Source organism: uncultured Caulobacter sp., from assembly GCF_947036865.1.
Lineage (GTDB): Bacteria > Pseudomonadota > Alphaproteobacteria > Caulobacterales > Caulobacteraceae > Caulobacter.
In genome coordinates this window covers 113,109-167,566 of sequence record NZ_CAMQSF010000001.1, presented here as the reverse complement: position 1 = coordinate 167,566, position 54,458 = coordinate 113,109, and the positions used below count along the sequence as shown (strand labels likewise).

Here is a 54,458-nt window from a genome sequence, read left to right as displayed (position 1 = left end):
GCCAAGGGGCCCGTCGTGACTCCCAGAACCCCGGCGACAACGGTCAGCAGCAACAGAACGCCCGCGCCGAGGACCTGGCCCCGCGAAAGGCTCTCGCGCTGGGCCGGGCGCTTGAAGGCGATGCTTTCCATGAGCCCCCGCCGGATCCAGAACACGACCACGGCCAGCAGGGCGCCGATCACGAACGGGACGCGCCAGCCCCAGGCCTTCAGCGCGGCTTCGCCCAGGCCGCGTTGCAGCACGATCAGCACGCCCAACGCCAGGAGCTGGCCGGCGATCAGGGTCACGTAGTGGAAGCTGGACCAGAAGCCGCGCCGAGCCTTGCCGGCCATCTCGCTCATATAGGTGGCGCTGGCGCCGTATTCGCCGCCGACCGACAGCCCCTGCAGCACGCGAGCCAGCAGCAGGATCGCGGGCGCCCAGAGGCCGATGGTCTTGTAGTCGGGCGTCACGGCGATGATCAGAGCGCCGCCGCACATCAGGGCCACGGAGGCCGACAGCGCCGCGCGACGTCCGGCATGGTCGGCGTAGAGGCCCATCAGCCAGGCGCCGATCGGCCGGGCCACGAAGCCCAGGAAGAACACCGCCGCCGCCTGCAGCAGCTGGACGGTCTGGTCGCCCTTCGGGAAGAAGGCGGGGGCGAAATAGAGGGTGAAGGCGGCGTAGGCGAACCAGTCGTACCATTCGACCAGATTGCCGGCCGAGCCGCCGAGTATGGCCTTGGCGCGGCCCCACGGGGAAAGACCCGCGGGGCGCGCGGCCTCCGCTTCGGCGTTCGCCGTCATGGTTATCTCCCCTCCCATTCGAAAGGGGAGATTAGGCGAACGCCCGTCGCGGGCAAGGGCGGGCGTTAGATCCTGCCGAGCAGCACCAGAATGATGATGATCACCAGGATCAGGCCGAGGCCGCCGCTGGGATAGTAGCCCCACGAGCGGCTGTGGCCCCACGTCGGCAGGGCGCCGATCAGGGCCAGGATCAGGATGATGATGAGGATCGTGCCGAGCATGGTCCGAAGGTTCCCTCTCGCCCGCGTTCGCCACCACGGCGCCGCTGGGGTCACGCCTTCGGAATTCGCGGCCCCGCTTGTCGGTTCCGCCGGCGAAGGTTTGCTAGCTCGGGGTGTCCTCGGCCTTGCGCAGCTGGATGGCCCAGAGCGCGCCGATCACCGCGCCCTTGACGCGCGGCAGGGCCAGCAGGGTCAGGAGCGCCAGGGGGATCAGGGTCACCGGCGCGACGATCGCCGGCGAGGCTTGCCAGATCCAAGGGAAGAACAGCAGCGGCGCCACGACCAGGTGGCCGACCAGCAGGATCGTGAAATAGGCCGGGCCGTCGTCGGCCGGATAGGCGCCCAGCGCGTGACCGCAGGCCTCGCACTCGGGGTCGACCTTCAGATAGCGCATATAGAGCCGACCGTCGCCGCAGTTGGGGCAGCGGTGCAGCAGGCCGCGCTTGAGGCCTGTGAACATGGAGGGCGGGGGCTGACGTTCCGACATGGCGCTCATATGAACCTTCGGACGCGGCGGGAAAAGGGCGACTTGCCGTCGCACGGCGACCTTTTGTCCAGGTCGTGGAGCGGCGACTTTGAACAATTCTTGCAGGTAGAGGCGGCGTCGCGGTGGTCCGCCGAGGTGCAGATCGGCGGGCGGACGCGTCTTGGTTAATGAACTCTAGCGTCCGATATCTGACGATTTCCAGGAAGCGGCTTCACCGATCGGCGGTTGACTTGCTCTGGTCCGGCAAAAGCCGCGCGATGACGCGAAACACGAATAGTCCTCGTGAGAGCGCCCCGCCCTGTGGGTCGAGGCGGTCTCGAAAGTCGAACAGACCGCGCGTCCCTCGCTCGACGGCGCGGCGGCGTTCGAGCCGCGCGCGAGGAGGACGCCCGAGGCGTTCGTTTAGTGCTTGGCGTCGCGGGCGGCGCCGCTGACGGCCTTGCCGGCGGCCGAGACGTCGCGGCCGGCGCCTTCGATGGTGTTGCAGGCCGAGACCAGCAGGGCCGCCGCGGCGGCGGCGAGGACGACGATCTTGCGCATCAGAGAAGCTCCAGCTTGGAAAGCGCGGGACCTTAACCGTGCGCCGCGCCGAGCTTCAAGGCCCGGCGCGGCTTGGACGGTCAACGAACGCGGCGGACGGAGCTGTAGCGGTCGTTCTGCTTCTTGGGGAGGCTGGCCATGTCGTAGTCGTAGGTCCAGCACTTACCTTCGTAATAGGCGTGCTCGCAGAACTCCCACACGCCGCGCGAGATGCGCATCGAGGAGACGCGGTCGTTGAAGCCCAGCCGCGCCAGGTCTGGCGCGTCGCCGCGCAGCACGCGGGCCTCGCCGCGGAAGCCGTCGTGCTCGAACAGCACGACGCCGCCGCCGCCCGGTCCGCCCCAAGGTCCGCCCCACGGGCCGCCCCAGCGACCGCCGTCCCGACGATCGTCGCGGCGCTCGTGGCGATCGCCGTAGTAGTCGTCTCGGCCGTAGTAGCGGTCCTGGGCCATGGCGGTGGTGGTCAGGAGGGCCAGGGCCCCGCAGGTGATGGCCAAGAGGGTCTTGCGCATGACGGGTCTCCTTAGCGGACGCGGCGGATAGAGCTGATCTGATCGTTCCACTCGCGCGGTAGAACGGCTTGGTCGGCGTCGAGGCGGCTGCAGCGCCCCTGGTAGTTGGCGTGTTCGCAGATTTCCCAGCGGCTGGCGGCGCGGCCGACCTGGATCGACGAGGCGCGATCGTTGAACCGCACCGCCCCGAGGTCGGGGATGTCGCCGTTCACCTCGAAGGCGCGGCCTTGGTAGTAGGCGTCGTCGAACAGCACGATCCCGTCGCGACCGCCGCCGCCGGGACGACCGCCATAGGAACCGTTGTCGCCGTTCCAGCCGCCGCCGCCCGGGCGTCCGCCGCCATAGCCGCCGTCGCCGCCCCAGCCGCCGCCGGGCGGACGGTTGAAGCCCGCGCACTGCAGGCGGCCATCATCGTTCTCCAGGCCCTGGCCGCCGCAATCCCGCGCCCGGGCGCTGGTCCAGTCGAAGCCGCCGCGATTGTTCTGGCAGCGCGCCCAGACCTGGCCGTTGAAGGCGGTGATGTCGCGGCACGAACGCGTGTAGGAACCGCGCGGCGGATCGTCGTATTGGCCGTTCCAGCCGGGCGCCTGGGCCGAGGCGGCGCCGGCCGCGGCGAAGAACGACATGGCCAGCAGGCCGAGGGTCTTACGCATCTGTCTCCCCACCAAAAAGCTTGGTCGAGAGCCAGCTAGCCGCCGTTCAACTGAACGGCGGCTGAACGGCGCAGCTGCGGATGCTCACCGCTCGCTCGGGCGGTAGTCGGCCTTGACGTGCCCCTTGAGCTGGTCCTCGGTGAACCACACGGGCTTGGTCCTCATGGCCACGAACAGCGGCGTCTGGTCGGCATAGTGCGGCGAGGTCGCGTCCAGGGTGGCCGAGCCGAACTGGTGGATGCTCTCGGAGCGGAGCTGGCCCGCCTTGTCCCACGTCACGAACATGATGAAGGTGTCGCCCCCCTCGGCGGTGGTGGTGCCGTCCTTCTCCGGTTTGCCCCAGACCGACCGGTAGGTGTCGGCCGCGCCGTCGATCGGCAGGTTGACGCGACCCCGGCGGATTCTATTGACCTCGCCCCATTCCGGATCGAGGCGGCCGAAGTGGGTCTTCAGCGTCTTGATCGCCGCGCGCAGGCTGTCGATCGGCGCGGGGGCGGGATCGCCATTGCTCCGCGCGAACAGGATCGGCTGGGTCATCAGCGCGGCCAGGGCCGCGCCGCGATCATGGACGTCGGCCTTCTTGTCCCAGGCCCGCAGGATCGCCTGAGCCTTGGCGAGATCGGCGTCGCCCTTGGGGTCGATCGCCGTGACCTCGCGGACCATCTCCATGACGCCGGAGCGGTCGCTGAAGGCGATGTCGAACTTGTGCGCCCGGAAGCTGGCGTCGGTGATCGCGTGATCGGCGCCGAAGGTCTCCAGCGCGCGCCAGGCGCGGTTGGTCATGTTGTCTTGCAGGCCCATCGAGGCCGGGAAGTCGCCGGGCTTGAGGTTGTCGGCGTCCTCGCTGGCCCGGAAAGGCGTGTTGTTGGAGTTGAACACCAGGCCCGACTTGGGATTCCACAGCTGCGGGCTCTGCTCGACCGGGCGATAGCCTCGCCAGATCAGGTCCGAGCGATCGCCGGGCAGGACGCCCTTCCAGTTCGCCTCGACGGTGCGGTTCGGATACTGGCCGTTGTGGACAAAGCCGATGTTCCCGGCGGCGTCGGCATAGACGTAGTTCAGGCTGGGAATGGCGTGGGTGGCGATCGCCGCCCGCCACTCGGCCATGTCCTTGGCATGGTTCAGCCGCCAGTATTGCAGCGGCTGGCGCCACTCGCCCATGCCGGCGTAACGGATGGCGAAGACGCCCTGCTTGGTCTCCAGCACCGGCCCGTGGACCGACCGTAGCACGGCCTTGCGCACCGGCAGCACGATGGGACCGAAGAGCTTCACGCGCAGGGTGACATAGCGCTTGTCGAAGTCCTTCCACCGGCCGTCCAGGCGGTACTGGTTCTTGTTCGCCGGGTTGATCGTCAGCCGGTAGATGTCGACGAGGTCGGGCTTGGACACGGTGTTGGCCCAGCCCAGCGTGGCGTTATGGCCGTGCAGCATGAACGGCGAGCCGGGGAAGAAGCCGCCGGCCACGTGCCAGCCTTCGCCGCTCTCGACCACGGCCTCGTACCAGGCGACCGGCCCGGTATAGGGCTGGTGCGAATTGACCAGCAGGCGGGTGGCGCCGTCGGCGCTGCGCGAGGGCGCGGTCGCGAGACCGTTGGAGCCCTTCGCTGGCGGGGGCGGGGCGCCCGGGGCCGTCAGGTGCTTCAGCTCGCCGTCCAGGCCGTAGAAGAACGGCTGCTTGAACACGAAACCGGCCTCGATGTCCTGGCCGGTCAGCGGCAGCAGGCCTGGCTTGACCTTGTCCGGATGCTGGGCGGCGTAGAGGCTGACGCCGTCGGCATAGGCCTCCATCACCTTCCGCAATTCGGCGGGCAGCTCGGCATAGTGGGCGTTGGTCGTCGGCCAGACGTCGAGCAGGGCGGTGACATAGTCGGTCGGAGCGGCGTCCTTGCCCTTGGAGCGCGCCAGCACGCCGCGCGTGGCCAGCACCACGTCCTGCAGGGTTCCGAAGTCGTCTTCGCTCTGGGCGTAGCCCAGGCCGAAGGCGGCGTCGGCGTCGGTCTTGCCCAGCACGTGCGGCACGCCCCAGTCGTCGCGACGGACGCGGACGTCATAGCGCTTGGCCTTGTCCAGCAACGCCTGGCGCGAAGGCGCCGCGGGCAGGCTCATCCGATCGATCAAGATCAGCCCGATCGCGGCCAGCACCACCAGCGCCAGCAGCCCGCCGATCCCCCGCAGGACCCACTTCATTCACGCCTCCCACACGTCTTGTTCGTTGGCGCGATCATGGGCAGCCCGCCGGGGCGTGGGAAGAGCCGGTTTCGACGAAACCTTGCCGAAACTTCATCATAACGCCGTTCGCTCGGTGCGCCGGGGCTGGTAGGTAAGAGGGACAACAAGGAGGAGGCGCGCTGATGGCTCGCAAACATGGGGTTTCGGCTCTGGCCGCCGGTCTTCTGGCGGTCACGGCGCTGGGCGCGGGCGGGGCGGCGCTCGCGGAGGTTCCGCCCGCCATCCAGAAGGCCCTGGCTGACCCGTCGCGACCGGCGGCGGACACCGCGCGCGACGCGGCCCGGCATCCCGGCGAGATCCTGGCCCTGGCCGGCGTCAAGCCGGGCGACACCGTCGTCGACTACATCATGGGCGGCGGCTATTTCACCCGCATCCTGTCCGCCGCCGTCGGGCCCAAGGGCGTGGTCTACGCCTACCAGCCCGCCGAGTTCATCCAGTTCAAGGCCCAGTACGGCCAGGACCAGAAGGCGGTCGCCGCGGCGCTGCCGAACGTCAAGCCGCTCAACGGACCGCTTGTCGGCCTGGACCTGCCCGACAACCTCGATGTCGTGATGACGGTGCAGAACTATCACGATCAGCACCTGAAGCTCTTCCCGGCCGACCTGACCGCCAAGGCCAATGCCGAGATCTTCAAGTCGCTGAAGCCGGGCGGCGTCTTCCTGGTCGTCGATCACGCCGCCAACGCCGGCGCGGCGAACGCGCCCGACACGCAGCACCGCATCGACGTCGCCCAGGTCAAGCAAGAGGTCGAGGCCGCCGGCTTCAAGCTGGAAGCCGAGAGCCCGCTGCTGGCCAACAAGGACGACCCGCGCACGGCCAACGTCTTCGACCCGAGCATTCGGGGGAAGACGGATCAGTTCGTGCTGAAGTTCAGAAAGCCGAAGTAATCTAAAATCATCCCGGAAGCCTCGGAGAGGCTGTCCGGGACCCAGGGGCGGCGCGCACGGCGTTCACGCGCGCCTGGGTCCCGGACAAGCGCCGCGCGCTTTCCGGGATGACAAGAAGGGCGCGGCGAGCCTAACCGCCCCGCGCCTCCGTTCCCAGAAACACCACCTTGGCGCCCTTGGTCACCGCCGAGCCCAGCTCGGCGGCGTCCCAGTTGGTCAGGCGCACGCAGCCGTGCGAGGCGCGCTTGTTGACCAGCTTGGGATCCGGCGTGCCGTGGATGCCGTAGGTGTCCTTGGTCAGATCGATCCAGGTGGAGCCCACCGGGTTGTTGGGCCCGGGCTTGATGGTCAGCTTGGCCTTGGGCTTGCCGAAGGTCAGGCGCGACGGGTCGTAGGTGTAGCTGGGCCGGGGCGCGAGCGTGCGCACCGCCCATTCGCCGGTCGGCGCCGGTCGTTCGGTGCTGCCCACGGTGGCGGGATAGACCGCCAGCTGGACGCCCTCGGCGTCGAAGGCGCGAACCTGGCCGAGGCTCTTGTCGATCTCGATGCGCTGGACCTTGCGGTCCAGGGTGTCGGCGCCGGCGGCGACCACCATGATGGTCGTTCCCGCCGCGCCGAAATCCGCGCCCGGATTGAGCGCCTGCAGCAAGGCCTCGTCCATGTGGAAGCGCTCGGCCAGCATCTCCAGCGGGCTCGTGTAGTCCATCGCCGGCAGGGCGGCCATCGCCTCGTAATCGTCCTTGGGCAGCGGCGGCGAGAAGGGACCAGCCACGTCCTGCGGCGTGATCCGGTAGGCGACCAGCGCCGGCCCGGCGTCGCCGGCCGTCAGCGTCTCGACCAGGGCCTGGCTGACCTCGCCGTCGGCGGCCTGGCCGCGCGCGGTCTGATAGGCCTGGATCGCCAGCCTCAGGTTCGTTCCGTCGCGGCCGTCGATGACGCCGGGCGAGACGTGCGCGCGGTCCAGCAGGGCCTGCACGCGGATCAGCAGGTTGCGGCGGCTGTCGGGATCGGTGGCGGCCGGATCGAAGCGCGCGGTGTTGACGGCCTGGGCCAGCGGCGAGGCCGGCGTCGCGGCCGGTGGGGCGGGGACGGTCGGCGGCGGAGCGGGCGCGGTCTTCTGGACGGTCTTGCCCGGTTCGGACTTCGACGACGGACGACCGTCGCAGGCCGCCAGGGCCAGCACGGCGAGCAGGGCGAGACGGGAGACTTGACCGGTCATGCGGACTCCAGACGGAACGACTGGCAGTCTCAAGCCTTGAGCCATGGCGAAGTTCCCCCGCGAGAGAGGATCGGCTTGAGGGTCGTGCGAGGCGTGTTGTGGAGTCTCGGCCTGCCGCTGCTGGCGGTCGGCGGCCTGTGGCTATGGGTGAGCTGGCCGTCCTCGGCGCCGCCGACCGAGCGCGCCGCCGTCGCCGAGGTGACGCCCCAGCACGTGGCCTCGATCGATCCGCCTTCGCGGCCGACGCCCGTCGTCGGCGCGCCCGAGGCCTGCGAGGGAACCGACGCGCCGCCCGGCGCGGCCGCCGCCAACGCCGCCTCGCTCTCCACCCTGGCCTGGTCGCCGTTCGGCAAGCCCGAGACCGGCTGGGAGATCTACGCCCCGCGCATCGCCGCCGAGATCGGCACGACCTGCGCGCCGGCCAGCAACGGCTTCGCCTCGGCCCTTGCCCGCTGGCAAGGCGGCCATGGCCTGACGCCGAGCGGAACCCTGGACGCCGCCAGCTTCGCCGCCATGCTGACCCGCTGGCATCTGGAGCGGCCCTTCGTGCGCGCCAACCGCGCCGGCATGTGCCCCGGCGCGCCGCCGGAGGCCAATCTCGTGGAGGTCGACGCCCAGGAGCGCTATGGCGGCAAGGCCATCCGCCTGCGACCCGGCGCGCTGGAGGCCTATCGCCGGATGGTCCAGGCCGCGCGGGCCGACGGCGTGCTGCCGCGTCCCGAGTCCCTGACCATCTTCTCCGGCTTCCGCGCGCCCGTGGCCGACGCCCAGCGCTGCGCCGAACAGAGGAACTGCCAGGGCCTGCGCCGCACCATCTGCTCGGCCCACCGCACGGGGCTGGCCGTGGATCTCGTCATCGACGCCGCGCCCGGCTTTGGTCCCGACTCGACGGCCGACGCCAATCGCCTCGCGATGTCGCGGGCGCCGCTGTATCGCTGGATGGTCGTCAACGCCGGCCGCTTCGGCTTCGTCAACTACGTCTACGAGCCCTGGCACTGGGAGTGGACGGGCGAGCCGCTGCTGCCGGGACCGCCGATCTGGAGCCTGCCCAAGGAAGGCTCCGAGCCGCTCACGGACCCTCCGGAGGACGCGCTCCGGCGGTGAAGGGCGGGGCGGACCTAGCGCGTCATCCAGGGCTTGGACTTGCCCGTCGGGGCGGCGGCGCTGGCGCGTTCGACCTTGCCGCTCGAGGCCTTCGGCCCGTGGCCGTGCTTGCCCTGGGCGGCCTTCTTCAGGCGCAGGGCGCGCTGCATCGGCGTCTCGGTCGCGGCGGGATCGGTCTTGTCGGTCATGAAAGCGGTGTAGGCCGCGCGCGGCGCCTTGAGAAGGGCGCCAGGACGCGTCAGTCTGGAAACATGTCGCCGCGCAACCCGGTTCTCGTCCTCGCCGTCGCCCTGGCCGCCCTCGCGACCGGCGCCGCCCGCGCGCAGGACAACGCCGTCTCGCCGGTGCTGATCCTGCCGCCGACCCCGCCGCCCAACGTGGTCGCCACCTATCCGGCCCAGGACCAGACGGTGGCCCCCGGCGTGCTGATCCTGAAGGTCGCCTTCGACCAGCAGATGTCGCCGGCCGCCTGGAACTACGCCCCCGCGCCGGGCGCCGAGCCGATGGACTGCGTCAAGACGCCCCGGCTGCTCAGCGACCAGAAGACCTTCGTCCTGCTGTGCCGGGTGCTGGCCGGCAAGACCTATGGCGTCACCTTCAACGCCCAGCGCGCCGGCGGCTTCGCCAATCTCGGCGACAACCCGGCCCGCGCGGCGGCCCTGACCTTCAAGGTCGACGCCCGCGACCCGGTCACCACCGTCCGGCGGGCCATGGAGGCGGCCAAGCTGGCGCCGGACCAGATGCCGGTTCAGGAAGCCCCGCCCGTGGCCGCCGCCTTGGCCGTCGTCGCCGGCCGCTGAACCCGAACCCGGCGCGGGGCCAGGCCATGGCGCCGCGCGCCGCCCTGCGCCATGATCATCCGATGACGGGGGAATCGGGCGGTCGGGACTGGTCGGGGGCGGACCTGACGGTGGTGGTGGGCGACTATGTGGCCCAGCTGGAGAAGGCGCTCGCCGGCAAGCCCATCGACCGGGCCGCGCACGACCGCACGGTGCGCTTCGTCACCGGCAAGTCCGACATGCCGATCATGGCCAAGCAGGCCGAGATCTCGGCCGTGCTGTCGCTGATCGGCGTCCCCGCCCTGCGCGACCCGCCGCCGCGCTGGACCTATGACGAGGCCTTGCTGGACGCCGTCGAGGCCCAGTTGGCCGCCAAGCCGGCCCTGCTCGCCGCCGCCGTCCGTCCCGCCGCCCTGTTCGCCGCCGCCACCGCCGTGCCGCTGATCGAGACCCCGCCGCCCCAGCGCCAGCCGATGAGCGAGCGGCTGGTCCAGCTGATCCGCCGCTTCGACATGGGCGGTCGCGAGGCCGACGACCGCTTCCTCAAGGGCCTGGGCGTCGCCAGCATCATCGCCCACGAGGCCCGCCGTCTCTCCGACCGGGGCCGACCGGATCTGGCCGGCCGCATCCGCCCCGCCCGGGCCGGCGACCCCGAGGGCTGCGACGTGATCAGCGCCGGCCTCGACGAGGCCCCGCGCCTGCTGGTCGTCAAGACCACCCTGGCCGCCGACGTCGCCCCCTTCGGCCTCACCCACGCCGAGTTCGCCCTGTCCCAGGCCCGCCCGGAGGCGTTCCGCATCCGACGCGTCTACGACCTGCTGGGCGAGGCGCGGTTCTACCGGATGAAGCCGCCGTTCGGGTGAGGGGCGCGCCTCCGCGGCTTCACGCGGCGAGCCGCTGAAGGTCTGGAAAGGGACGCGGAGCGCCGGACACCGTCCGGAGAAGATTGAGAATTACCGTTTCGACGAAGCCCGACGCTCCGCGCGCTCGTTATCCGGAAGCGCGGTCCCGTGACGCTATTGGCGCCCCGGAACCCTTGAAGCCTCCGGCGGGCGGGCCGGGTCGCGAAACCCGGTCCCGGACGGAAGCCTTTCAGCTTCCCTGTCGCGTCGCCAGCCCGCATCCCCCGTCGTTTCTGTGTTCCAGGGCCGACCGCCGTAGGAGGGATGTAGTCGCGGATCTGACTCCGCGCCGACGAGCGCGCCCGCTCGATCGCCCCCCGCCGCCACGTCCGGTCGCTGGCCAACGCGCCCCTTCCTCGCGACGAGGTGGGGAGATTGTGCGGGCGATTTCAGCGCGGATCATCCGGGGACGCGAGAAAGTAGGAAGCGTTTGATTTTGTTGAGCCCTGGATCGCGAACCCCGAGCATCCAGCGCCCCCAATCCCCTTCTCCCCCTGCGGGAGAAGGTGGCAGCCTCAGGCTGACGGATGAGGGGGCTTTCGGCTGGTCGCCCGCTACGCCGCCCCCTGGAGCCCCTACGAACTGCCGCTGCACTTCTGTTTGGAGAAGCTGCTGGGCCGTCTTCTGGCGCTCGGCCAGGAGGGGCGGACCGTCCACGCCATCTTTGAGAGTCGTGGCAAGCGCGAGGACCGGGAGCTTGAACTGCACTTCCGCCGGATCGTCGCCAATGAGGTTCAGTGGGGCAACCAACGGCGGGACTTCACCCGCCTGCAGTGGGAGCCGATCTTCGTCGACAAGAAGAGTAATTCATCCGGCCTGCAACTGGCCGACCTGATGGCGGGGCCTATTGGGCTGAAGGCCCTGCGTCCGACCCAGGAGAACCGGGCTTTCGATATCCTGCGGCCCAAGCTGGCGGCGAACGGGCTGAAGATTTTCCCCTAGAAAGCAGAAGGGCCCCCGAGAAACCCCAGGAGCCCAACGCCGACCGAGAAACCCCAGTCCATTTGAGGGAGAAGATAGGGGATTGGCGGGGCGGGCGCAATTGGCGAGCGGAGGGGGCTTCAGTCGGGCTCGCAGGCGCGGCGACAGATGCTGCTGGCCGAGACCTTCCACTTGGCCTCCAGCTCGGCGGCGGTCGCGCCGTTCTTGTATTCTTCGGCGATCTGGGTCCACGAGTCCTCCAAGGGGCGGAACCAGGTGGGGCGGGCGTCGGGATGTGATTTGCTCATGGCCCTAGAATACGGCCGCCCCGGACACCGGGGACGGAGCGGGGCGTAGAGCGGTGTCGGGGCGAGTGAATTCAGGGGGTTAGGTGTGGGGGGAAGAGGTGGGGGGGAACAATCTGCGATTAAGTTCAGATCAGAATTCTGCCCGGTTAAGCGAAGCAAAGCTCGATAAGAAAAATGCTATGGCGGCTACCGCTGCAGTTTATCTGGCTCCGGTAACGAGAGACTTTTTACAATCGTTGGTCGTGAGTTTTTTTCCACATCCAGATGCACTAGGCTCGCGAGTGTGGCCTTGAGAGACTCAGCCACAGGTGTAACTTTCGAATCGGATGGACGGTGGCTTTGCGCCGGATCGCGCTTCAGCTTTTCACGCCTGAGGCCTGGGGGAGCGGGTATGTTTGATACATTCGATATCTCGAGGTTTACCGCCGGCGAGCGGCCCAATAACCAATACCAAACACAGTTGCAGCGATTACGCGACGTTGGCAATTCGACTGAGTGTATCGAGTTAGCAGTTCAAGGCGCGCTGAAAAATCTCTCTGGCTCGAGTCAAAAATCCTTTGTCATCTACGGTGAGCCGCAAAGCGGCAAAACTGAGATGATGATCTGCCTAACGGCTAAACTTCTTGATGAAGGTTATCGATTCATCGTTCATTTATTAAACGACAGTGTCGATCTTCTCGGGCAAAATCTCGGGCGGTTTCACAGTTCCGGATTGGCACCGTCCGCGCAGAATTTTATGGAAATAGTTGATCCTGCGATAGACGTCAGAGTTGGTACGTTCGTCGTCTTTTGCAAGAAAAATGGGAATAACCTTCGCGATCTTATTAATAAGATTGGCAAGATGGATAAAATTGTAGTTATTGATGATGAAGCTGATTACGCAACGCCAAATTCATTGGTCAATAAGAAGGACAAGACTCCTATAAACGAGCTGATAGAGAGGTTAATAGGTAAGACGGGGCACTATATAGGCGTTACGGCGACGCCGGCCCGTTTGAATTTGAATAATACATTTAATAATGACTCCAAGATGTGGGTCAAGTTTCCGCCCCATAGAATGTATACGGGGCAGGATGATTTCTTTCCCATGAATATAGACGAAATCGGCATAAAAAGTCTTAAATACAAACTATTTCTCATGTCCGATAAGAATGATGATTTTCGTCATGAGCGTGCCGCCTTATTTCGTTTTATGATAAATGTCGCTCATTTGAACATGACTCATAAGGAGGAGAAGAATTATTCGATACTAATACACACTAGCGGAAAAAAAATAGATCATAAGGCCGATTTAGAGAACATAAGAAAGGTATTCTCGGTTCTCTCAGACGAGAATAATAGGAGCTTCGCTCAATACCTCGAACAGATATGGACGCTGGCAAAGTCAACATATGTTGATGTGTCGGCAGACGAAATAACGCGATATGTCCTGCAAAATATTAGCAGAAGGGCCGTAATAGTTCTAAATAGCGAAGCGGCCTTCAAGAATTTTGGAGGCAGTGCTACAAACCCTTCTGCCCTATTCACGGTGGTGATAGGCGGAAACATTGTGTCTCGGGGGGTTACGTTCAATAACCTTCTCAGCATGTTTTTCACTCGGGATGTGAAAAACAAGTTGCAGCAAGACACATATATACAGCGTGCCAGAATGTTTGGTAGTAGGGGGTCTTATCTTGCTCATTTCGAGCTAACGATCCCCATATCTCTATATGCCGATTGGCATAGGTGCTTTGTCTATCATCGGCTTGCGCTAGCTTCTATTGATAGCGGGTTGGGCGCGCCAGTGTGGATTGCAGATCCGCGCATCGCTGCTGTTGCAAGCGCTAGCGTCGATAACTCCACCGTCGACCTTGATCGTGGAGAAATGAGCTTTGCCATCTTCGATTTTTTACCGGAACTTGATGACATAGCGTCCGCCCCGCTCTCGCCCGCTGACAAAGTTAATTTGATCGCAGATAAGCTCGGCGATGCAGCCTTCCCGCGCTACCTCCGAGAGTTCATCCTGCACTCACTGTCTCGCGGAACTGCCGGGCTTAAGGTCTTCCAGAGCGCAGGCATGTTCCCCAGCATGACAGAGCAGGAGAAGATGGATATTCAGAGGCGGCAAGGCTTCCTGACAATCCGCGACGCTGACAGGGCTGGTAACACGGCGCACTTCCTCCGTGTGTTCCGCAACGACCTTGGAAAAGCTCGGCTTTTCTACAAGTTCGACGGCTCAGTTCAGTTCATAAAGAACCTGAAATGATCGGCGAGTTCGAAAGATATCACGGGGCTGCGCTAAGGGAGCTAATTGTCAGAGCTAATAAGCCGATAAAAATCGAGACCTGCGATGACCTGGGGCGTGTGAATTCTTATAGAATTGATGGAATTCTTGGTGTTCACATAAAGCATAGCTCAAAACGATTGCCTCCGTGGCAATTTACGTATCTTGATGACAATATTCTGGAAATTGAACGTCTATCAAAGCGTTGTGGCGCGGTCTGGCTTATTCATGTTTGCGGTCAGGATGGCGCGGTTGCTTTATCCCTCGATGAATTCTGGTCAGTGAATCCGCGCAATGCCAAAACAACCAGCTTTATCAGGGTAGATCGCGACCGAAATACGATGTACCGGGTCAACGGCACGGGGGGCAAGCTTTCGCGTCCGAAGCCGCGTGGCCTGCACTACATCTTCGACACAAAGCAGAGCCCAGAATGATACCTTCGATCCATCCCTTTCCGGCGCGGATGGCACCCGAACTCGCCCTTAAGACCATTGCGTCGCTTCCAGCAAGCGCTGTGATCCTGGACCCGATGTCTGGCTCCGGGACGGTTTTGCGCGCAGGGGTAGAGAACGGCAATCCATGCATGGGTTTTGACCTCGACCCATTGGCGGTCTTGATGGCCCGTGTCTGGACATCGCCGCTTGCCGATGGGCTTGTTCACGAGGCGCGCAAAGTCGCGGATGCGGCAAAGGCGATACGCGATCCGGTATCGCCCTGGGGCGACTCCGTTAAGACGCAATTGTTTGCCGAATTTTGGTTTGAAGAGAAGCAACGCGCTGACTTGTCAGCGCTCGCTCAAGTTCTGAGCGGCTACGAAGGCCTCCACCGTGACGCATTGATGCTTGCTTTAAGCCGTCTGATCATCACCAAAGAAAAGGGCGCGTCTGTTGCTCGTGATACGTCCCATAGCCGTCCACATAGAGTGTTCTTCAATAACGATTTCGATGTGTTCCGGGCGCTCCCCATTGCGGCTAAGCGGATCGAAGATCGATTGTATCCGGCGAATATCCGTGGAAGTGCAAAGTTAGATCGCGCGGATGCGCGAAATCTTCCATTGGACGACCATAGTGTCGACGCAGTCATCACTTCGCCGCCGTACCTCAACGCGATCGACTACATGCGAGGCCACAGGTTAGCGCTAATCTGGCTCGGCTATAGGTTAGATGAGCTAGCGTCTGTTCGAGCGGGTTCAATCGGGGCTGAGGCTGCGCTTAAAGCTGTACCTGAGTTGGTTTTGCCGCCATTCGAGATTGCAGCAGCGCTTCCACCTTCGAAAGCGCGGATCGTCGAACGCTATAGAATGGACATTTATAAACTGATGATCGAGCTTCGGCGCGTGGTGAAGCCTGGCGGCCAAGTGCTGGTAGTGGTGGGGAACTCAAACATCGCCGGCGTCGCCGTTTCGAACGCCGACATTAACCACGTAAGTGCAACCCAGGTTGGTTTCACGTTAACTAACCGTTTCGATCGCGCTTTGCCGTCTCAAAGCCGATATCTCCCTACACCGAAAGGTGAGAGCAATGCTCTTGGCAAACGAATGCGGACTGAAACCGTACTGACTTTCGTCGCCTAGTATCGAGCTTAACAAGCTATTTCGTCACCCAAAGCAAAGCCCCCGCCAGTCTCCCGGCGGGGGCGCTTAAAACTCAACACTCCAGCGCTAACCGCCCCGCCTCAATCCTCGTCCATCTTCAACGCCGCGATGAACGCTTCCTGCGGGATCTCGACCTTGCCGAACTGGCGCATCCGCTTCTTGCCTTCCTTCTGCTTGTCCAGAAGCTTGCGCTTGCGGCTGGCGTCGCCGCCGTAGCACTTGGCGGTCACGTCCTTGCGCAGGGCGCGGACGGTTTCGCGGGCGATGATGCGGCCGCCGATGGCGGCCTGGATCGGGATGACGAACATGTGCTGGGGGATGAGCTCCTTCATCTTCTCGCACATGCCCCGGCCGCGGCTTTCGGCGCGGCTGCGGTGGACCAGCATCGACAGGGCGTCGACGGGCTCGCTGTTGACCAGGATCGACATCTTGACGAGGTCGCCGGCGCGGTAGTCCTCCAGCTGGTAGTCGAAGCTGGCATAGCCCTTCGAGATCGACTTCAGGCGGTCGTAGAAGTCGAACACCACCTCGTTCAGCGGCAGGTCGTAGACGACCATGGCGCGGCTGCCGACATAGGAGAGCTCGCGCTGCATGCCGCGGCGGTCCTGGCAAAGCTTGATGACGCCGCCCAGGTACTCGTCGGGGGTGAAGATGGTGGCCTTGATCCAGGGCTCGGCGATCTCCTCGATCTGCATCACGTCCGGCAGGTCGGCCGGGTTGTGCAGCTCGATCTCCTCGCCGTTGCGCAGGCGGATCTTGTAGACGACCGAGGGGGCGGTCGCGATCAGATCAAGGTCGAATTCGCGGGACAGGCGCTCCTGGATGATCTCCAGGTGCAGCAGGCCCAGGAACCCACAGCGGAAGCCAAAGCCCAGGGCGGCGCTGCTCTCCATTTCGTAGGTAAAGCTGGCGTCGTTCAGGCGCAGCTTGCCGACGGCGGCGCGCAGGTCCTCGAAGTCGGCGGCGTCGACCGGGAAGAGGCCGCAGAACACGACCGGGACCACTTCCTTGAAGCCCTTCAGGGCCTCGGCGGTGGGCTTCTTCTCGTCGGTGATGGTGTCGCCGACGGCGGCGTCGGCCACTTCCTTGATGGAGGCGGTGAAGAAGCCGACCTCGCCAGGGGTCAGGACGTCGACGTCGGTGGCCTTGGGGCGGAAGACGCCGACCTTGTCGATGCGGTGGGTGGCGCCGGTCTGCATCATGCGGACCTGCTGGCCGGCCTTCAGCGTGCCGTCGAAGATGCGCACCAGCACGACGACGCCGAGATAGGCGTCGTACCAGGCGTCGACCAGCAGGGCCTTCAGCGGGGCGTTCACGTCGCCCTTGGGCGGGGGCAGGCGGGTGACGATGGCTTCCAGCACGTCGGGGATGCCGAGACCCGTCTTGGCCGAGCATTCGACGGCGTCGGAGGCGTCGAGGCCGATGACGTCCTCGATCTGCGCCTTGACGCGCTCGACGTCGGCGGCGGGGAGGTCGACCTTGTTCAGGACCGGGACGATCTCGTGGTTGTTGTCGATGGCCTGGTAGACATTGGCCAGGGTCTGGGCCTCCACGCCCTGGCTGGCGTCGACGACCAGGATCGAGCCTTCGCAGGCGGCCAGGGAGCGGCTGACCTCGTAGGCGAAGTCGACGTGGCCGGGGGTGTCCATCAGGTTCAGGACATAGGTCTCGCCGTCCTTGGCCTTGTAGTGCAGGCGCACCGTCTGGGCCTTGATGGTGATCCCGCGCTCCTTTTCGATGTCCATGTTGTCCAGGACCTGGGCGCTCATCTCCCGCGCGGAGAGGGCGCCGGTCTCCTGGATCAGGCGATCGGAGAGGGTCGATTTGCCGTGGTCGATGTGGGCCACGATCGAGAAGTTGCGGATCTTGTCCAGAGGCGTCGAAGTCATGGGGCTGCGCATAGCACATTTGGCCCGCTTCGCGAGGGGCAGAGCGCCCTGGCGGGCGGCGACGTGTCGCGCGGCCTTAACGCCTCGTTAAGCTTGGGGTCGCAAACCGGTCTCAATGGCCTGCAACAGTGTTGCAACGAAACTGATCGGGAGGCCCTGACATGGACCGTCGCAAGCTGATCCTCTCGGGCGCCGCCGTCGGCCTGACCAGCGTGGCCGGCGAGGCCCTCGCGCGCCAGAGCCGCTACAGCGAGCAGCTGCCGCCGCCACAGCCCATCGAACCGGCGCGCCCGGCCGCGAGCGACCCGGCCGCCTCGATGCCGCCGCCGCCGTCGCCGGCGCCCGCCTCGAACGGCAATACGCCGGCCTACGACACCGGCCACGTCCAGACCTATTCGGCCGACGAGATGATCCGCGCGACCTCGGACTTTCTCGGCGTCACCGCCGAGAGCGCCGGGGCGGCGATCGAGAAGATCTTCAAGGACAAGGGCCAGCCCACCGCCTATATCGCCGGCGAGGAGGGCTCGGGCGCCTTCATCGCGGGCCTGCGCTACGGCCGGGGCCTCCTCTATATGAAGGGCCGGCCGACGCTGGAGGTGTTCTGGCAGGGCCCGTCGATCGGTTGGGATTGGGGCGGCAACGCCAGCCGCGTCTTCACCCTGTGCTATGACCTGCAGTATCCGGACGCCATCTTCCGCCGCTTCCCCGGCGTGGAGGGCAGCGCCTATCTGATCGGCGGCCTGGGCGTGAACTACCAGAAGGCCGACACCATCACCCTGGCCCCGATCCGCGCCGGCGTCGGCCTGCGGCTGGGCGCCAATATCGGCTACCTCGGCTACAGCCGCAAACGCCGCACGCTGCCATTCTAGGCTTATGCCCTTCCCCCATCGAGGAGGAAGGGGGCTCAGCCGCCGTATTCGATGGCGTAGCGAAACGTGCTGGCCTGGCTGGCCGGCACGGTCACGCGCCAGGCGACCTGGCCCTGGCGGATGTCGTGCTTCTGGGGCTCGGCGACGACCTTGAACGACGGCAGGTTCGGGTTCTGGCGCAGCTCCACCGTGACGGGGATGGTCTTGGCGTTCGAGAGATCCACCTCGTAGACCCGCCGGACGCGGCCCTTCGTCAGCTTGTGGTCCTCGACCAGGCGCGGGCGGATCAGGACGTCCATCGCCTGGCCGATCACGAGGTCGAGTGGCTCGCCGATCGCCACGTCGCGCACCTTCTGCTCGCCGGCGAAGGTCGGGCGACCCTCGACGGTCTCGATGGCGGACAGCGCGCCGGAGGGCAGGGGCTTGCCGAGGCCGGCGGCGGCCTTGTTCTCCAGGCGCAGCGTCACCGCCGGCGTCAGGAAGGCGTCGTTCAGCGTGTTCCACGCGTTGATCTCGACGACGTAGAGCCGCTGGAACGCCACGTCCTTCTGGTCGAGGAAGGCCACCTGCTTGGTCTGGCGCGGGTTCAGGGTGACCGGCTCGGGCAGGGTGTAAAGCTTGTAGTCGCCGAGGTTCGACTGCTCGGCCAGCTTGGCGCGCGAGCCGGTGACCATGATCTCCTCGACATCCGAACGGCGCGCGTTGGCCAGCGGCGGCATCGCCAGCATCGGCGCGGGCGGCGGCGGTGGCGGCGGCGGTTCGGCGGGATGACCATGGTGCGTGGTGTCCATCGGCCAGCAGGCGCGGTCGATCCGCTTGGCCTCGCCGCGTTCGACGGCGACCGGCTCGCGCGCCAGCCTGCCGGCGACCGCCTGGGTCGGCGCGTCGGCGAACTGACTGCCGCCGCTGTTGACCAGGGTCAGCCACCCCGTCAGGTCCAGCCGCTTTCCGTCCGGATGGATGCGCGCGACATAGTCGGCTTGCCAGTTCACGCCGAGCGCCAGGTACGAGACGGTCAGCTTGGCGCGGGTGGGCGCGGGGACGTCGACCACGGTCGAGAGGCTGGGCTTGTCGGTCAGGCCATCCGGGACGTGGTCCAGGATCAGCCGCTCCGGACCACCCGAGCAGCCCAGCGCCTCGACGCCCTCGGCGGTGCGGACCATCAGGCCGTCGGGGCCTTGCAGCAGGGTGGCGTCCACCGTCTGCTGGCGGCCGGTCTTGCGGTTGGTGCGCGTCACCTTGATCGGCTGGCCCAGCGACCGTTCGACCAGGGTTCCGGGGCTTAGGAGAGCGTAGTCGTAGTTCCGCTCGACAGCCTTGCCCGGCAGGCCCTCGACCGCCGCGCTCTGCGGGATCAGCCCCTCGGCGACGCCGTCGAAGCGGATCACGTGGCGGCCGGCCGGCAGGTCCACCGTCCGGGTCTCGGTGACCAGGATCAGGCCCTTCTCCTTGGCCTGCTGGCGTTCCCAGTCGCCGAGCGCCTGGAAGGGGCCGTCGCCGTCGCGATAGAGGGTGATGGCGACCTTCTCGGGGGCGGGGGAGGCGATGGTGGCGGCGTGGGCCAAACCCCATCCGGTTATCCCCGCGAAAGCGGGGACCCATGCGGCGGCCAGTCTCGAAAGGCGCTGGCCAGTCGAGTTCAGCTTGGGTCCCCGCTTTCGCGGGGATGATCGGTGAAAAAGGATCACCACCCCGTCTCGACCGTGAAGGTCAGAGTCGTCTCGCCGTTGGCCGGCACCGGCACGCTCCAGCCCAGGGTTCGGGCGTCGACGCGGCGGCTCTTCAGGCTCTCGGCCTTGACCTCGCCGTCGCGCCAGAGACCGCCCTGGCGCAACTCGACGGTGACCGGCTGGTCCTTGGCGTTGCGCAGCAGGTACTTCATCCCGTAGCGCGAGCGGGTCTTCGAGACCCTGGTCTCGCTGACCAGGGTCGCCTGGCTGGAGACGTCGAAGGCCTCGCCGGTCTTGATCGACAGTTCCGAACCGGCCGGCGTGTGGCCGATGGCGTTCTCGCCGACGAACTTAGGGTCGCCGGCCGCGTCGCGCATATAGACCCGCATCGTCCCGGCGGGCAGCTGGCTGCCCAGGCCCGCCAGCTTGCCGTTGCTGAACTGGATGGCGACGACGGCCTTCACGGGTTCGGCCTGGCTGGCGAACCAGCCCTCGCGCACTTCGTAGACCTTCTTGGCCGCCACGCCCTGGGCCGACAGGAAGCCGACCTGCTTGTTCTGGTTGGCGGCGATCGTGGTCCGTTCGGGCAGGGGATAGAGGTAGTAATCGGCGACCCGCTCGCCGCTCCCGCTTTCGGTTCCGGCGCTGGTCACGCTCGAAACGCCGCGACGGGGCGGCCGATAACCGTTGTTCTGCGAGAGTTGATTGACCTCGCCGGCCACCAACTGGGTCCTGGCGTTCTCGAACGCCGTGCCCGAGGTGTTCGACAGCGTGATCCACCCCTGCAGATCCAGCGCGCCCCTGGCCTCGTCGAACAGGGCGACATAGTCGGCTTTCCACGACAGGCCCGAGGTCAGATAGCTGAGCTTGGCCTGGCGCGGACCCGCGCCGGCGGCCTCGACATTGACCGACAGCGTGGGGCGGGCGCGCAGGGTCTCGGGCACCTTGTCGAAGATCACGCGGGTCGGGACGCCGTCGTCGCGCAGCACCTCGATCCGATCGCCGATCTTCAAGACGACGCCCTCGTTGGCGGCCAGGACCGTGGCGACCTCGGTGGTTTCCTTGCCGTCGCCGGGATTGGTGCGAACGATCCTGACCTGCTGGCCGACCGCCTTCTCCATCAGCTTGTCGGGGGTCAGCAGATCGTAGTCGAAGTTCTGCTCCAGGATGGTGACGCCGGGGGCGGACAGGCTGACCGTCTCGGGACGGATCGCCGCCGAGACGTCCTTGAACTCCAGCTTCTGGCGGCCGGCCTTCAGGTCCAGCGGGCGGGCGTCCTCGACCAGGGCCAGGTTCGAATTATAGATGGTGACGGAGACCTCGCGCCCTTCCGCGCGCGCCGCGAGCGGGATCAGCAGCAGGCTGGCCGTGGCCAACAGAGCGCGGCGGTGCATCGACGTCCTCCCGTGTGTTTACAGGGGTAAAACATCACGGGATTGAGGCGGAGTCTAGGCGAGGTTGAGTGGAAACTCAGCCGCCCCACACCGCCCGCAGGCGTGCGTCGCGGCCGCAGCCGGTGCGATAGAGGTTGTAGTCCAGCGCGTGTCGCTTAGCGTAGTCGCGGTGGTATTCCTCGGCCGGGTAGAAGGTCTGCACCGGCAGGATCTGGGCCTTCATCGTCCCGGTCTTCAGGCGCTTGGCGGCCTCGGCGCGGGATTTCTCGGCGATCGGGCGCTGGGCGGGGGTGACGAAGACGGCCGGCCGATAGGACGGGCCGCGGTCGCAGAACTGGCCGCCGTCATCGGTGGGATCGACCAGCTTCCAGTAGCGATACAGCAGAAAGCCATAGTCCAGCTTGGCCGGGTCGTAGGTGACGCGGACCGACTCGTAGTGGCCGCTCTGTTCGCTGGTGACGTCCTGGTAGGTCGGGTTCTTCACGTGGCCGCCGGTATAGCCGCTCTCGACCTTCAGCACGCCGGGGACGCCGCCCATGTCGTGCTCCATGCACCAGAAGCAGCCGCCGGCGAAGATGGCGGTCTCGGTCTTCGGCGCGGCCAACGCGCTGGAGACGCCGAACAGGGCGAAGGCGGCGGCGATCAGGAGAAGGAAGCGGCGCATCGGGGTTTCCAGCGAGGGACGTTCGATCCAGATACGCACGAAACCGGCGAACGGTTACGCGCGCCAGCCGAAACCGACGCCGCGCACGCTGGGACAGGCCGAGAGGCGCGAGGCCAGCGCCTCGGCCCGGGCGTCGCCCTGGTCGTCGATCTCGAGGCGAATGGCCAGATGAGGGCCCTCGGGAGCGGCGGACAGGGCGCGCAGGCGGGCCTGCTGGACGCTGGCCACGCCCAGCACCCGCATCAGGGCCTCGGGCGTGTCGTCGGCGGTGACGAGGAAGAGGCGGCGCCCAAAAGAGGCAAAAGAGCCTTCTTCCGGTTTGAGGTCCTCCGCCAGGCTCACGGGCGCACCCACTGGTGCTCTACCGAGGCCGAGGTGACGCCCGGCCAGGCGGCCAGATCGCGGGCCAAGAGGCGGGCGGCCTGATCGCCCAGGTGGCGGACCTTCAGCGAGGCCTCGACGATCTGGCCGACGGGCTTCAGCGTCAGGCCGCACAGCTCGGCGCCGCTGTCGGCCAGGCCCTGGCGGACGGCATCGAGCGCGCTGGGCGCGTCCTGCGCGGCCAGCAGCAGCTGGTGGACGGTGACGCCGTCGGCGTCGCTATGGAAGGCGGGTGGGGAGGGCAGGTAGCTCATCGAAGTGGTCCTTGGCTTTAAGAGGCTTGGAGGACCGAGGAACCGCGCAACAAAAAACCCCGCTCGTGGGAGCGGGGCTTTTTGGAGATCTCGCGATCCTTCGGCTTGGGTCTTGGGTAGGGTTCCTACCGCTGCTTGCGCCGATTTTGCCCCGTCCGGATTGGCACGGTTTTAATCTGATTAATCATGTTCCACATCGCCACGGCGCACGACATCGCGCCCACGGCGGCGAGGCCGGTGGTCACGAAGGCGGCGAAGGCGAAGGTCGATTGCATGTGGAAGCGATGAAAATCCGTTAGCGCGTCTTACAGGTAGCGCGGGGTTTAGCGTTGCGCAAGGTCTTGCCGCCCCAAGGGGCGATCGGTCGCGGCGGAAGGCAGGATTTGGCCCGATCGGGACCGAATGCTCAAAGCTTGAGCAATGCCGCCCCTTCTCCCCTTGCGGGAGAAGGTGGCCCGGAGGGCCGGATGAGGGGTTGAACACCCCGTCCGAACGCGAAAAAGGGGCCGCCTGCGCGACCCCTCATCCGTCGGCCTGACGGCCGCCACCTTCTCCCGCAAGGGGAGAAGGAGCTTACCCCCGCAGCTTGCCGCCGGCCTTCTCGACCGCGGCGACGACCTTGGCCGACAGGGCGTCGATCTCGGCCTCGGTCAGGGTCGCCTCGCGCGGCTGGACCACGACCTCCAGCGCGACCGACTTGAAGCCCTCCGGCACGCCGGGGCCCTCATAGACGTCGAACACGCGGGCGGCCGCGATCAGCGCCTTGTCGGCGCCGGCGGCGGCCTTGACCAGATCGCCGGCGGCCTTGGCCTTCTCCACCACGAAGGCGAAGTCGCGGGTCAGCGGCATCAGGGCCGAGGGCGAGAAGGCCGGACGGGTCTTGATCGCCTTCTTCTTCGGCTCGGGGACCGCCTCCAGGGTGATCTCGAAGCCGTAGATGGGGCCGGCGACGTCCATGGCCTTCAGCACGGCCGGGTGGAGCTCGCCGAACTCGGCCATCACCGCCTTGGGGCCCAACTGCAGGCGCGCCGAGCGGCCCGGGTGCCACCAGGACGAGGCGGTCCCCTGCGCCGTCTGCAGCGAGGCGACCGGCGCGCCCAGTTCCTCCAGCAGGGCCAGCAGGTCGGCCTTGATCGTGAAGACGTCGTCCTGCTTGGCCTTGTCCCAGCCGCGCGGGGCGTGGGGCGCGATGATCGCGGCCACGACGGTGCGCTGGTCGCCCGGCTGATCGCCGTGGAAGGTCGGGCCGATCTCGAACAGGGCCGCGTCCGGGAAGCCCTGGCGGGCGTTGCGGCCGGCGGCCTCGATCAGGTTGGGCAGCAGCGACGGGCGCATGCAGTCCAGCTCCGAGGCGATCGGATTGGCCAGCACCAGTGCGTCCTGACCGCCGCCGAACAGCCGGGCGGTCTCGCGGCTGGTGAAGCTGAAGCTCACGGCTTCGGCATAGCCGGCGGCCGCCAGGGCGCGGCGGGCCATGCGGGCGCGAGCCTGCTTGGTCGTCAGCACGCCGCCGACGGCGCGCGGAACCTCCGGCAGGGCGGTCGAGGGCAGGGCGCCGTAGCCGGCGATGCGGGCGACCTCCTCGACGAGATCGGCCTTGCCCTCGACGTCGCGGCGGAAGGTCGGCGGGGTCACGGTCCAGGACGCGCCGTCGCCGCTCACCGCGAAGCCCAGGGCGACCAGGATCTGGCGCGTGCGCTCGGGCGACACGGCCAGGCCCGACAGCTGCTCGACATAGGCCGGGTCGAAGGGAAAGCCCTTCGGCGCGGCCGGAGCCTCGCCGGCGACGACGATCTCGGACGGCTCCCCGCCGCACAGCTCCAGGATCAGCTTGGTGGCCAACTCCAGCCCCGGAACGACCGAGCCGGTGTCGACCGTGCGGGCGAAGCGATACTGGGCGTCGCTGGCGATGCCGGTGGTCCGGCCCGTCTGGGCGATGCGGATCGGCTCGAACCAGGCGCTCTCGATGAAGACGTCGACGGTCTCCTCCGCGCAGCCGGTGCTCTCGCCGCCCATGACGCCGCCCAGGCCGATCGGGCGCTCGCCGTTCGCGTCGGCGATCACGCACATGTCGGGGGTCAGCTCGTAGGTCTTGCCGTCCAGCGCGATCAGGTGCTCGTCGCCGTTGACGCCGTGGCGGCCCAGGCGCGTCACGATCTCGCTCCCCGCCAGCTTGGCCGCGTCATAGACGTGCAGCGGCCGAGCGCGGTCGTAGGAGATCAGGTTGGTGACGTCCACGAGGGCGTTGATCGGACGCAGGCCGATCGCGGTCAGGCGGTCCTGCAGCCACTTGGGCGAGGGGCCGTTCCTGACGCCCTTGATCAGGCGGCCGGCGAACACCGGGCAGGCCTCGCCGTCGACCTTGACGGTGATCGGGCAGGGATACGTCCCGGCGACCGGCGCGATCGACAGGTCCTTCAGCGTGCCGACGCCGGCGGCGGCCAGGTCGCGGGCGATGCCGGCGACGCCCAGCCAGTCGGGGCGGTTGGGGGTGACCTCGAAGTCGATGACCGCTTCCAGGCCCAGGGCATCGACGGCCGGCGTGCCGACGGCGAGACTGTCGGGCAGCTCCATGATGCCGTCGCTCTCGGTGGCGTATTCCAGCTCGGCGGCCGAGCAGAGCATGCCGTTCGAGACGACGCCGCGAACGGGCTTCTCGACCAGGGTCACGCCCAGGCCGGGCACGTAGGCGCCGATCGGAGCGTAGATGGTGGTCAGGCCGGCGCGGGCGTTCGGCGCGCCGCAGACGATCTCCTTGCGGCCGTCGACGGTGTCGACCTGGCAGACCCGCAGGCGGTCGGCGTTGGGATGCTGCACGGCCTCGACGATCTTGGCGACCGTGAACGGCGCCAGCTTGGTCGCCGGATCGGTGACGTGCTCGACCTCGAGCCCGGCCATGGTCATGGCCGCGACGATCTCGGGGACGGCGGCGGTGGTCTCAAGGTGGTCCTTGAGCCAGGACAGGGTGAATTTCATTTTCGATCTCCAAGCCCCTCCCCCTTGCGGGGAGGGGTTGGGGTGGGGGTGTGTGCTCGGAGATGGCGGTGTCTCACCCCCACCCCCTGCCCCCTCCCCGCAAGGGGGAGGGGAGGGTTCGTTGTTAGCTCAATCCCGACGCCGGGTTCGGCGCCGCGAAGGCGCTAAAGCCGTAGTGCGACAGCCAGCGGACGTCCGACGACCACATGTCGCGCAGGTCCGGCATACCGTATTTCAGCATGCCCAGGCGATCGACGCCCATGCCGAAGGCGAAGCCCTGGTACTCGTCCGGGTCGATGCCGCAGGCGCGCAGGACGTTCGGGTGAACCATCCCGCAGCCCAGGATCTCGAGCCAGCTCGTGCCCTGGCCGATCTTGATCTCGCCGCCCGAGCGGTCGCACTGCACGTCCATCTCGGCCGACGGCTCGGTGAACGGGAAGTGGTGCGGGCGGAACTGGGTCGTCACCGCGTCGGTCTCGAAGAACCGGGCCAGGAAGGTCTCCAGGGTCCACTTCAGGTGGCCCATGTGGATGCCCTTGTCGATGACCAGGCCCTCGACCTGGTGGAACACCGGCGTGTGGGTGGCGTCGTTGTCGCAACGATAGGTGCGGCCCGGCGCGATGATCCGGATCGGCGGCTTCTGCGAGACCATGGTCCGCACCTGCACCGGACTGGTGTGGGTGCGCAGCAGCATGCGCTCGCCGTCTTCCTTGGGATGGAAGAAGAAGGTGTCGTGCATCTCGCGCGCGGGGTGCTTGGGCGGGAAGTTCAGGGCCGTGAAGTTGTGGAAGTCGTCCTCGATGTCCGGGCCTTCCGCGACCGCGAAGCCCATCTCGGCGAAGATGGCGACCATCTCGTCCATGGTCTGCATGGTCGGGTGGACGGATCCCTTGCGGCGGTAGGGCGCGGGCAGGGAGAGGTCCAGGGTCTCGCTGGCCAGGCGCGCGTCGAGCTCGGCGGCTTCCAGGGCGGCCTTCTTCTCGGCGATGGCTTCGGCGACCTTGTCCCGGAGCGCGTTGATCGCCGCGCCCTGGGTCTTGCGCTCGTCCGGGCTCATCGCGCCCAGCGTCTTGAGCAGGCCCGAGATCGAGCCGGTCTTGCCGACGGCCGCCACGCGGACGGCGTCGAGCGCTTGCAGGTCCGCCGCGCCGGCCACCTGGGCCAGGACGTCGGATTCGAGGGTGTTGAGATCGGTCATGACGGGCATCCGTCTAGAGGAATTCGAGAGGGTTGAAACTAGGGAACAGGCCCCAATTCCGATCATTCCCGCGAAAGCGGGAAACCAAGTCGCGTTGGCCTTCTCGTCCGCGCCGTCTGCTCCGACTCAGCTTGGGTCCCCGCTTTCGCGGGGATGAGCGGAGAAGAGGGCGCAGCAAAAAGCCCCCCGGCTCGCGCCAGGGGGCTCTTCAGGATCGATTGAACTCGAACGAGCTCGGATGTCCTTAGGCCAGGGCGGCGCGAACCTTGTCGGCGATGGCCTTGAACGCAGCCGGGTCGTTGCCCGCGATATCGGCCAGGACCTTACGGTCCATCTCGATACCCGCCACGTCCAGGCCGTGGATAAACTGCGAGTAGGTGAAGCCTTCCAGGCGAGCGCCGGCGTTGATGCGCTGGATCCACAGCGAACGGAAGGCGCGCTTGCGCACCTTGCGGTCGCGGTAGGCGTACTGGCCGGCCTTGTCGACCGCGGCCTTGGCCGTGCGGATGGTGTTCTTGCGGCGCCCGTAGAAGCCCTTGGCTTGCTCGAGAACCTTCTTGTGCTTGGCGTGGGCGACGACGCCCCGTTTCACGCGAGCCATGTGTCAGCGCTCCTCTTACAGGCCGTAGGGCAGGTAGGTCTTGATGATCTTGGCGTCAGCCTCGGTCATGACCTTCGTGCCGCGCTGCTGGCGGATGTACTTGCCATTGTGGCCGATCAGGCGGTGGCGCTTGCCGGCGACGCCGGCCTTCAGCTTGCCCGTGGCGGTCAGTTTGAAGCGCTTTTTGGCGCCCGACTTCGTCTTCAACTTCGGCATTTCGCGTCGGAGCTTTCGCCCCGTCCTCTGGAAGCATGACGAACCGCCATGGCATGCCAATGGCCAGGCGGTTCCGGAAAGGCGGCGTTGCTACAGGAAAGACTCGCCTCTGGCAAGTCGCTAAGCCGCCGCCTTGGTCCCGCGCGCGATGGACAGCGCGAAGAAGATGGCCGGAACCATCAGGGCCGAGCCGAACCAGTAGGGTCCGCCGATGACGATCCCGAACAGGGGCCCGGCCAGCAGGGGGCCGCCGATGCGGGCCAGAGAGCCGGCGGCCATGTTCAGGCCCAGCATCTGGCCTTGCCGGTCCGGAGGGCTGGCCCGCGAGATCAGGGCGGCGACGCACGGAAAGACCAGCGACTGGCCGAACGCGGTGCAGGCCACGGCCACGACCGCCACGGGCGGGCTGGGGATGAACGGCGTGATCAACAGCGTCAGGCCGATGATCGACAGGCCGGCGGTCAGCACGCGGCCCTCGCCGAAGCGTCGCGCCAGGCGCCCGGTCAGCAGGCCCTGGCCCAGCGAGGCGATGATGCCGATGATCGCGAAGCAGCCGGCGACCTGGCCGGGACCCCAGCCGAAGCGCTTGTCGGCGTAGAGGCCGAAGATCGCCTCCATCCCCGCGAAGGCGCCGGTGGAGATCAGGGTGACCAGCAGCACCCGCGACAGAACCGGGTGGGCCGCGGCGGCGGCAAGGGCCTCGCGGCGGCGCGGCTGGACGAGGTCGCGCGCGGCCGGCGCGCGGCTTTCGGTGACGAACAGGAAGACGCCCAGGGCGGCCGTCGCGGCCATGCCCGCGGCCAGGAACAGCGGCAGCTGGTAGCCCAGGTGTCCGCCGCCGGGCCGGATCGCCATGACCAGGGCCGGACCGATGACGAACCCGGCGCCGAACGCCGCGCCCAGGAGGCCCATGCGGCCGGCGCGCTTCTCCGGCGGCGTTACGTCGGCCATGTAGCCCTGAATCGTCGAGATGTTGCCGCTGCCAAAGCCCCCGACCAGCCGGACGGCCATGGCGATCCAGATGTTCGGCGCGAAGGCCAGGGCCAGATAGGCCAGGGTGTTGGCGATGATGGTGACGATCAGCACGGGCCGCCGGCCGATCCGGTCCGAAAGCCGTCCCCAGAACGGCTCGCCGAAGAACTGGCCCAGGCTGTAGGCGGCGAACATCGTCGTCACCTGCCAGGCGGCGGCGTTCATCGACTTGGCGTAGAAGGGCAGCAGCGGGATGACCACGCCGAAGCCCACCAGGTTGATGAACACCACCAGGAGCAGGACGGCGAGGGCGCGGTTGCTGTGAGCGGGTTCGGACATCAGGCGGCGGGGTTTACGCCCATTCGCGCCGGATGACGACCGCCCAAACCGCCGCATCAATCCGGCGGATTGTGCTTTTCGACGAAGGCGACGGTCTCGGTCAGCATCTTCAGCCGGGACGCGCCGCGTGAAAGCCAGTGGTCCTCGCCGTCCAGCGTGACGAAGTCGAACGGCTTGCCGGCCTTCCTCAGCGCGTCGGCCATGGCTTGGCTCTGGTCGTAGCGGACGACGGTGTCGTCCTTGCCGTGGATCAGCAGAATGGGGATGTCGGCCTTGGCCGCCTGTTGGGCGGGCGAGATCGCGGCGAGGTCGGGATCACGCAGGCTGTCGACCCCCATGAAGCGCCGCCAATAGCGTTGGGCGGCGCCGATCTCGCCATTGTTGAGGTCGATGTTGGTGACCAGGAACCGCTTGAGGTCGGACGGCCCCGCCACCGAGACCGCGCAGCGGTAGACCCCGCGGTCCAGCGTCGCCCCCGCCAGCGCCGCGTAGCCGCCGTAGCTGGCCCCGACGATGCAGACGCGCTTGGGGTCGATGAGGCCCTGCTTGGCGAACTCCCGTACCCCGTCCGACAGGTCGGTCTGCATCTTCTTGCCCCACTCGCCGAAGCCGGCCTTGATAAAGTCCCAGCCAAAGCCCTCGGAGCCCCGGAAGTTGGGCTGCAGCACGGCGTAGCCGCGCGAGGCCAGGGCCTGGCTCCACCAGTCGAAGCCGGGTTCGTCGCGGCCTTCCGGTCCGCCGTGCGGCAGGACGATCAACGGCAGGTTCTTGGGCTCGCGCCCCTTGGGCAAAGTCAGGTAGCCGGTGATCTCCAGCCCGTCGGCGGCCTTGTAGCGGATCGAGCGGACGGGCGAGACGCCCTCGGGGGTGAGACCGGCATAGACTTCGCCGACATAGCTCGCGCTCTTGGCGTCGAGATCCACCAGGGCGTAGGCGGGGCCGAGGGTGGCGCTGTCGACGCGCACGATCACCTTGCGGCGATTGTTCGACCACGACACCAGGCTCACCCGGTCGCCTTCGAACGCCTTGACGACCGAGTTCCAGGTCTTCTGGCTGGTCTTGTCGAAGAAGGTGTAGGCGAGGTCATCGCCGTCGAGCGCATAGCCGCCAAGCAGCGCCAGGGTCTCTGGATCGCTCAGCAGGCCGTCCAGCGCCTTGCCCTCCGCCAGATCCTCCTTGGTCCCGTCGGCGCGGTATTCCCGCAGAACCGTCTTATTGTCGGGCGTGGACCGCCAGACCAGGACCGACTTGCCGTCGCGGCCGAAGCCGGCGATGCCGTACGATCCCGTCGGCGCGTCGGCCTCGTCGACGGTGCGCCAGTGGTCATCCCTCAGGCGCAACTGCCACTTGCCCCTACGGTTGTCGTAGACGGACATGGCGACCGGCTTGCCCGTCGCGTCGACGAGCCAGCCATCGGTGCTCGCGGTGGCCCCGGAGTCCAGCATCTGGGTCCCGCCGGTGCGCAGATTGACCCTGAACAGAACGTCCATGCCCTCTTCGGCGGCGAAATAGACGCCCTCCAGAAAGACGACGGGGTCGCCGCCGATCATCCGCACCATCGGCGCGCCGAGGATGACGTTCATCGCGTCCTTCTGACCCTGCAGCAAAGGCTTGGTCTTGCCCGTGGTCAGGTCGTAGTCGGTGGCCGTATAGTATTCGCGCTTGGGGCCCCGCAGGCCGTAGACCGCCGTCGTCTGCGACGTCACAACGATCACGTGCTGGTCCCCGGCCCAGTCGATGCCGCGCAGCTTCGTGGTTCCGGCCCCGACGCCCTTCAGGGTCTTGCCGTCGGCCGAGCGGATCACCAGGAAGCGCTTCTCGCCGTCGGTGAGGATGATCGCCACCTTCGTCCCGTCCGGCGACACGACCGCATCCTCGATATTGGGCAAACGACCGTAGACGGCGAGGTCGGGCTTGGCCGCCAGCGCGGGCGATCCGAGCACGGCGATGCAGGCCGCGAGCACGGCGAGGATGGTTTTCAACACGACAGGTCCCCCAGACTGGCGGCGAAGCTATCAGAGATTGAGGCGCTGTCGACTGCTCGCGCCTCGGAGGCGAGTCGCCAAACGAAAACGCCCCGGCCGAGGGCCGGGGCGTTTCGTGTCTAGCGATCCGATAGAGCCTAGCGCGGGGCCAGGATCATGATCATCTGCCGGCCTTCCATGCGCGGCTCGTATTCGACCTTGGCGACTTCGTCGAAGTCGGCCTTGACCTTCTGGAGCAGTTTCATGCCGAGCTCGGGGTGAGCCATTTCGCGACCGCGGAAGCGCAGGGTGACCTTCACCTTGTCGCCTTCCTCGAAGAAGCGGTGCATCGACTTGGCCTTCACTTCGTAGTCGTGAATGTCGATGTTCGGGCGGAGCTTGATTTCCTTGAGCTCGACGACCTTCTGCCGCTTGCGCGCCTCGTTCTTCTTCTTCTGCTCCTGGAACTTGAACTTGCCATAGTCCAGGATCTTGCAGACGGGCGGATTGGCGTTCGGAACGATTTCCACCAGGTCCAGCCCGGCTTCCTCGGCGGCTTCCAGAGCGGCCGACGTCGGCATTTCGCCTTGCTTCTCGCCGTTCTGGTCGATCAGCAGGACGCGGGGGACGCGGATGTCTTCGTTGATACGCGGTCCGTCTTTAACGGGCGGCGTTTGCATAGGACGGCGAATAGGGACGGCTCCGAGGCAGTTGAAAGGATAGGATTGGCGTAGGGTAGGGCTGAACACGCGCGCGCCGCGCCGGGCGCGCCACGTGAGACCGTTATATGACGCGCTAGCCGCGCCGTATCAAGCGACGGCCGACAAAGAGGACGGGCGCGCGTCCAGTTTTTTCGCTCAGTGCGGCAACAAGGCCATCGCCGCGCTGGCGACGGTGCTGACGGGCAGGGCTTTCAGGTCCGGCGAGCGGATCACCGCCACGTGGCCGCGCGGGCCGCACAGCTCCGGATCCGAGGCGTCGGAGAACAGGGCGATGGTCGGGGCGCCGGCGGCGGCCAGCAGGTGGGTGGGACCGGTGTCGTTCCCGACCGCCAGGGCCGCCTTGGCGCCCAGCACCGCCAGCTGCGCGAAGTCGGTGCGGCCGGTCAGGTCGCGCGCCCCGCCCACCGCCTTCTGGATCTGGCGCGCCATGGCGCTTTCCTGCGGGCCGCCGATGATCACGATGTCCAGGCCCCGGGCCTTCAGAAGCGCGCCGAGCTGGGCGTAGCACTCGACCGGCCAGCGCTTCTCGGGCCGGTGCGCCGAGCCGCCGGGCACGAACAGCACATAGGGCTTGGGCGCGGGCGCGCCGGCGACCGGGCGCGGCTCCTTGTGGCGACGCAGGATCCAGGACAGGTCCGGAGGCGGGGCGCTGCCAGGCTCGGTCGGCGCGTCCGGCCAGATGCCCGCGGCCTTCAACTGGTCGGCCTGCCGCTCCAGCGTATGCATCCGCAGCCGCGCCGCGCCCTTCTGCGGCAGCGAGCAGCCGAAGGCGATGCCGTTCCACTGCGGGGGAAACGGGCGCAGCAGCTGGAAGTACCAGTTGGTGCGGCTGTTGGTCTGCAGGTCGTAGACCCGATCGTAGCGCGCCCGCCGCACGCGGCCGATCATGGTCATCATGTCCCCGAAGTCGAGGGGGCGGCCGTCGGTCTCGACGGTGTTGAAATACGGGCTGAGCTTGGCGAGCGCCTCGAACGGCGGCGTGGTCAGCAGCGTGATCTTGGCCTTGGGGTGGGCGGCGCGAATCTTCTTCATCGCCGCCAGCGCCAGGACGAAGTCGCCCAGCGCGCCCAGCTTGATCACCAGGACCTTCTTGATCTCCTTACTCAAGGCCGCCGCTCCAAACTCCGGGCGCTCAAAACGCGTGCGTAGACGTTGAGGGTCGCATCGCACATCGTGTCCACGGAATACAACCGTCGAGCACGCGTTCGCGCGGCTTGGCCCAGGGCCAGACGCCCGGCCGCGCCGATCTGGCAGGCCTCCAGCAGGGCGTCGGCCCAGGCCTCGGCGTCGCCGGGCTTGACCAGCCAGCCGGTCTCGCCGGGCACGATCGTCTCGCGCGTGGCGCCGTGGTCCGAGGCCATGGCCGGGCGGCCCATCACCTGCGGCTCCACCGCCGTCCGTCCGAACGCCTCCGGCTCCAGCGACGGGGCGATGGCCAGATCGGCCAGCAGATAGGCCGCGGGCATGTCGTCGCAGTGGCCCACCAGCCGGACCGCGTCCTCGACGCCCGCCGCGGCGATGGCGGCTTCCAGCTCGGCGCGATAGCCCTTGCGGCCCTGGTCGTCGCCGGCCAGCAGCAGCAGCACCTTGTCCTCGCCGCGCGCCTTCAGGAGCGCCATCGCCTCGACCAGAAGGCCCTGGCCCTTCCAGCGGGTCAGGCGGCCGGCCAGCAGCACCTTCAACCGGCGCTCGCCGTCGGCGACGCCCCACGCCTTGCGCAGCGCCTCGATCCGCTCGGCCGACACCACGCCGGGCTCGAACCGCGAAAGGTCGACGCCGCGCGGGATGGCCACCACCTTGTCCGGCGCGACGCCGTGCTCGCGGATCACGTGCTCGCGGGTATATTCGGAATTGGCGATGACGAGGTCGCCCCTGGTCATCACCGCGTTGTACCAGCGCTTGAGGCCGGACTTGGCGTTATAGACCCCGTGATAGGTGGCGATGAACGGCGTGCCGGTGACGTGGGCGGCCCACAGGGCGCTGAAGGCCGGGGCGCGCGAGCGGGCGTGGACCAGGCTGACCTTCTCGCGGCGGATCAGATCGACCAGCCGTGCGGCGTTGCCCAGCATGACCAGCGGGTTCTTCGACTGGGCCGGCATCTGGGCCAGGCGCCCGCCGTCGGCCTCGAGCCGCGCGGCCATCCGACCGCCCCGCGTCGCCACCAGCGCCTTGCCGCCTTGCGCCAGGACCGCGTGGGCGACATCAATCGTCGTCTGCTCCGCGCCGCCGGTTTCCAGCTCCGGCGTGACTTGCAGCAAGGTGAAGTCGGCGGGTAGGTCGGGCACGCGACTCTCGGCGAAACGGAAGCGAACTAGTTAGCGAAAGGATCAGGGCGACGCCATGACCGAATCCCGGGGCGCCCTGGCGCGCGAAGACGGCTTGAACCTCCGCTACCGCCGGGTGGACGGCGAGGGTCCAACGGTCGTGTGGCTGGGTGGTTTCCACTCCGACATGACCGGGACCAAGGCCGAGGTCCTGGCCGAGCACGCGAAAGCGACCGGCGGGGCCTATGTCCGGTTCGATTATTTCGGCCATGGCGAGTCGGAGGGCCGGTTCGAGGACGGCACGATCAGCCGCTGGCGCGAGGACGCGCTGGCGGTGATCGACGAGCTCACCGAGGGGCCGCTGGTGCTGGTCGGCTCGTCGATGGGCGGGTGGCTGGCCTGCCTGGCGGCGATCGCGCGGCCCGAGCGGGTCAAGGCCCTGGTGCTGATCGCGCCGGCCCCGGACTTCACCGAGAAGCTGATGGAGCCCGAGCTGTCGGCGGAGGCGAAGGCGGCGATCGCCCGCGACGGCTTCTGGATCCGGCCCTCCGAATACGACGACGGCGGCTATCCGATCACCCGGGCGCTGCTGGAGGACGGCGCGCGGTGGTCGATCCTGCCGGGCCCCGTGCCGATCGAGGTTCCGGTGCGGGTGTTGCAGGGCGGCGCCGATCCGGACGTGCCGTGGACCCACGCCCTGGAGCTGGCCAACGCCCTGACGAGCCAGAACGTGGTGTTCAGCCTGATCAAGGACGGGGACCACCGGCTGTCTCGGCCCCAGGACCTGGAGCGTCTGGTGGCGGCCGTAATGGAGGCCAAGGCCTTGGCCGAACCGGAGGCTGGGGATCTGGTGAGCCGCCGCCTGGCTCGCGCCGCCCGGATGCGCAACGCGGCGGGGCTGGAGGCGGTGGGGATCACCCCGCGCGCGCCGCTGTTGGACGAGGAATAGGGCGCATGCATTACGCCAGCGGCGAGACGGTGGAGCTTGGCGATCATATCCTTATGGAAGGCGGCGCGCGGGGCCAAGTGGTGGCTTTGATCGAAGCCGGCGCCTACGCGGCGGCCTATGCGGCCGCCGACTGGTCGTATCTGCGGGAGGGTGCGCTGGTCGAAGCCGAAGACGCTGGGCTTATGCACTACCGGGAACCGGACCAGGCCTGGGCCCTCGTTTCCCGCAAGACCTAACCCCCCGCCGCCAGGATCGCGGCCAAACCCTCGCGATAGGTCGGATAGGCCGGGCGCCAGCCCAGCTCCGCCTTGGCCAGGGCGTTCGAGACGCGCTTGTTCTCGGCGTAGAACCGCCGCGTGGCCGGCGACAGGCCCAGTTCGTTGAACGGGAGGTCCGGCGGGACCGGCACGCCCAGCAGCTTGGCGGCGTATTCCAGAACGTCCTGCGGCGGGGCCGGGAGGTCGTCGACCAGGTTGTAGACGCCGCCCGCGCGGGGCCTGTCCAGCGACGCCAGCAGGCCCCTCACGATGTCGTCGACATGGATGCGGCTGAACACCTGGCCAGGCTTGACGATGCGGCGACCCTCGCCGGCGCGCAGGCGGTCCAGCGCGCTGCGGCCGGGGCCGTAGATGCCGGGCAGGCGGAAGGTGGTCACCGTCAGGCCCATGCCGCGTCCGACCTGGCGCCAGTCGCGCTCGGCCCCCACGCGGCGCGCGCCCTCGACGGATTGCGCCTTCAGCGGCGAGGTCTCGAACACCCAGCGGCCGTCGAAGTCGCCATAGACGCCGGTGGTCGACAGATAGCCGATCCAGTCGGGAAAGGCGCTGGCCTGGGCGAGGGCGGGGACCAGGGCCGCCAGCGCCGGGCAGCCATCGGCGCCGGGCGGGGCCGTGACCAGGATCGCGCTGACGCCGGTCAGCGCCGCGGCCATCGCGTCGCGGTCGGCGGGATCGGCGGCGGCGACTCCCTGGGCCGCGAGCCGCGCGGCCTGCTGGTCGTCGCGCGCGGTCGCCGCGATCTCCCAGCCCCGCCCCCGCAAGGCCCGCGCGAAGGCGCCGCCGACATAGCCCGGACCGAAGACGAAGAGACGCAAGCTTTGGACCTCCCTCGAAAGGCGCCGGTAAAACCCGCCCGAAACCGGCGGGGATCAAGCCTCGGAAAAAAGCCGCTTCGCAACCCCTCAAAGGGCGCTTGCAAACCGCGAAGCGCTCTGCCATAAGCCGCCTCCTCGTCGCGGGACGCTCTCTTCCGAGCCCCGCCGATGCGGGCGTAGCTCAGTGGTAGAGCGCCACCTTGCCAAGGTGGATGTCGAGAGTTCGAATCTCTTCGCCCGCTCCATTCTCCCGGCCTTCGGGACGTGTGGATGAGACCATATCTCGCGAAGCGCGCGGGCGTAGCTCAGTGGTAGAGCGCCACCTTGCCAAGGTGGATGTCGAGAGTTCGAATCTCTTCGCCCGCTCCATTCTCGGTTTTCTTTCCGACTATTGGACGCACGCGCCGACCTCGGTCGGCTTCGATTCGCGTGTCGCCGGACCGCGGGGCTTGGCTTAAGCTTGGCGCATGACTCGCACTCGCTCCCGGCCCGCCGCCCTGGCGGCCGCCTGCCTCGTCGTCTTCACCGCTTCCGCCGCCCTTGCCGGGCCGACGCCCACGCTCAACGCCCTGGTGAGCCGTTACGAGGCGCTGGGCGATGTGGGCGAGGACCCCGACTCCGGCGGCGCGGCCGACGCCCGCTGGCGACTGCCCGACGTGTCCCCGGCCGCCGACGCGACCCGCGCGGCGATGCTGAAGAAGATCCAGGCCGACTTGTCCGCCCTGCCGGTCAAGGGGCTGAGCGACGAGGAGCGCCTGACCCGTGATCTCCTGATGTTCAGCCTGCGCGACCGGGTCGAGGCCGCCGGTTTCGACGAGGCGCGGATGCCGTTCAGCAGCGACGGCGGCTTCGACGTGATGATGCTGTACCGGGCCAGCGGCATGACGCTGCGCAACGCCGACGAGGCGCGGCGCTGGATCGCGCTGCTGAACGGCATGCCCGGCTGGTACGCGGCCAATATCGCCAACGCCCGGCGCGGCGTGGCCACCGGCTTCGTCCAGGCGATACCCACGGCCCAGGCGGTGCTGGAACGCGCGCAACGCGCCGCGGCGACGCCGTTGGCCGACGATCCGCTGCTGGCGCCGCTGCGCGCTCTGCCTTCCAGCGTCCCCGCCGCCACGCGCGCGGCCCTGATCGCCGAGGGCGAGAAGGCCGTGACCGACAAGGTGGCCCCCGCCCGCGCCGGCTTCGTCAAGTTCATGGCCGAGGAATACGTGCCGCACGCCGCCAAGAGCCTGGCGGCCTCGGACCTGCCGGACGGCAAGCGCTACTACGCCTTCCTCGTTCGCCGACACACGACCACGGACCTGACGCCGGACCAGATCCACGACATCGGTCAGGCCGAGGTGGCGCGCATCCGCGCCCGCATGCTCGAGACCATGAAGGCGGCGGGCTTCCAGGGCGACCTGCCGGCCTTCATCGCCATGCTGCGCAAGGACCCGCGCTTCTACGCCACCAGCCGCCAGCAGCTGCTGGAGAAGTCCAGCGAGATCGCCAAGCGCGCCGACGACCAGCTGCCGGCTCATTTCGGCGTCTTGCCGCGGCTGACCTACGGCGTGCGGCCCGTGCCCGCCAGCATCGAGAAGGGCTACACCACCGGCCGCTACTTCGGCGGCGACGCCAAGGCCGGCCGCGCGGGCGGCCTGATGATCAACACCTCGGAGCTGGACCAGCGGCCGCTCTACGAGCTGCCGGCCCTGGTGCTGCACGAAGGCGCGCCGGGCCACCACATCCAGACCTCGCTGGCCGCCGAGCAGACGGCCGTGCCGGAGTTCCGCCGCAACCTCTACTTTACCGCGTTCGGCGAGGGCTGGGGGCTCTATTCGGAATGGCTGGGCGAGGAGATGGGGATCTATCGCGATCCCTATGAGCTGTTCGGCCGGCTGTCCTACGAGATGTGGCGGGCCTGCCGCCTGGTGGCCGACACCGGCATGCACTGGAAGGGCTGGAGCCTGGAGCAGGCCCGGGCCTGCTTTACCGACAACACCGCGCTGTCGCCGACCAACATCGAGGTCGAGCTGAAGCGCTACGTCTCCTGGCCCGGTCAGGCTCTGGCCTACAAGGTCGGCGAGCTGAAGCTGCTGGAGCTGCGCCGCCGGGCCGAGGCCAAGCTGGGCGACCGGTTCGACGAGCGCGGCTTCCACGACGCGGTGCTGCTGCACGGCTCGCTGCCGCTGTCGGTGCTGGAGACGCGGATCGACGCCTGGATCGCCCAGCAAGCCAAGAAGAAGGGCTGAGGCTTGGCCAAGATCACCGTCCTCGGCGAATGCATGGTCGAGCTGTCGCCCGAGGCGCCGCCCAAGATGGAAGAGGGCGGCGGCGCGCCGCTGTACCGGATGGGCTTCGCCGGCGACACCTTCAACACCGCGATCTACATGGCGCGCCTGGGCGATCGGGTCGCCTATTGCACGGCGTTGGGACAGGGCGACCCGTTCAGCGACGGCGTGCTGAGCGCCATGCGCCGCGAGGGCATCGACACCCGCCTCGTCCGTCAGGTCGAGAACCGCCTGCCGGGACTCTACGCCATCGTCCTGGACGAGCACGGCGAGCGCAAGTTCCACTACTGGCGCGAGCGGGCCCCGATCCGCGACCTCTTCTCGGCCCACACCGCCGACCAGCTGATCGAGGCCGCGCGGGCCAGCGATCTCGTCTATCTGTCGGGCGTGACCCTGGCGGTGATCGGCGACATCGGGCGGGCGCGGTTGAAGGACATTCTGGCCTATGTCCATTCGCACGGCGTCGCCGTGGCGCTGGACTTCAATTATCGCCCGGCGCTCTGGCCGAGCGCCGAAGCCGCCCGCGCGGCGCTGGACGGCGTGGTCCCCGCGTGCCGCTACATCTCGCTCAGCAGCGAGGACAGCCGTCCGCTCTATGGTCGCGAGGCCGAGGACCTGGCGGCGGAATGGGCCTCGGGCGGCGCCGAGGTGGTGGCGCGCGACGAGAGCCACGCGGTCAATGTCCACGACGCCAACGGCCGCACGGCGACCCCGGCGCCCCCGCGCGTCCAGGCCGTCGACACGACGGGGGCCGGCGACAGCTTCAACGCGGCCTATCTATCATCACGGCTCTCGGGGCTCTCGATCGTCGAGTCGGTGAGTCGCGGCCATGAGCTCGCCGCGACGGTGGTTCGCTGCAAGGGCGCGATCGTTCCCGCGCCCTCCATGCCCGCCTGGGCGCGAGGATAGGGCCGGGTCGGCGCTCGACTTTTCAAAAGTTTAGCGTTTGAAGCCTTGCGGTGAAATAGGAATATCTTCCTCTCCTGCGGAATATAAACCTATAGTGGCGCCGCCGGTCGTACTCTCGACTGGAAGGAGAGCGCCATGCTGGTTCAAGCCTTTGAGGATGTCTGGGCGATCACGCCCGATCCCCGACGCGACCGCCTGACCGTCGGCTTCGTCACCCATCTGGTTTCCCTGGCCACCGGCGTGCCGGCGGCCGAGATCAACGCGCCCAAGCGCGCCTCCCACGCGGCGGTGCGCGCTCGGCAGTTGGCGATCTATCTGACCCACATCACCTATCACTGGTCGCTGGCGCGGGTGGCCTACGCCTTCGGCCGCGACCGCACCACCTGCGGCCACGCCTGCCGGCGGATCGAGGACCTTCGCGAGGACGCCGCCTTCGATCGCCGATTGTCGGAGCTGGAAGCCTGCCTGCGCCAGGCCCCCTCGCGCGCCGAGGAGATCCCGGCGTGAGTGCTGGTCTCGCCGAGGCGTTCGACGCCGAGCTCGAAGCGCGTCGCCTGGCCGAGCGGGCCATGCGGCTGTTGTCGCGCCCCGGCGCGGTGGTCGAGGCCCAGGGGCTGGGCTACGGCGTGCGCCTGGGACCCAGCCGCCGGCGCAGCGTGATGCTGACCTTGGACGAGGCGGCGTTCCGCATCCTGGCGCGCGAGGCGACCTTGAAACCCCGCGCTCAAGGCGGATGGGTGATGGTCGGCCGACTGGCGCCCGAGTCCCCGCCGCCGGGCCGTCCGGGCGTGGTCGAGGCCGAGGTTCCCACGCCCTTCGGCGCCGGAACCGTCCGCCGCAATCTGGGCGAGTCGCCGATCGCCTGGCTCGCCCGTCGGCGCGACGCCGAGGGCCGGCCCTGGTTGACGCCGGTCGAGGCCGCCGCCGGCGAGCGCCTGCGCGAGGACTTCGAGAGCCTGGGCGCCCAGGGGCGCCTCACCATGCGGTGGGACGGCGCGTCTCGGGTCGATGGCGGCCGGCCGGGCCTGGCGCCCGTCGAGCGCGATCACGCCGCGCGCCAGCGCATCGCCAGGGCGCTCGACGCCGTGGGGCCCGGCCTGCGCGAGATCCTGGAAAGCGTCTGCCTGATGGGCTCGGCCCTGGAGGCCGCCGAGCGATCGCTAAAGCTGCCTCGGCGCGCGGGCAAGACGGTGTTGAAGCTCGCGCTCCAGAGTCTCGCGCGACACTACCGGATGGCGTGAGCGGTCGCTAATCCGAGAACAGGGCGGTGAGCGGCGCCAGGAGGCGCGGGAGCGGCGATCGGACGGCGGTGTCCACCGCCGCGCCCTTGGCCAGCGTGGCCTCGAAGACGTCCAGATAGGCCCTCGCGACCGGGGTCAGGCGATAGGCCTCGACGGCCTCGATCAAGGCCGAGGGAGCGGGTGGCGGCGCGGCGAGCTCAGCCTCCAGCGCGGCCGCCATGCCCTCGACGTCGCCCGGCCGGACGACCCGTCCATGCGCCTGCGACCACAAGAGATCCCGCACGGCCGGCGTGCAGTCGGTGGCGACCACCGGGCGCCCCCGACCCAGGGCCTCGACGATCACCGCGCCGAAGCCCTCGTGCCAGGAACTGAGCAACAGCAGACGCCCTCGGTCCAGCCAAGGCCCGATGTCGGGCGCATAGCCCGCGAAGGTCACGCGATCGGCGACACCCAGGCTGTCGGCGAGCGCTCGTAGTTCCGCGCGCAGGGGGCCGTCGCCGACGAAGGCCAGGCGCGCCTCGGGATCGGCGACCTTGGCGAAGGCGCGCAGCGCGACGTCGAAGCCTTTCTCCGGCGCTAGGCGGCCGGCGGCGACGATCAGCTTGCCCGAAGCGGTTCGCGGCGCGCCGACCTCGTCGCCGAGCGCGGGGAGGGGGATGGCCGAGGTGATGCGCCGGCCCAGCAGTCGGTTGACCGCGTGGATGGTGTAGGGCGACAGGGTGACCATGGCGTCGGCGTCGCGCAGACGCCGGCGGGCGCCGATCTCGAACGCCCATTGGCGCGCGCCCGCGCGCCCGCGCTTGACGATCGGCGAGCTGACCTGGGCCACGATGGTCGGGCGGTCGGGGCCGAGCGCGCGCGCGACGTCGCGGCTGATCGACCAGTGGAAGTTGCCGGGCACGAACAGGATGTCGGCCGGGCGTCGGCGCAGGTGCTCGGCCGCGGCGCGTCCCAGCCGCCCGCGCGAGCCCAGGGCCCGCGGAATGGGTGGGTCGCACTCGACCAGGCTGATCGTCTCGGGGACCAGGCCAGCCTGGGCGCCCGTCGCCGCGCCGCACAGCAGGGTCACCTCGTGACCCGCCTTGGCCCAGGCGTCGGCCAGCCTCAAGGCCACGCGCTCGGTGCCGCCCAGCGGCAGGTCGTGCAGCACGACGAGGATGGACAGCGGGCGCGGACAGGGCGAGCGGAGGGGGGCTGGCGGGCTCATGTTACGCTGACAAACTTCTGATCTTACGCAGGATCTCGGCGCCGCGTTCGTGGAATTGCTCGGGGCCGAAGCGGGCCTCCAGCCGCGCGCGGGCGGCCTGGCCCATGGCGGCCAGGCGATCGGGCGCCGACAGCGCCTCGGCCAAGGTCGCGGCGAGCGCGGTCGCGTCGCCCGGCGGCGTCAGGAAGCCGGTCTCGCCGGGGACGATGCTGTAGGCGAGCTCGCCGACCGCCGAGGCCAACACCGGAAGCCCCGCCTGCATGGCCTCGTGCGCGGCGACGCAGAGGCCCTCGGACCGCGACGGCTGCAGGTAGAGATGCAGGCCCGCCAGGAACCGGGTCGGCTCGGGACAGAAGCCGACGAACCGGACGTTATCGAGACCGGACGCGATCCGCATCGCCTCCAGACGCTCCCGCTCGGCGCCGTCGCCGGCGATCGCGACCTCGAACGGCGCCGGCGGTGAAAAGCCTTGCGCCTTGAGCCGCGCCAGGGCGTCGAGCAGAACATCGAACCCCTTGACCGGGTGTAGCCGTCCGAGCGCGCCCAGCCTCACGGTCTCGCCGGGCGACCAGGGCGAGGCCTGGGGCGTGTCGCGGTCCATGGCGAAGATCGGCCAGCAGACCAGACGGTCCGGCGGCGGCGCGATCCGGGCGGCGGTCAGGGCGGTGACGCTCTCGGAATCGCCGATCCACAGCATCGAGGCCGAGCGGCGCAGACGCAGCAGGGCGCGGTTGGCGGGCTTGAGGAAGGCGGCGTGCTGCCAGCTGACCACGGGCTTGCCCATCGCGCCGCCGACCCACTGGCCCAGCAGGGTGGCGCGGGTCAGGGAGGTCCAGATCACGTCCGGCGCCCAGCGCTTCAGTTCGGCCGTGAGCCAGCGCAGGGCCGCGATCTGTCGCTTCTCGCCGGCCGGACAGACGCGCACCTCCAGCCCGGCCGCCTCCATCGCCGCCGCGCCGCGACCGTCGCGACGGGACAGCGCGAAGACCGCGACCTCCGCCCCCTCCTGGCGCAGGACCCTGGCGATGGCGGGGATCGGCGACTGGGCGCCGCCGCCCTCGATGGAATTGATCACATAGGCGATGCGCATCAGGCGATCCTGGGCGCGGCGATCGCGGGCCGAGCTTGAAACGCCAGAGCGCCGCCCAGCAGGGCCATGGTCAGGACCGCCTGGGCCGCGACGCTGGGGCCGATCGCATCCTGGCCCCAGATCGGCAGCGCCACAGGCAGCAGGGCCACGAGGCTCAGGCTGCCGGCGAAGTTCATCGTCGCCGAAAGGCCGGGCCGCCCCAGGGCGGTGAGGGCGGCGCTGAGCGGCGGCGCGCAGAGCAGGATCGTGCGGGAAAGGGCCAGCCACGGCATCAGCCCGCCCGCCGCCGCGAAGCCCCCGCCGCCCATTAGGCGGGCGAAGTCCTGGCCGAACAGGCCGAACAGGGCGCAGACGGGGATGGCGATGGCCATGGTCACGCCGCTGGCCCGGGCGATGGTCGAGATCACCAGCGTGGTCTGGCCCCTGGCCGCGAGCCGCGCCAACTCGGCATAGGCGGCCTGGCCCAGGCTCTGGGCGGGCTGGGCGATCACCGTGGTGGCGCGCTGGGCGATGGCGAACAGGCCCGCGGCGGTCGGGCCGGCCATCCAGCCGATCGCCAGCGGCGTCGCGCGCGCGGCCAGCTCGGCGAAGGTCACGTCGGCGTTGGCCCCCAGCATGAAGCGCAGCAGGCCGGGGTTCTCGGCCCGCACGCCGGAGAGGTCGGTCCGGATCACCGCTTGGCGCAGCGCGCGCGGCGCGCTGGCCAGCGCCATCGCCCACATCACCGCCCATTCCAGCAGGGCCGCGGCCATCCAGGCCCAGAGAAAGCCGACCAGTCCCCAGTGACCCGCCCAGGCGACGACCGCCCCGATGAGCCGCGCTACGGGCGGAACCAGGCTATGGACGCCCAGCAGCCCGAACCGACCGGTGACCTGCAGATAGCCTGCCGGGGTGGCGCGCACGGTGGCCAGCACCGCCAGGCTGTAGGGCGCGCCGAGCGCCATGGCCTGCGAGGACCAGCCCAGTCGGGCGCCGATCCACGGGGCCAGGAGCGCCGCGACGGCGACGGCCAGCGCGCCACAGGCCAGCTCCAGCGCCGCGGCGAACTTCAGCAGGCGGGCCAGCCTCTGCTCGTCGCCGGCCAACAGCGCTTGGGCGCCGTAGCGCACCACGGCGTGCCAGCCGGGGAACTCGATGATCCCGCCCACCGCCAGTACGTAGGTATGGACCAGAACGAGGACGCCATAGTCCGTCGGACCCAGGGCGCGGGCGGCGAGCGCGATGTAGACGAGGCTGATGACGCCCGCGCCGGCCTTGCCGCTGAGCAGGCGCAGCGCGTTGCCGAAGATGCCGCGCAGCGCGCCCCGGCCGTCAGCCGTTGGCGACACGGGACAGCTCGGTCGGCGGTTGCAGAAGGGGCGCGGAGAGACCGGCGAAGGCGGCCAGGGCCCGCGCCGCGCGCCGCGCCGAGGGCTCCGACGTCAGGTCGAAGCTGCTTTCGAACAGCTCGCGCTGTACTTGGCCATAGGTCGCCGCGTGGTCCGCCCAGGCGGTCTCCAGAGCGTCGCCCAGCTGGTCGACGCCGGGGATCACGCGACCCAGGCGCCAGTGACCGAAGTTGGCGTCGCCCTCCCAGGCGTGACCTTGCGGGTTGAGGAAGATGCAAGGCCTCGGGCGCAACAGGAACTCGTAGACCTGGCTGCTGGCGTCGCCGAGATAGATGTCGGCGGCCTGGGTGTAGACCATGGTCGTCGAGGCGCGGCTGCCAAGATCGACGTGGATGTTCGGCGCGTTCAGGTGGCGCGGCTCCAGGCGTCCGGGCCGGTCGATCCGCAGCTTGTCGATGCTGATCGTGAACGGCCGCTCGAACAGCATGACGTGGGGCGCGAAGATCAGCTGGTATTCGGGATGGTCGACGAACCAGTCCAGCACCTGCCGGCCGACCGCGAACCAGGACGACAGGTGCGGCGAGACGTGCGGGTTATAGAGGACCAGCGGGCGGCCGTCGTCGGGCAGCGGGCGCGGCGGCGCCGCGGGGGCCAGGTCGAACTTCGGATAGCCGACCACCGAGATCGCTTCCGGGCGCACGCCCGTCTCGTGGATCAGGCGGTCGCGGATCTTGGGGCCCGAGACCAGCACGTGGTCGAACAGGGCGCTGGCCCGGTCGAAGCCCACCGCGCGGTCGCCGGCGCCGTGGCGCGTGTGGACAAACTTCAGGCGATCCAGGCCGAAGCGGGTCTTGAGGATCAGCGAGGTCTTTTCGGCCACCACCAGCACGTCGACTTGTCGGAAGAAGTCGAGATTATCCCGGTAGAACAACAGCTTCTCGGCGGGCAGCAAGCCGCCCAGCGTGCGGCCGAGCAACCGGCTGGAGCGGCGCTTCAGACCCAGCTCCACCACCGGGAGCCCGGGACGGCCGCCGGCCAGGCGCGTCACCTCGGCGGTCAGGCGCGCGTTCGAGGTCGCGATGACGATCTCGGCGTCGACCTGGGCGTCCAGCATCGCCAGGGCGATCGGCAGGCTGTGCGCGACCTGGTGGACCTGATCGTGATTGAACAGAAAACAAATCCGCATACGTCATAGACGCCGCCGTTCGGCGGCGGCCTTACCCGTCCTTTCCGTCAGCCGTTGGCGGGGTCTGGTCGCGGCCCGACCGCGCGCGAAGCTTGCGCGCGACATCGATGACCAGTCCGCGCGGCGAGGCCTTGACCCACTTGGCGTCGATCAGGGTGACGGGCCCGCAGGCGCTCAGCGTGTGGCGTCCGCCCGTGTAGCGCCCGGCCTTGTCCGGCGGCGTCAGGATCGCCGTCGCTTCCGCCTCGAAGCGGTCGGGCGTGAGGACCTCGACCCTCAGGAGGCGCAGGTCGCCGCCATAGGCGCGGGTGCAGTCCTGCACCGGCAGGCACAGGCGGCCCTGGTGAACGAACGGCGTCCCGCCGGGCCGGCTGCTGGCCAGATCGACGCGCACCGGATTGCCGGGATGGGGACGCCAGGGACCCTCGATCCGGTCGGCATAGGCCAGGTGCAGCTTGCCCTGCTTGTCCTCTTGGGTTCCGTCCGGCGAGTAGGCCATCCACCAGCGGTCTTCCCAGCGGAACAGGGTCGGGTCGATGGCCGGGGTGTCGAAGGCGATCTGGGTGACCGGCTCCCAGACGTCGGGAAAGCGCGCGGCGCGGTAGAGCGTGAAGGTGCCTGACCGGAAGGCCTCGGGCGTCATCCAGATCTCGCCGTCGATCTCCGAGACCATCGGATAGGACAGATGCCAGGGCTCGCGGATCACCGTGGCGCGGCGAACCGGCCGGAAGTCCGCGTCGAGCTCCAGGTGGTCGATGACGCCGTGCCGGGTGCGGTAGTCATAGGCCTCGGCGAACAGGTGCAGACGGCCCTCGCGCCAGATCCCGAACGGGTCGGCCAGGAACGTGTAGTCGGGCTCCTCGGGCAGCCAATGGACCTTGGCGCGATCCAGGCCGCCCGCCTCGGCGACCGCCTCGATCGGCGCGTCGAGGACGCCGATGCGCCAGATGTCGGAGAACAGCGGCATGGCGTCCTTCAGGTCCCGACGGTCTTGGCGGGCAGTCGGGCGCCGACGTGGTCGATGCCGAGCGCCTGGCAATGCAGCGCCTGGCGGTGACGCTCGGCGGCGCGGGCCTTCTGGTCGGCGTCGCGCTGGTCGTGGCAGGCCGGGCACGAGACCCCCTCGACGTAGAGGGGCGAGGTCTGGCCCTCGGGACTGACCGGCATCCGGCAGCCGCGACACAGCACGTGGGTTCCCGGCGCCAGGCCATGGCCGACCGCGACCCGCTCGTCGAACACGAAGCACTCGCCGCGCCACAGGCTCTCGGCCTCCGGGATCCGCTCCAGATAGTCGAGGACGCCGCCCCGCAGATGGAAGACCTGCTCGACGCCCTCGGCCTTCAGGAAGGCGGTCGACTTCTCGCAGCGAATGCCGCCCGTGCAGTACATGGCCACCTTCAGCGGCGCGGCGTCGGCGCCGCGCGCGGCCTCCCGCTCGCGCCGCCAGGCGCGGAACCAGGCGGGGAACTCCGAGAAGCTGGCCGTCTTCGGGTCGATCGCGCCCTCGAACCGGCCGACGGCGACCTCGTAGGCGTTTCGGGTGTCGATCACGGCGACGTCGGGATCGGCGATCAGGGCGTTCCAGTCGGCCGGCGCGACATAGGTCCCGGCGTCGGTCGGATCCAGATCGGGCTCGCCCAGGGTGACGATCTCCTTCTTCAGCCGCACCTTCATCCGGTGGAACGGCATGCGATCGGTCCAGGCGGTCTTGGGCGTCAGGTCCGCGCAGCCGGGCAGGGCGCGCAGGTGATCCAGCACCGCCTCGATCGCCGCGTCGTCGCCGGCGATGGTGCCGTTGACCCCCTCGCGCGCCAGCAGCAGCGTGCCCCTGACGCCCAGGCCGCAACACAGCGCGGCCAGCGGACCACGCAGCGCCGCCGGATCCTCGAAGCGCGTGAAACGATAGAGCGCGGCGACGCGATACCTAGCCAAGCGCCGCCTTCCCGAGCGCGTCCTGGGCGTCGCGCTGGATGCGGGCGACCATCGACTTGAGGCCGTTGGAGCGCTGCGAGGAGAGGGCCTCGGACAGGCCAAGCCTGTCCATCGCGCCCTTGGCGTCGAAGGCGGCGATGTCGGCGGGCGCGCGGCCCGAATAGAGGCGCAGCATGATGGCCACCAGGCCGCTGACGATGTGGGCGTCGCTGTCGCCCTTGAAGACCAGGGTTCCGTCGGCCTGTGGCAGGGTGACGAGCCACACCTGACTGGCGCAGCCGCGAACCTTGTTGTCCTCGGAGCGTTCGGCGTCGGTCAGCGGCTCGAGCGTCTTGCCAAGCTCGATCACGTACCGATAGCGCTCTTCCCAGTCGCCCAGGAGCTCGAACTCGTCGGCCAGCTCGTCGAGGGCGGTGTCGATGGGGTTGCTCATGGCGGGCCAATTAGGGGGCCGGCCAGGGCATGGCAAGCTTTGGCGGGCGAGGTTCGCGGCTCCGCTCAGCCCGCTTGCAGGATCAACCGCGCCAGGAAGCCCGCGCCGAGGCTGGACGACAGCTTCAACTGACCGCCCATGGCGCGCGAAAGCAGGTCGACGATCGGCAGGCCCAGGCCCGCGCCCTCGGTGGTCCGGGTCAGGGCCGAGCCGCCCTGCTCGAAGGGGCGCAGAAGCCGGGGAAGTTCGGCGGTCTCCACGCCCGGGCCCTGGTCGCGGATCGCGATCTCGATCTCCAAGCCGATGCGGATGGCCGACACGTGCACCACGCCGCCGGCGGGCGAGTGGGTGACGGCGTTCTGCAGCAGGTTGGTCAGCATCGTCCGCAGACCTCGCCGGTCGGCCAGCGCGCAGGGCAGGGCGCCTTCGCCGACCACGTGGACGATGACATCGCGGCGGGCGATCTCGGCCTTGAGCCCGTGGATCACGTCGGCGAACGCCTCGTCCAGGTTCTCGCGCGTCAGCTCGATGTCGGTGACGTGGCCCTCCAGACGGGCCAGCTCCACGATCTGGTTGACCAGCTTCAGGAGCTTCAGGCCGCTCTCGTGCACGATCGCGGCGTATTCCTTGTACTGCGGCGCGCCCAGCGGCCCGTACAGTTCCTGGGAGAGGATCTCGGAAAAGCCGATCACCGCGTTCAGGGGCGTGCGCAGCTCGTGGCTGACCATCCGCAGGAACGAGCGCTTGCGATCGTCGAGCGCCAGGCGCCGGCGCTCCGCCGCGGCGCGTCGCCGTTCGAGCGAGGCGGGCTCGGCGAAGCTGCGGTCAATCGACGCGTCCGCGGACGCCGGCTGGGGCATGACGGGCTCCCGGACCTTCTGTCCGTTGGCTTGAGGTCTGAAAATGCACGGGCGCGCTTACGAATCCGTTTCCGTCCACAACGCTTCCACGAGGAAAGGTCGCTCGGTGATTGTGCGCCCTTGGAGGTAAGGGCCCCGGCGCGTTAAGGTTTGAAAACGGCGATCCTCCCCGCCGCGTTTAAGTCGACCGGCCTTGGAATTCGAAACGCTTCCAGACCCGTTCCGACGCCCCGCCAAGCCCGCGGGGTTCGATCCCGCGCACGCCTGGCGCCTGGGATGGCTCGCGTTCGTCTGCCTGGCGGCCGCCGCCAGCCTGCTTTCCCAGACGCCCGGCGACTGGCCGGTCTGGGCGGCGCTGGCCGCCGGCGCGGTTCCGGCCCTGGCGGCGCTGGTCTTCACGGGTCAGGATGAGCGCACCCAGTCGCTGGTGCTGGTGGTCTGGGCCGTGGGCGGCTCGCTGGCGGCGGCGCTGACCGGCGGCGTCTCGGGCGCGATGGCCGCCTGGTGCCTGGCCCCCGTCGCGGCGGCCTCCACCCTGGATCAGCCCAAGCGCCTGGCGGAGGGCGCGGCCCTGTCCCTGATCGGCGGCTGCATGGCCGCCCTGGCCCAACTCTCCGGCCTGGCCCCGGCCGCGCCGACCGGGGCGCAGGGCTTCGTGCTGGGCTTCCTGGCCCTGGTCACCACGGGCCTGGGCCTGGCCGCGGGTCTGCTGATCGGCCGCCGGCGCCAGGGCGCGCGGGACGATCGCTACGCCTCGGAAATCATCGCGCTGGAGACCCTGCTCGACGGCCTGCCGCACCTGGCGATCGCCATCAAGGGGCAGGGCAAGGTGACGGCGGCGCGCGGCGCGGCGCCGCCCGGCGTCACGACGGCGGATCTGGTCAATCGCGGCCTGACGGGCGCGGCCGCCCCGGGCGATCGCCAGCGCCTGACCGCCGCCATCGCCGCCGCCCATCGCGAGGGCGCCGCCAGCCTGACGTTCAATCCGGCGCTGGGCGTCGAGCGCGTGGTGGCTCTGGACCTCGTCCGCGTCGCGCCGGGCCAGCTGGTCGGCGTGCTGCGCGATGTCACGGTCGAGCGCAACCGCGAGGCCGCTCTGGATCAGGCCCGCGCCGACGCGGAGGCGCTGGCCGCCGGTCGCGCTCGCTTCCTGGCCAATATGAGCCACGAACTGCGCACGCCGCTGAACGCGATCATGGGCTTCTCCGACATCATGCGCGCCCGCATGTTCGGCCCGCTGACCGACCGCTACGCCGAATACGCCGAGCTGATCCACGAGAGCGGCGGCCACCTGCTGGACCTGATCAACGACGTGCTGGACATGTCCAAGATCGAGGCCGAGCGCTTCGAGCTGCAGCGCGGCGTGTTCGACGCCCGCGAGGCGGTGCAGGCGGCCATGCGCCTGTTGCGGGTCCAGTCCGACACCGCCGGCGTCCAGCTGCGGGGCGTGCTGCCGCCGGGCGAGCTGGAGGTCGACGCCGACCGCCGGGCCCTGAAGCAGATCGTGCTGAACCTCGTCTCCAACGCGCTGAAGTTCACGCCGCGCGGCGGGCAGGTGACGGTGTCGGCCGACGGTCATGACGGGGTGCTGGAGATCGTCGTCGCCGACACCGGCGTCGGCATCAGCCCCGAGGACCTGGAACGCCTCGGCCGGCCCTACGAGCAGGCCGGCGCCGCCGCCCAGCGGGCGCGGGGCACGGGCCTTGGCCTGTCCCTGGTTCGGGCCTTCGCCAAGCTGCACGGCGGCGAGATGACGATCGAGAGCCGGTTGGGCGCGGGCACCAGCGTCTCGGTGCGCCTGCCCGTGCTGCTGGCGCCGCTGCGGGCGGCGACCCCGCCGGTCGAGGCCGCGCCGGAACCCAAGGCCGAGGGGACTGGCGTCGAGAGCCAAGCCCCGCCGACGCCGACCAGCTTCGGCGACAACGTCATCGCCTTCGCGCCGCGCTGATCAGCGCAGGAACGCGCGTCCCGCGGCGAAATCGCCGACCTCGACATAGGCCTTGCGGGTCACCTCGTCGCCTCGGCCGGCGAAGGCGAACTCGATCGTCACCGCCTCGCGCGGGTCGAGCTGCGAGATCGCGTCGGCGACCGCCGGCGGGAAGCGGAACGAAAGCCCGGTCTTGGCGCCGGTCGGCAGCAGGGTCAGCGGCGCTTCCTCGCGGGTCTCGGCGTTGAACACCAGGCTGGCGTTGCGCGGCGCGACCTTGTTGGCGAGGCTGCGGCCCGCGGTGGGCGAGATGTAGGGGCCCAGCGTCCGGTTCGTGTCGCGCACGATGACCCGCGCGGCGTAGGGCCGCCGACCGTTCTCGAAGGTCGCCACGGCGGTCACCGCCTTGGCGCGGCCCGCCAGGCCGAACATCAGCCGGTCCCCGCCGAAGGCCGAAAGTTGCGAGAGGCGCCAGACGGGGATGGTCGCAGACACCGAGCGCTCGGCCTTCCAGGACGACACATCGCCCGGATAGGTCATGGTCAGCATCTGGGCGTAGCCGTCGAAGGCCGCCTTCACCCGCGACGCCGCCAGGGCAAGGTCCTTGGAGTCGCAGGCCGCCGCGGCGGCCTTGGCGCGGGCGCGCTGCTCCACGGCGACGACTTGCTCTTCGCTGGCGCCGGAGCGCAGCGCCGCGCCCCGCGCCTGGGCTCGCGAGGCGTCGAGAGCGGCGGAGACCGTCGGGGTGAAAAGACGGCATCGCCCGTCGGCCGTCGTCATCAGGGTGCGCTCGTAGAGCTGGTCGGCGGCGCCCGCCGACGACGCGGTGGGCGCGGCCAGCGTCGCCAAGGCGGCCGCGGCCCCCAGCCACGCCGCGCGTCGGACGTCGTGGGCGGCGGGGCGTGGACGCCGGAGGGGGGAGCCGCTTTCGGCCGCCATCGCGCTTACTCCATGAGACTCCGCGCAATTCGCGCGCGGAACGTCGTCATTTTCTCGTATGGTCCAAGACTTGGGCGCGAGGTCTAGGCCCGCTCTGGTTGCGGTTCGGTTACGATGCTTCTTTCGACGGATATCTGGGTGGCGGCGTTGATCCGGCGCGCGGAGCTTGGCGGGGCCTTCGCCACCGTGGCGCGCAAGGGCGATGCGCGCGCCGGCGCCGTCCTGGTCAAGGCGGTCGACCGCCGGGCCGGCGTCGCGCGGCTTTATAGCGAGGCCACCCGGGGGGACGGCGAGCGCTTCTGGATGCAGCCGGTGCGCTCCGAATTCGAGCCCGACCTCGACGCCTACGCCGAGCGCGCCGCCCGCATCGACCCCGATGTCTGGGTGGTCGAGATCGAGGATCGCGAGGGCCGTCACTTCCTGACCGAGCCCGTCGAGTCCTGAGTCGCGTGGGTGGCGCCGCCGCGCGCGCTCGCCTGCGCCGTTAACCCTGTCGCTAAACGTCGTTTAAAGCGTGCTCGGGGCAGGGTGACGGGGTTCCCGGTCCCCCAGAGTCCCGCCGTAGTACGCCCCATGCTTTTCCTGATGAACGACGTCATCCTCAACTTCGACGCGGCCGAACTGACGCCGCCGGTGACGCGGGATCGCTTCGCCGCGCTGTCGCTGAATTACGTCGGAGAGCTGGGTCGTGAGCTGTTCGCGCAGGAGCCGCTGCTGCATCACAAGGACGCCGAACGGGCCGAGCGCCTGGCCGCCCTGATCGTGGCCAAGGCGCCGGAGGTCAACGCCGCGCTGTTCGTGGCGCCGGGACGAGGCTGCCGGCCGGACATGGTGCAAGTCCGCTATGCGCAACTGACCCTCGAGGTCATGGCCTCGCTGCTGCACCGGCAAAAGGCCGGCGCGCTGACCAATCTCGAGGCCGATCGTCAGGTCTGGCGCCGTCTGGCGGCCTAGAAACTCACCAGCCTGAACAGCCAACTCAGCGTCACGGCCAGGACCACCAGTCCCGCCAGGGTGACGCCGATGCACAGTGCGCTGCCGGCGGGGTGTTGCCGCCCATGATCGCGATGATGGTCAAGCAGGGCCATCGTTCGATTCCTCCTACCGCCCGGCGATCTGACGTCGCTGGTGCGGGACAGCGCAAGCATGACTCCAAACCCATTGTTCGAATAGGGGCTTTCTGCCGCATCGTTGGGCACGGTCGAGGCGCTCGGCGTCGGACCATGGAGCGACTTCGCGGCCTTTATATTCCTCCGGTTGTCGCGCGGGGAAAACCGTCGCCAACCCTTCATCGAAGCAACATGTGGCCGTCGCCGCGCTGACAAGGGCGGGGGTTAACCCGCCTCGAAACATAGCAGTGCAGGTTCACCATGAAGCTTCCGTCGACGGCCGCCTGGGGCGTGCTCGCCCTGTCTCTCGCCAGCCAGGCGCACGCCCAGCAGACCGGTCCGGCCACCCCTCGCGCCGAGGCGACCGAGGTCGACACCGTGGTCGTCACCGGCACCCGCCGCGTCGACCGCACGGCCTTCGAGTCGACCGCGCCCGTCGACGTCGTCAGCCAGGAAGCGCTGAAGAACACGGTTTCCGACGAACTGATGGACAAGCTGGCGGCGACGACGCCGTCGTTCAATGTCCAGCGCCTGCCGGCCGCCGACGGCCAAGCCTTCGTCCGCCCCGCCACCCTGCGCGGCCTGTCGCCCGACCAGACCCTGGTGCTGGTCAACGGCAAGCGCCGCCACCGCTCGGCGGTGCTGGGCGGTCGCGGTCAGCAGGGCGTGGACCTGGCCTCGCTCGGGACCAGCGGCATCGAGCGCATCGAGGTCCTGCGCGACGGCGCCTCGGCCCAGTACGGCTCCGACGCCATCGCCGGGGTGATCAACATCATCCTCAGCGACAAGACCGGCTTCGACGGCTACGGACAGTTCGGGCGCTACTTCGCCGGCGATGGCGACAAGACCGAGATCGGCGCCCGCTATGGCCTGGCCATCGGCCAGGGCGGCAGCCTGGTCGCCGCCGTCGACTACACCAAGGCCGAGGCGACCTCGCGCACCCGCCAGCGTCCCGACGCCCTGACCTTCCAGGCCAACAACCCCACGATCAAGGTCAAGAACCCCGTCCAGCGCTGGGGCCAGCCCGACCGCGACGTGTGGCGCGGCTCGCTGAACGCGACCCTGCCGCTGAACGACAAGACCGAGGCCTACGCCTTCGCCACCTACAGCGACATGCATGGCGAGACCGATTTCAACTGGCGCAATCCGTCGACCGATACCTCCTACCGCACGAGCCCGGTCTTCCCGGGCTGGTCGCTGAACCAGATCTATCCGGCCGGTTTCGCGCCGGTGTTCGGTCAGAACGAGACCAACGCCTCGGTTAACGCCGGCGTGCGCGGCGAGGCCATGGGCTGGTCCTGGGACCTCTCGGCGGGCAGGGGTCAGGACAAGGTCAACTATTTCCTGAACAACAGCATCAACGCCTCGTTCGGTCCGCAATCGCCGACCACCTTCAACGACGGCGCCCTGATCCAGCGGGAAGAAACGGCCAATCTCGACGTCTCGCGGCCGCTCGAGCTACCGACCTTGGCCAAGCCGGCCAACCTGGCGCTGGGCCTGGAGGCTCGCAAGGAGACCTACAAGATCCAGGCCGGCGATCGCTATTCGTGGGACGTCGGTCCTGGCGCGCCCGCCGGTCTGCCCAGCGGCTCCAACGGCTTCCCGGGCTATGCGCCCAGCCAGGCCGGCGCCTGGAACCAGACCAGCTACGCCGCCTACGCCGATCTCGACCTGCCGTTCACCGACCGGTTCGATGTCGATCTGGCGGTGCGCCACGAAGACTTTTCCGAGTTTGGCCAGACCACGGACGGCAAGGTCGCCGCGCGCTGGGAGTTCGCGCCTGGCTTCGCGTTCCGCGGCGCCGCCTCGACCGGCTTCCGGGCGCCGACGGCGGGTCAGATCAACAACACCCGCACCTCGCAGGGCCTGAACACCACGACCCTCCTGCTGTTCACCTCGGGCCGGCTGTCGCCGGTCAATCCGATCTCGATGGCGCTCGGCGGCAAGCCGCTGCAGCCGGAAAACTCCAAGAACTACTCGTTCGGCTTCGTCTTCCGCCACGAGGGCCTGACCGGCTCGATCGACTACTACCATATCGACGTCGACAACCGCTTCGCCGTGTCGCCGAACTTCACCGTCACGAGCGATCTGCGCGCGCAGCTGGTCGCGGCGGGGGTGCCCGGCGCCGACAGCCTGACCACGGTCAGCTACTTCACCAATTCGTTCGACACCACGACCCAGGGCGTCGACGCCGTGGCCTCG

Annotated in this window: 56 protein-coding genes and 2 tRNA genes (2 of these 58 cut by a window edge); 21 read left to right on the top strand and 37 right to left on the bottom strand. The window is 68.6% G+C overall.

Annotated elements, in window-relative coordinates:
* From Q0V34_RS00800 to Q0V34_RS00770, 7 genes are all read right to left on the bottom strand, one after another.
* Positions 1-785: the 5' portion of an MFS transporter gene (locus Q0V34_RS00800; protein ID WP_297506505.1), read on the bottom strand. It extends 664 nt beyond the left edge of the window; the window shows 785 of its 1,449 coding nt (coding positions 1-785); its start codon is at positions 783-785; its stop codon lies off the left edge, out of view.
* Between the two features lie 65 nt (positions 786-850).
* A complete protein-coding gene (locus Q0V34_RS00795) occupies positions 851-1,006 on the bottom strand; it encodes a DUF3309 family protein (protein ID WP_297506503.1) in 156 nt (51 codons plus the stop codon).
* Positions 1,007-1,109: 103 nt separating this feature from the next.
* Positions 1,110-1,502, bottom strand: coding sequence for a DUF983 domain-containing protein (locus Q0V34_RS00790; protein WP_297506501.1), 393 nt, complete (start codon positions 1,500-1,502; stop codon positions 1,110-1,112).
* Between the two features lie 393 nt (positions 1,503-1,895).
* Positions 1,896-2,033 carry an entericidin A/B family lipoprotein gene (locus Q0V34_RS00785; RefSeq protein WP_297506500.1) on the bottom strand — a complete coding sequence of 46 codons (138 nt, stop codon included), beginning with the start codon at positions 2,031-2,033 and terminating at the stop codon, positions 1,896-1,898.
* An 80-nt stretch (positions 2,034-2,113) separates the two neighbouring features.
* Complete coding sequence (locus Q0V34_RS00780) at positions 2,114-2,545, bottom strand: beta/gamma crystallin-related protein (RefSeq protein WP_297506498.1); 432 nt, start codon at positions 2,543-2,545, stop codon at positions 2,114-2,116.
* A gap of 11 nt (positions 2,546-2,556) precedes the next feature.
* The gene (locus Q0V34_RS00775; protein WP_297506496.1) at positions 2,557-3,198 is read right to left on the bottom strand and encodes a beta/gamma crystallin family protein; all 642 of its coding nucleotides are present in this window, start codon (positions 3,196-3,198) and stop codon (positions 2,557-2,559) included.
* 84 nt (positions 3,199-3,282) lie between these two features.
* Positions 3,283-5,385, bottom strand: coding sequence for an acylase (locus tag Q0V34_RS00770; protein WP_297506494.1), 2,103 nt, complete (start codon positions 5,383-5,385; stop codon positions 3,283-3,285).
* 164 nt (positions 5,386-5,549) lie between these two features.
* Here Q0V34_RS00770 and Q0V34_RS00765 point away from each other — a divergent pair, with 164 nt between their 5' ends.
* The gene (locus tag Q0V34_RS00765; RefSeq protein WP_297506492.1) at positions 5,550-6,314 is read left to right on the top strand and encodes a class I SAM-dependent methyltransferase; all 765 of its coding nucleotides are present in this window, start codon (positions 5,550-5,552) and stop codon (positions 6,312-6,314) included.
* 130 nt (positions 6,315-6,444) lie between these two features.
* Here the strand turns inward: Q0V34_RS00765 and Q0V34_RS00760 are convergent, their stop codons facing one another.
* The gene (locus Q0V34_RS00760; RefSeq protein ID WP_297506490.1) at positions 6,445-7,533 is read right to left on the bottom strand and encodes a L,D-transpeptidase; all 1,089 of its coding nucleotides are present in this window, start codon (positions 7,531-7,533) and stop codon (positions 6,445-6,447) included.
* Positions 7,534-7,617: 84 nt separating this feature from the next.
* Here Q0V34_RS00760 and Q0V34_RS00755 point away from each other — a divergent pair, with 84 nt between their 5' ends.
* Entirely contained in the window at positions 7,618-8,637 is a 1,020-nt protein-coding gene (locus Q0V34_RS00755) for a D-alanyl-D-alanine carboxypeptidase family protein (protein WP_297506974.1), read from the top strand.
* A gap of 14 nt (positions 8,638-8,651) precedes the next feature.
* Here Q0V34_RS00755 and Q0V34_RS00750 read toward each other — a convergent pair whose 3' ends face one another.
* Positions 8,652-8,825 carry a hypothetical protein gene (locus Q0V34_RS00750; RefSeq protein ID WP_297506488.1) on the bottom strand — a complete coding sequence of 58 codons (174 nt, stop codon included), beginning with the start codon at positions 8,823-8,825 and terminating at the stop codon, positions 8,652-8,654.
* 63 nt (positions 8,826-8,888) lie between these two features.
* On the opposite strand from Q0V34_RS00750, the gene Q0V34_RS00745 reads away from it, so the two are divergent.
* The 3 genes from Q0V34_RS00745 (at position 8,889) to Q0V34_RS00735 (ending at position 11,260) form a co-directional block, all read left to right on the top strand.
* Positions 8,889-9,437: a hypothetical protein gene (locus Q0V34_RS00745; protein ID WP_297506486.1), complete on the top strand. Its 549-nt coding sequence runs from the start codon at positions 8,889-8,891 to the stop codon at positions 9,435-9,437.
* Positions 9,438-9,499: 62 nt separating this feature from the next.
* The gene (locus Q0V34_RS00740; RefSeq protein WP_297506972.1) at positions 9,500-10,279 is read left to right on the top strand and encodes a hypothetical protein; all 780 of its coding nucleotides are present in this window, start codon (positions 9,500-9,502) and stop codon (positions 10,277-10,279) included.
* A gap of 639 nt (positions 10,280-10,918) precedes the next feature.
* Positions 10,919-11,260 (top strand): DUF3800 domain-containing protein, encoded by a 342-nt coding sequence (locus Q0V34_RS00735; protein WP_297506484.1) that lies wholly within the window; start codon positions 10,919-10,921, stop codon positions 11,258-11,260.
* Positions 11,261-11,379: 119 nt separating this feature from the next.
* On the opposite strand, the gene Q0V34_RS00730 is transcribed toward Q0V34_RS00735, so the two are convergent.
* Positions 11,380-11,547 carry a hypothetical protein gene (locus Q0V34_RS00730; protein WP_297506481.1) on the bottom strand — a complete coding sequence of 56 codons (168 nt, stop codon included), beginning with the start codon at positions 11,545-11,547 and terminating at the stop codon, positions 11,380-11,382.
* A 391-nt stretch (positions 11,548-11,938) separates the two neighbouring features.
* Here Q0V34_RS00730 and Q0V34_RS00725 point away from each other — a divergent pair, with 391 nt between their 5' ends.
* The 3 genes from Q0V34_RS00725 to Q0V34_RS00715 are packed head-to-tail and all read left to right on the top strand — an operon-like array spanning position 11,939 to position 15,383.
* Positions 11,939-13,792 carry a Z1 domain-containing protein gene (locus Q0V34_RS00725; RefSeq protein WP_297506479.1) on the top strand — a complete coding sequence of 618 codons (1,854 nt, stop codon included), beginning with the start codon at positions 11,939-11,941 and terminating at the stop codon, positions 13,790-13,792.
* A complete protein-coding gene (locus Q0V34_RS00720; RefSeq protein ID WP_297506477.1) occupies positions 13,789-14,244 on the top strand; it encodes a hypothetical protein in 456 nt (151 codons plus the stop codon). Before Q0V34_RS00725 ends, Q0V34_RS00720 begins: the two co-directional genes overlap by 4 nt.
* On the top strand, positions 14,241-15,383 hold the full coding sequence (locus tag Q0V34_RS00715) for a hypothetical protein (RefSeq protein WP_297506475.1): 1,143 nt from the start codon (positions 14,241-14,243) through the stop codon (positions 15,381-15,383). The genes Q0V34_RS00720 and Q0V34_RS00715 overlap by 4 nt, the downstream gene beginning before the upstream one ends.
* A gap of 101 nt (positions 15,384-15,484) precedes the next feature.
* Here Q0V34_RS00715 and lepA read toward each other — a convergent pair whose 3' ends face one another.
* Positions 15,485-17,293, bottom strand: a complete 1,809-nt coding sequence (lepA, locus tag Q0V34_RS00710) for a translation elongation factor 4 (protein ID WP_297506473.1) — start codon at positions 17,291-17,293, stop codon at positions 15,485-15,487.
* Positions 17,294-17,454: 161 nt separating this feature from the next.
* Between lepA and Q0V34_RS00705 the strand changes: the two genes are divergently transcribed.
* Positions 17,455-18,162, top strand: a complete 708-nt coding sequence (locus tag Q0V34_RS00705; protein ID WP_297506471.1) for an EipA family protein — start codon at positions 17,455-17,457, stop codon at positions 18,160-18,162.
* Positions 18,163-18,197: 35 nt separating this feature from the next.
* Here the strand turns inward: Q0V34_RS00705 and Q0V34_RS00700 are convergent, their stop codons facing one another.
* The 15 genes from Q0V34_RS00700 to Q0V34_RS00630 form a co-directional block, all read right to left on the bottom strand.
* The gene (locus Q0V34_RS00700) at positions 18,198-19,727 is read right to left on the bottom strand and encodes a DUF4139 domain-containing protein (protein WP_367272017.1); all 1,530 of its coding nucleotides are present in this window, start codon (positions 19,725-19,727) and stop codon (positions 18,198-18,200) included.
* Between the two features lie 119 nt (positions 19,728-19,846).
* Positions 19,847-21,226: a DUF4139 domain-containing protein gene (locus Q0V34_RS00695; protein WP_297506469.1), complete on the bottom strand. Its 1,380-nt coding sequence runs from the start codon at positions 21,224-21,226 to the stop codon at positions 19,847-19,849.
* A 76-nt stretch (positions 21,227-21,302) separates the two neighbouring features.
* Positions 21,303-21,890, bottom strand: a complete 588-nt coding sequence (msrA, locus tag Q0V34_RS00690) for a peptide-methionine (S)-S-oxide reductase MsrA (protein ID WP_297506467.1) — start codon at positions 21,888-21,890, stop codon at positions 21,303-21,305.
* A 54-nt stretch (positions 21,891-21,944) separates the two neighbouring features.
* A complete protein-coding gene (locus Q0V34_RS00685; RefSeq protein WP_297506465.1) occupies positions 21,945-22,232 on the bottom strand; it encodes a hypothetical protein in 288 nt (95 codons plus the stop codon).
* Entirely contained in the window at positions 22,229-22,525 is a 297-nt protein-coding gene (locus Q0V34_RS00680; RefSeq protein WP_297506463.1) for a hypothetical protein, read from the bottom strand. The genes Q0V34_RS00685 and Q0V34_RS00680 overlap by 4 nt, the downstream gene beginning before the upstream one ends.
* A gap of 125 nt (positions 22,526-22,650) precedes the next feature.
* Entirely contained in the window at positions 22,651-22,800 is a 150-nt protein-coding gene (locus Q0V34_RS00675; protein ID WP_297506461.1) for a hypothetical protein, read from the bottom strand.
* 298 nt (positions 22,801-23,098) lie between these two features.
* Positions 23,099-25,501, bottom strand: coding sequence for a phenylalanine--tRNA ligase subunit beta (gene pheT, locus Q0V34_RS00670; protein WP_297506459.1), 2,403 nt, complete (start codon positions 25,499-25,501; stop codon positions 23,099-23,101).
* A 124-nt stretch (positions 25,502-25,625) separates the two neighbouring features.
* On the bottom strand, positions 25,626-26,699 hold the full coding sequence (gene pheS / locus Q0V34_RS00665) for a phenylalanine--tRNA ligase subunit alpha (RefSeq protein WP_297506457.1): 1,074 nt from the start codon (positions 26,697-26,699) through the stop codon (positions 25,626-25,628).
* Between the two features lie 244 nt (positions 26,700-26,943).
* Positions 26,944-27,300 (bottom strand): 50S ribosomal protein L20, encoded by a 357-nt coding sequence (gene rplT / locus Q0V34_RS00660; protein WP_172263421.1) that lies wholly within the window; start codon positions 27,298-27,300, stop codon positions 26,944-26,946.
* Positions 27,301-27,315: 15 nt separating this feature from the next.
* On the bottom strand, positions 27,316-27,516 hold the full coding sequence (gene rpmI, locus Q0V34_RS00655) for a 50S ribosomal protein L35 (protein WP_004625088.1): 201 nt from the start codon (positions 27,514-27,516) through the stop codon (positions 27,316-27,318).
* Positions 27,517-27,636: 120 nt separating this feature from the next.
* Entirely contained in the window at positions 27,637-28,884 is a 1,248-nt protein-coding gene (locus tag Q0V34_RS00650) for an MFS transporter (protein ID WP_367272016.1), read from the bottom strand.
* Entirely contained in the window at positions 28,884-30,812 is a 1,929-nt protein-coding gene (locus Q0V34_RS00645) for a S9 family peptidase (RefSeq protein ID WP_297506450.1), read from the bottom strand. The genes Q0V34_RS00650 and Q0V34_RS00645 overlap by 1 nt, the downstream gene beginning before the upstream one ends.
* Positions 30,813-30,949: 137 nt before the next feature.
* Positions 30,950-31,471: a translation initiation factor IF-3 gene (gene infC / locus Q0V34_RS00640; protein WP_066683040.1), complete on the bottom strand. Its 522-nt coding sequence runs from the start codon at positions 31,469-31,471 to the stop codon at positions 30,950-30,952.
* 177 nt (positions 31,472-31,648) lie between these two features.
* Positions 31,649-32,620 carry a glycosyltransferase family 9 protein gene (locus tag Q0V34_RS00635; RefSeq protein WP_297506447.1) on the bottom strand — a complete coding sequence of 324 codons (972 nt, stop codon included), beginning with the start codon at positions 32,618-32,620 and terminating at the stop codon, positions 31,649-31,651.
* Positions 32,617-33,798, bottom strand: a complete 1,182-nt coding sequence (locus tag Q0V34_RS00630; protein WP_297506445.1) for a glycosyltransferase family 4 protein — start codon at positions 33,796-33,798, stop codon at positions 32,617-32,619. Before Q0V34_RS00630 ends, Q0V34_RS00635 begins: the two co-directional genes overlap by 4 nt.
* Before the next feature lie 55 nt (positions 33,799-33,853).
* On the opposite strand from Q0V34_RS00630, the gene Q0V34_RS00625 reads away from it, so the two are divergent.
* Positions 33,854-34,726: an alpha/beta hydrolase gene (locus Q0V34_RS00625; protein ID WP_297506443.1), complete on the top strand. Its 873-nt coding sequence runs from the start codon at positions 33,854-33,856 to the stop codon at positions 34,724-34,726.
* Positions 34,727-34,731: 5 nt separating this feature from the next.
* Complete coding sequence (locus tag Q0V34_RS00620) at positions 34,732-34,962, top strand: hypothetical protein (protein WP_297506441.1); 231 nt, start codon at positions 34,732-34,734, stop codon at positions 34,960-34,962.
* On the opposite strand, the gene Q0V34_RS00615 is transcribed toward Q0V34_RS00620, so the two are convergent.
* Positions 34,959-35,819, bottom strand: a complete 861-nt coding sequence (locus tag Q0V34_RS00615) for an SDR family oxidoreductase (RefSeq protein WP_297506439.1) — start codon at positions 35,817-35,819, stop codon at positions 34,959-34,961. The two genes, Q0V34_RS00620 and Q0V34_RS00615, sit on opposite strands and share 4 nt — an antisense overlap.
* Positions 35,820-35,989: 170 nt before the next feature.
* Between Q0V34_RS00615 and Q0V34_RS00610 the strand changes: the two genes are divergently transcribed.
* The 6 genes from Q0V34_RS00610 to Q0V34_RS00585 all read left to right on the top strand — a co-directional run bounded on the left by Q0V34_RS00610 (position 35,990) and on the right by Q0V34_RS00585 (position 40,245).
* Positions 35,990-36,064: transfer RNA gene (locus Q0V34_RS00610), tRNA-Gly, on the top strand.
* 49 nt (positions 36,065-36,113) lie between these two features.
* Positions 36,114-36,188, top strand: a tRNA-Gly gene (locus Q0V34_RS00605).
* Between the two features lie 98 nt (positions 36,189-36,286).
* Positions 36,287-38,056: a DUF885 family protein gene (locus Q0V34_RS00600; protein ID WP_297506437.1), complete on the top strand. Its 1,770-nt coding sequence runs from the start codon at positions 36,287-36,289 to the stop codon at positions 38,054-38,056.
* 3 nt (positions 38,057-38,059) lie between these two features.
* A complete protein-coding gene (locus tag Q0V34_RS00595) occupies positions 38,060-39,004 on the top strand; it encodes a sugar kinase (RefSeq protein ID WP_297506435.1) in 945 nt (314 codons plus the stop codon).
* A gap of 135 nt (positions 39,005-39,139) precedes the next feature.
* Positions 39,140-39,511: a helix-turn-helix domain-containing protein gene (locus Q0V34_RS00590; RefSeq protein ID WP_297506433.1), complete on the top strand. Its 372-nt coding sequence runs from the start codon at positions 39,140-39,142 to the stop codon at positions 39,509-39,511.
* A complete protein-coding gene (locus Q0V34_RS00585; RefSeq protein WP_297506431.1) occupies positions 39,508-40,245 on the top strand; it encodes a DUF6456 domain-containing protein in 738 nt (245 codons plus the stop codon). The genes Q0V34_RS00590 and Q0V34_RS00585 overlap by 4 nt, the downstream gene beginning before the upstream one ends.
* A gap of 7 nt (positions 40,246-40,252) precedes the next feature.
* Here the strand turns inward: Q0V34_RS00585 and Q0V34_RS00580 are convergent, their stop codons facing one another.
* From Q0V34_RS00580 to Q0V34_RS00545, 8 genes are all read right to left on the bottom strand, one after another.
* Positions 40,253-41,452, bottom strand: a complete 1,200-nt coding sequence (locus Q0V34_RS00580; RefSeq protein WP_297506429.1) for a glycosyltransferase — start codon at positions 41,450-41,452, stop codon at positions 40,253-40,255.
* 1 nt (position 41,453) lies between these two features.
* Positions 41,454-42,542, bottom strand: a complete 1,089-nt coding sequence (locus Q0V34_RS00575; protein WP_297506427.1) for a glycosyltransferase — start codon at positions 42,540-42,542, stop codon at positions 41,454-41,456.
* Entirely contained in the window at positions 42,542-43,870 is a 1,329-nt protein-coding gene (locus Q0V34_RS00570; RefSeq protein ID WP_297506425.1) for a lipopolysaccharide biosynthesis protein, read from the bottom strand. The genes Q0V34_RS00575 and Q0V34_RS00570 overlap by 1 nt, the downstream gene beginning before the upstream one ends.
* Complete coding sequence (locus Q0V34_RS00565) at positions 43,854-45,056, bottom strand: hypothetical protein (protein ID WP_297506423.1); 1,203 nt, start codon at positions 45,054-45,056, stop codon at positions 43,854-43,856. Before Q0V34_RS00565 ends, Q0V34_RS00570 begins: the two co-directional genes overlap by 17 nt.
* 31 nt (positions 45,057-45,087) lie before the next feature.
* The gene (locus tag Q0V34_RS00560; RefSeq protein WP_297506421.1) at positions 45,088-46,023 is read right to left on the bottom strand and encodes a hypothetical protein; all 936 of its coding nucleotides are present in this window, start codon (positions 46,021-46,023) and stop codon (positions 45,088-45,090) included.
* An 8-nt stretch (positions 46,024-46,031) separates the two neighbouring features.
* Positions 46,032-46,988 carry a rhodanese-related sulfurtransferase gene (locus Q0V34_RS00555; protein WP_297506419.1) on the bottom strand — a complete coding sequence of 319 codons (957 nt, stop codon included), beginning with the start codon at positions 46,986-46,988 and terminating at the stop codon, positions 46,032-46,034.
* On the bottom strand, positions 46,981-47,421 hold the full coding sequence (locus Q0V34_RS00550; protein ID WP_297506417.1) for a SufE family protein: 441 nt from the start codon (positions 47,419-47,421) through the stop codon (positions 46,981-46,983). The genes Q0V34_RS00555 and Q0V34_RS00550 overlap by 8 nt, the downstream gene beginning before the upstream one ends.
* A gap of 65 nt (positions 47,422-47,486) precedes the next feature.
* Positions 47,487-48,281, bottom strand: a complete 795-nt coding sequence (locus Q0V34_RS00545; RefSeq protein ID WP_297506415.1) for a sensor histidine kinase KdpD — start codon at positions 48,279-48,281, stop codon at positions 47,487-47,489.
* Positions 48,282-48,474: 193 nt separating this feature from the next.
* Between Q0V34_RS00545 and Q0V34_RS00540 the strand changes: the two genes are divergently transcribed.
* Positions 48,475-50,229, top strand: a complete 1,755-nt coding sequence (locus tag Q0V34_RS00540; RefSeq protein ID WP_297506413.1) for a HAMP domain-containing sensor histidine kinase — start codon at positions 48,475-48,477, stop codon at positions 50,227-50,229.
* On the opposite strand, the gene Q0V34_RS00535 is transcribed toward Q0V34_RS00540, so the two are convergent.
* On the bottom strand, positions 50,230-51,147 hold the full coding sequence (locus tag Q0V34_RS00535) for a hypothetical protein (protein ID WP_297506411.1): 918 nt from the start codon (positions 51,145-51,147) through the stop codon (positions 50,230-50,232).
* 114 nt (positions 51,148-51,261) lie between these two features.
* On the opposite strand from Q0V34_RS00535, the gene Q0V34_RS00530 reads away from it, so the two are divergent.
* Positions 51,262-51,591 carry a DUF1491 family protein gene (locus Q0V34_RS00530; protein ID WP_297506409.1) on the top strand — a complete coding sequence of 110 codons (330 nt, stop codon included), beginning with the start codon at positions 51,262-51,264 and terminating at the stop codon, positions 51,589-51,591.
* A gap of 129 nt (positions 51,592-51,720) precedes the next feature.
* Positions 51,721-52,101 (top strand): hypothetical protein, encoded by a 381-nt coding sequence (locus tag Q0V34_RS00525; protein WP_297506407.1) that lies wholly within the window; start codon positions 51,721-51,723, stop codon positions 52,099-52,101.
* On the opposite strand, the gene Q0V34_RS00520 is transcribed toward Q0V34_RS00525, so the two are convergent.
* Positions 52,098-52,235, bottom strand: coding sequence for a hypothetical protein (locus tag Q0V34_RS00520; protein ID WP_297506405.1), 138 nt, complete (start codon positions 52,233-52,235; stop codon positions 52,098-52,100). The genes Q0V34_RS00525 and Q0V34_RS00520 overlap by 4 nt on opposite strands.
* 282 nt (positions 52,236-52,517) lie before the next feature.
* Between Q0V34_RS00520 and Q0V34_RS00515 the strand changes: the two genes are divergently transcribed.
* Positions 52,518-54,458, top strand: the 5' portion of a protein-coding gene (locus tag Q0V34_RS00515; protein ID WP_297506403.1) for a TonB-dependent receptor. It continues 459 nt past the right edge of the window; 1,941 of the gene's 2,400 nt are visible here — the first part of the coding sequence; the start codon lies at positions 52,518-52,520; its stop codon lies off the right edge, out of view.

Excerpts from the sequence above, each read along its gene's own strand:
- Q0V34_RS00795 (WP_297506503.1), bottom strand. The coding sequence starts at position 1,006 with ATGCTCGGCACGATCCTCATCATCATCCTGATCCTGGCCCTGATCGGC.
- Q0V34_RS00790 (WP_297506501.1), bottom strand. The coding sequence starts at position 1,502 with ATGAGCGCCATGTCGGAACGTCAGCCCCCGCCCTCCATGTTCACAGGC.
- Q0V34_RS00785 (WP_297506500.1), bottom strand. The coding sequence starts at position 2,033 with ATGCGCAAGATCGTCGTCCTCGCCGCCGCCGCGGCGGCCCTGCTGGTC.
- Q0V34_RS00780 (WP_297506498.1), bottom strand. The coding sequence starts at position 2,545 with ATGCGCAAGACCCTCTTGGCCATCACCTGCGGGGCCCTGGCCCTCCTG.
- Q0V34_RS00775 (WP_297506496.1), bottom strand. The coding sequence starts at position 3,198 with ATGCGTAAGACCCTCGGCCTGCTGGCCATGTCGTTCTTCGCCGCGGCC.
- Q0V34_RS00770 (WP_297506494.1), bottom strand. The coding sequence starts at position 5,385 with ATGAAGTGGGTCCTGCGGGGGATCGGCGGGCTGCTGGCGCTGGTGGTG.
- Q0V34_RS00765 (WP_297506492.1), top strand. The coding sequence starts at position 5,550 with ATGGCTCGCAAACATGGGGTTTCGGCTCTGGCCGCCGGTCTTCTGGCG.
- Q0V34_RS00760 (WP_297506490.1), bottom strand. The coding sequence starts at position 7,533 with ATGACCGGTCAAGTCTCCCGTCTCGCCCTGCTCGCCGTGCTGGCCCTG.
- Q0V34_RS00750 (WP_297506488.1), bottom strand. The coding sequence starts at position 8,825 with ATGACCGACAAGACCGATCCCGCCGCGACCGAGACGCCGATGCAGCGC.
- Q0V34_RS00745 (WP_297506486.1), top strand. The coding sequence starts at position 8,889 with ATGTCGCCGCGCAACCCGGTTCTCGTCCTCGCCGTCGCCCTGGCCGCC.
- Q0V34_RS00740 (WP_297506972.1), top strand. The coding sequence starts at position 9,500 with ATGACGGGGGAATCGGGCGGTCGGGACTGGTCGGGGGCGGACCTGACG.
- Q0V34_RS00730 (WP_297506481.1), bottom strand. The coding sequence starts at position 11,547 with ATGAGCAAATCACATCCCGACGCCCGCCCCACCTGGTTCCGCCCCTTG.
- Q0V34_RS00725 (WP_297506479.1), top strand. The coding sequence starts at position 11,939 with ATGTTTGATACATTCGATATCTCGAGGTTTACCGCCGGCGAGCGGCCC.
- Q0V34_RS00720 (WP_297506477.1), top strand. The coding sequence starts at position 13,789 with ATGATCGGCGAGTTCGAAAGATATCACGGGGCTGCGCTAAGGGAGCTA.
- Q0V34_RS00715 (WP_297506475.1), top strand. The coding sequence starts at position 14,241 with ATGATACCTTCGATCCATCCCTTTCCGGCGCGGATGGCACCCGAACTC.
- lepA (WP_297506473.1), bottom strand. The coding sequence starts at position 17,293 with ATGACTTCGACGCCTCTGGACAAGATCCGCAACTTCTCGATCGTGGCC.
- Q0V34_RS00705 (WP_297506471.1), top strand. The coding sequence starts at position 17,455 with ATGGACCGTCGCAAGCTGATCCTCTCGGGCGCCGCCGTCGGCCTGACC.
- Q0V34_RS00695 (WP_297506469.1), bottom strand. The coding sequence starts at position 21,226 with ATGCACCGCCGCGCTCTGTTGGCCACGGCCAGCCTGCTGCTGATCCCG.
- msrA (WP_297506467.1), bottom strand. The coding sequence starts at position 21,890 with ATGCGCCGCTTCCTTCTCCTGATCGCCGCCGCCTTCGCCCTGTTCGGC.
- Q0V34_RS00680 (WP_297506463.1), bottom strand. The coding sequence starts at position 22,525 with ATGAGCTACCTGCCCTCCCCACCCGCCTTCCATAGCGACGCCGACGGC.
- Q0V34_RS00675 (WP_297506461.1), bottom strand. The coding sequence starts at position 22,800 with ATGCAATCGACCTTCGCCTTCGCCGCCTTCGTGACCACCGGCCTCGCC.
- pheT (WP_297506459.1), bottom strand. The coding sequence starts at position 25,501 with ATGAAATTCACCCTGTCCTGGCTCAAGGACCACCTTGAGACCACCGCC.
- pheS (WP_297506457.1), bottom strand. The coding sequence starts at position 26,699 with ATGACCGATCTCAACACCCTCGAATCCGACGTCCTGGCCCAGGTGGCC.
- rplT (WP_172263421.1), bottom strand. The coding sequence starts at position 27,300 with ATGGCTCGCGTGAAACGGGGCGTCGTCGCCCACGCCAAGCACAAGAAG.
- rpmI (WP_004625088.1), bottom strand. The coding sequence starts at position 27,516 with ATGCCGAAGTTGAAGACGAAGTCGGGCGCCAAAAAGCGCTTCAAACTG.
- Q0V34_RS00650 (WP_367272016.1), bottom strand. The coding sequence starts at position 28,884 with ATGCGGCGGTTTGGGCGGTCGTCATCCGGCGCGAATGGGCGTAAACCC.
- infC (WP_066683040.1), bottom strand. The coding sequence starts at position 31,471 with ATGCAAACGCCGCCCGTTAAAGACGGACCGCGTATCAACGAAGACATC.
- Q0V34_RS00625 (WP_297506443.1), top strand. The coding sequence starts at position 33,854 with ATGACCGAATCCCGGGGCGCCCTGGCGCGCGAAGACGGCTTGAACCTC.
- Q0V34_RS00620 (WP_297506441.1), top strand. The coding sequence starts at position 34,732 with ATGCATTACGCCAGCGGCGAGACGGTGGAGCTTGGCGATCATATCCTT.
- Q0V34_RS00600 (WP_297506437.1), top strand. The coding sequence starts at position 36,287 with ATGACTCGCACTCGCTCCCGGCCCGCCGCCCTGGCGGCCGCCTGCCTC.
- Q0V34_RS00590 (WP_297506433.1), top strand. The coding sequence starts at position 39,140 with ATGCTGGTTCAAGCCTTTGAGGATGTCTGGGCGATCACGCCCGATCCC.
- Q0V34_RS00580 (WP_297506429.1), bottom strand. The coding sequence starts at position 41,452 with ATGAGCCCGCCAGCCCCCCTCCGCTCGCCCTGTCCGCGCCCGCTGTCC.
- Q0V34_RS00575 (WP_297506427.1), bottom strand. The coding sequence starts at position 42,542 with ATGCGCATCGCCTATGTGATCAATTCCATCGAGGGCGGCGGCGCCCAG.
- Q0V34_RS00565 (WP_297506423.1), bottom strand. The coding sequence starts at position 45,056 with ATGCGGATTTGTTTTCTGTTCAATCACGATCAGGTCCACCAGGTCGCG.
- Q0V34_RS00560 (WP_297506421.1), bottom strand. The coding sequence starts at position 46,023 with ATGCCGCTGTTCTCCGACATCTGGCGCATCGGCGTCCTCGACGCGCCG.
- Q0V34_RS00550 (WP_297506417.1), bottom strand. The coding sequence starts at position 47,421 with ATGAGCAACCCCATCGACACCGCCCTCGACGAGCTGGCCGACGAGTTC.
- Q0V34_RS00545 (WP_297506415.1), bottom strand. The coding sequence starts at position 48,281 with ATGCCCCAGCCGGCGTCCGCGGACGCGTCGATTGACCGCAGCTTCGCC.
- Q0V34_RS00535 (WP_297506411.1), bottom strand. The coding sequence starts at position 51,147 with ATGGCGGCCGAAAGCGGCTCCCCCCTCCGGCGTCCACGCCCCGCCGCC.
- Q0V34_RS00530 (WP_297506409.1), top strand. The coding sequence starts at position 51,262 with ATGCTTCTTTCGACGGATATCTGGGTGGCGGCGTTGATCCGGCGCGCG.
- Q0V34_RS00525 (WP_297506407.1), top strand. The coding sequence starts at position 51,721 with ATGCTTTTCCTGATGAACGACGTCATCCTCAACTTCGACGCGGCCGAA.
- Q0V34_RS00520 (WP_297506405.1), bottom strand. The coding sequence starts at position 52,235 with ATGGCCCTGCTTGACCATCATCGCGATCATGGGCGGCAACACCCCGCC.